Raw genomic sequence first — 56377 nt, 5'->3', positions numbered from 1 at the left:
GGAATTGTGGTGTGCAGGTGCTGCCGAGGCGGTGCCCGCCGCGCCTATGGCGGCTCCGCCTGCCAGCAGGAAACCTGCTGCGGACATCACGACATAACGCCTGAAGCGCTGTGCTCGCATGGGAAATTACCCTTTCGTTTCCATCATCCCGAGCGGCTTCATTTGGGGGAGGCGCGGGATGGATGGCCGGCGCCGTGCCCACAGAAGGGGGAAGGGCACGGCGCGCTCTTGAGGTTCACCGCAGCAGGCTGGTCACACGACCATCGCCGCCGACGTCTGCCGTTCCGGGTGCCCGGAAACTCGTCGGCCGGTTACGCCATGTGCTGCGGCTTTCACTCATAGAGATTAATGCCCCGCATGTCACTCGGCATCTCGGCGACTCAGGCACGCGGAACGCGGACCACGCCCTCCTGGATGACGGTGATCGCGAGCTGCCCGTCCTGGGTGTAGATCCGGGCCTGGCCGAGGCCGCGGCCGCCGTGCGCGGACGGGGACTCCTGGTCGTACAGCAGCCACTCGTCGGCGCGGAAGGGCCGGTGGAACCACATCGCGTGGTCCAGGGAGGCCCCCACGACATCCCCCACGGCCCAGCCGCCACGGCCGTGCGCGAGCAGGATGGAGTCGAGGAGGGTCATGTCGGAGACATAGGTGGCGAGGACGACATGCAGCAACGGTTCGTCAAAAGCACAGTCCAGCTTGCCGTTGGTGCGGAACCAGACCTGTGAGTGCGGCTCGCGCGGCTCGCCGAACTGCCCGTACGGCGGCTCCTCCACGTACCTCAGGTCGATCGCCTCGCGGGCCTCCAGGAACTTCTCGACGACCTCGGGGGCCAGGTGGTCGTAGCCGCGCAGGCGTTCCTGCGAGGTGGGGAGGGTCTCCGGGTCGGGCGAGGCGGGCATGGGTGCCTGGTGTTCCAGGCCCTCCTCGTACGTCTGGAAGGACGCCGAGAGATGGAAGATCGGCTTGCCGTGCTGGACGGCGACCACGCGGCGGGTGGTGAAGGAACGGCCGTCGCGGATGCGGTCCACGGTGTAGACGATCGGCGCGCCGGGGTCGCCGGGGCGCAGGAAGTAGGCGTGCAGGGAGTGGGCGGGCCGGTCGGCGGGGACCGTCCGCCCGGCGGCGACCAGCGCCTGCGCCGCGACCTGCCCGCCGAAGACCCGGGGGACGACGGCGGAGCGGGACTGGCCGCGGAAGATGTTCTCCTCGATCTGCTCCAGGTCGAGCAGATCGAGGAGATCCTCAAGTGCCTGGCTCATGGCGATAGTTGTACCGGCCAGTGGTTGCGTCCGGTTACCCGGCCCTTACAGGCCCATGTCCTTGGCGATGATCGACTTCATGATCTCGCTGGTGCCGCCGTAGATGCGGTTGACGCGGTTGTCCGCGTAGAGGCGGGCGATCGGGTACTCGTTCATGTAGCCGTAGCCGCCGTGCAGTTGCAGGCAGCGGTCGATGACGCGGTGGGCGACCTCGGTGCAGAACAGCTTGGCGGAGGCGGCCTCGGCAGGGGTCAGCTCGCCGGCGTCCAGGGCCTCGGTCGCGCGGTCGGCGACGGCCTCGGCGGCGTCGACCTCGGCCTGGCAGGCGGCCAGCTCGAACTTGGTGTTCTGGAAGTGCGCGACCGGCTTGCCGAAGACGGTGCGCTCCTGGACGTACTGCTTGGCGAAGCGGACGGCGGCCTTGGCCTGCGCGTAGGCGCCGAAGGCGATGCCCCAGCGCTCGGAGGCGAGGTTGTGGCCGAGGTAGTAGAAGCCCTTGTTCTCCTCGCCGAGCAGGTCCTCGACGGGCACCTTGACGTCGACGAAGGCCAGCTCGGCGGTGTCGGAGGTCTTCAGGCCGAGCTTGTCGAGCTTGCGGCCGACGGAGTAGCCCTCGGACTTGGTGTCCACGGCGAACAGGGAGATGCCGTGGCGGCGGTCCTCGGCGGTGGGCGCGGAGGTGCGGGCGCAGACGATCACGCGGTCGGCGTGGACGCCGCCGGTGATGAAGGTCTTGGCGCCGTTGAGGACGTAGTGCGTGCCGTCCTCGGAGAGCTTGGCGGTGGACTTCATGCCCGCGAGGTCGGAGCCGGTGCCCGGCTCGGTCATCGCGATGGCCCACATCCCCTCACCGGTGACGAACTTGGGCAGGTAGCGCTTCTTCTGCTCGTCCGTGGCCAGCATCTTGATGTACGGCAGGGCGAGCAGCACGTGCACACCGGAGCCGCCGAACTGGACGCCCGCGCGGGCGGTCTCCTCGTAGAGGACGGCTTCGAACTTGTGGCTGTCCAGGCCCGCGCCGCCGAACTCCTCGGGGACGTTGATACCGAAGATGCCCAGCTCACCGAGCTTGTAGTAGAAGTCGCGCGGCGCCTGGCCGGCGGCGAACCACTCGTCGTAGACGGGGACGACCTCGGCCTCGATGAAGGCGCGGAGGGTCTCCCGGAACGCCTCGTGATCCTCGTTGAACACCGTACGGCGCACGCCGCCCACCTCCAGGTACCTGTCTAAGCGCTTGCTCAGACTCGAAGATACCGGCGAGTACGGCGATGCGTCCAGAGACGCAGGTCACTCCTCGTCCTCCTCGTCGGCACCCGCCGCCTCGAACGCCCCGCACGCCATCCGGTGCAGCAACGCCGCCGTGGCGCCACGGCCGGGCAGCGTGCCCGCGCGGCCGAGGTGCGGGGTGGAGTTCAGCAGACCGAAGACCGAGTGGACGGCGGAGCGGGCGGCGGGCTCGGTCAGCGCCGGGTACACCTCGCGGACCACCTCGACCCACAGCTCGACGTACTGCCGCTGGAGCTGGCGCACCAGCTTGCGGTCGCTGTCGCGCAGGCGGTCCAGCTCGCGGTCGTGCAGGGTGATCAGGGGACGGTCGTCCAGGGCGAAGTCGATATGGCCCTCGATCAGGGAGTCCAGGATCCGGCTCGCGGGCACCCCGTCGGCCTCCGCCAGGCGCCGCTTCGCCCCTGTCAGCAGCTGGCCGCTGATGCCGACCAGCAGCTCGGCGAGCATCGCGTCCTTGCCCGGGAAGTGCCGGTAGAGACCGGGGCCGCTGATCCCCACCGCGGCGCCTATCTCGTCGACACCGACGCCGTGGAAGCCGCGCTCGGCGAAGAGCCGGGCGGCCTCCTTCAGGATCTGCTCGCGGCGGGTCGGGGCGTCGGTTCTGGTGACCATGCAGGCAATTCTAGACAGCGAGGTTAGCGGTCGTTAACCTGAAGGAAATGGTTAACGCTCATTAACAGCGGATCGCAGGTTCGATCACCGCGTGAGGGGACCGCAGAATGCAGGAGGCACCGGAGCTGACGGGCGCGGCCGATCCCGCGTCTCAGGCCTGGCGAGCCAATGAACAGGCGCATCTCGCGCTGGTCGAGGAGCTGCGCGGCAAGCTGGCCGCGGCCGCCCTCGGCGGCGGCGAGAAGGCACGGGCCCGGCACACCGCGCGCGGCAAGCTGCTGCCCAGGGACAGGGTGGACACGCTGCTCGACCCCGGGTCGCCGTTCCTGGAGCTGGCCCCCCTCGCGGCCGACGGGATGTACGACGACCAGGCCCCGGCCGCCGGGGTGATCGCCGGGATCGGGCGGGTCAGCGGCCGCGAGTGCGTGATCGTCGCCAATGACGCCACGGTCAAGGGCGGCACGTACTACCCGATGACCGTGAAGAAGCACCTGCGCGCGCAGGAGGTGGCCCTCGACAACCGGCTGCCCTGCGTCTATCTCGTGGACTCCGGTGGTGCCTTCCTGCCGATGCAGGACGAGGTCTTCCCCGACCGGGACCACTTCGGGCGGATCTTCTACAACCAGGCCCGGATGTCCGGGGCCGGCATCCCACAGATCGCGGCCGTGCTCGGGTCCTGTACTGCGGGCGGGGCGTACGTCCCGGCGATGAGCGACGAAGCCGTGATCGTCCGCAACCAGGGCACGATCTTCCTCGGCGGCCCGCCCCTGGTGAAGGCCGCCACCGGCGAGGTCGTGACGGCGGAGGAGCTGGGCGGCGGCGAGGTCCACTCGCGCGTGTCCGGAGTCACCGACCATCTCGCCGAGGACGACGCGCACGCGCTCAGGATCGTGCGGAACATCGTCGCCACCCTCCCGGCCCGGCAGCCCCTCCCCTGGGAGGTCGCACCGGTCACGGAACCCAAGGTCGACCCGTACGGGTTGTACGGCGCCGTCCCGGTCGACTCCCGTACCCCCTACGACGTACGCGAGATCATCGCGCGGATCACGGACGGCTCCCGATTCGCCGAGTTCAAGAGCGAGTTCGGGCAGACGCTCGTCACCGGCTTCGCCCGGATCCACGGCCACCCGGTCGGGATCGTCGCCAACAACGGCATCCTGTTCTCCGAGTCCGCCCAGAAGGGCGCCCACTTCATCGAGCTGTGCGACCAGCGCGGCGTCCCGCTGGTGTTCCTGCAGAACATCTCCGGGTTCATGGTCGGCAGGGACTACGAGGCGGGCGGTATCGCCAAGCACGGCGCCAAGATGGTGACGGCGGTGGCGTGCACGCGCGTGCCGAAGCTGACCGTGGTGGTCGGCGGCTCGTACGGCGCGGGCAACTACTCGATGTGCGGCCGCGCCTACTCCCCCCGCTTCCTGTGGATGTGGCCCAACGCCAAGATCTCCGTCATGGGCGGCGAGCAGGCCGCGTCCGTCCTCGCGACCGTCAAGCGGGACCAGCTGGAGGCGCGCGGCGAGGAGTGGCCCGCCGAGGAGGAAGAGGCCTTCAAGTCGCCGATCCGCGCGCAGTACGAGCGCCAGGGCAACGCCTACTACGCCACGGCCCGGCTCTGGGACGACGGCGTGATCGACCCGCTGGAGACCCGTCAGGTGCTGGGACTCGCTCTGACGGCCTGCGCCAACGCGCCACTTTCCCAAAGGGACTATACGGCGCCTCAGTTCGGCGTCTTCCGGATGTGAGGAGGGGAACCGTGTTCGACACAGTGCTGGTCGCCAACCGGGGCGAGATCGCCGTACGCGTCATCCGTACGCTCCGCTCGCTGGGCGTGCGCTCGGTGGCGGTCTTCTCCGACGCCGACGCGGACGCGCGGCACGTCCGGGAGGCCGACACGGCGGTACGGATCGGTCCGGCGCCGGCCGCCGAGAGCTATCTGTCGGTGGAGCGGCTGCTGGAGGCCGCCGCCCGCACCGGCGCGCAGGCAGTCCACCCGGGCTACGGCTTCCTCGCCGAGAACGCGGGCTTCGCGCGCGCCTGCGAGGAGGCGGGGCTGGTCTTCATCGGCCCGCCGGCGGACGCGATCGCGCTCATGGGCGACAAGATCCGCGCCAAGGAGACGGTGAAGGCGGCCGGAGTCCCGGTGGTCCCCGGCGGACGCGACCCCGAACTGGCCCAGGCGGCCCGCGAGTTGGGCGCGCCCGTGCTGCTGAAGCCGTCCGCCGGCGGTGGCGGCAAGGGCATGCGCCTGGTGCGGGACCTGACGGTCCTGGAGGAGGATATCGCGGCCGCCCGCCGCGAGGCCCGCGCCTCCTTCGGCGACGACACGCTGCTGGTGGAGCGGTGGATCGACCGGCCCCGGCACATCGAGATCCAGGTGCTGGCCGACGGCCACGGGGGCGTCGTCCACCTCGGCGAGCGCGAGTGCTCGCTGCAGCGGCGGCACCAGAAGATCATCGAGGAGGCGCCGAGCGTGCTCCTGGATGAGCGGACCCGGGCCGCGATGGGCGAGGCGGCGGTGCAGGCGGCCCGCTCGTGCGGGTACCGGGGCGCGGGCACGGTGGAGTTCATCGTGCCGGGCAACGACCCCACCCAGTACTACTTCATGGAGATGAACACCCGCCTCCAGGTGGAGCACCCGGTCACCGAACTCGTCACGGGCCTGGACCTGGTGGAGTGGCAGGTGCGGGTGGCGGCCGGGGAGAAGCTGGGCTTCGCGCAGGACGACGTACGGCTGACCGGGCACGCGGTGGAGGCGCGGATCTGCGCGGAAGACCCCTCACGGGGCTTCCTCCCCTCCGGCGGCACGGTGCTGCTGCTGCACGAGCCGCAGGGCGACGGCATCCGCACCGACTCCGGGCTCAGTGAGGGCACCGAGGTCGGCAGCCTCTACGACCCGATGCTGTCCAAGGTGATCGCCTACGGCCCCGACCGCGAGACGGCGTTGCGGGGGCTCCGGGCGGCGCTGGCGGAGACGGTCACGCTGGGGGTGCCGACCAACGCGGGCTTTCTGCGCAGGCTGCTGGCGCATCCGGCGGTCGTCGCGGGCGAGCTGGACACGGGCCTGGTCGAGCGGGTCGTGGACGAGCTGGTCTTGGCGGACGTACCCGAGGAGGTCTACGAGGCGGCGGCGGCCGTACGCGCGCGTGCGCTGGAGCCGCGCACGGACGGCTGGGTCGACCCCTTCTCGGTGCCGAGCGGCTGGCGGCTCGGCGGCACCCCGAAGCCGCCCGCCTTCCACCTGCGGGTACAGGATCCGGTGACGTACACCCCGCGCGGCACCGCGACCGTCACCGGCGACACGGTCTCCGTCACCCTCGACGGCGTCCGTCACGCCTTCCACCGGGCCGGTGACTGGATCGGCCGGGACGGCGACGCCTGGCAGGTGCGGGACCACGACCCGGTGGCCGCGTCCCTCGGCAGGTCCTCCCACGCGGGCGCCGACTCCCTCACCGCACCGATGCCCGGCACGGTCACCGTGGTCAAGGTGGCCGTCGGCGACGAGGTGGCCGCCGGGCAGAGCCTGCTGGTGGTGGAGGCGATGAAGATGGAGCACGTCATCTCCGCCCCGCACGCCGGCACGGTCGCCGAGCTGGACGTGACGGCGGGCACGACGGTCGCCATGGACCAGGTGCTGGCCGTGATCGCACCGCACGACGAGGAAGGGACGGTGGCGGAGTGACTGTCAACGGTCTCCCCATGGTCGTACCGGCTTCCGATCTGCCCGAGCGGGTGCGGATCCACGAGGTCGGCGCGCGCGACGGGCTGCAGAACGAGCAGCGGGTCGTACCGGCCGAGATCAAGGCGGAGTTCATCCGCCGGCTCGCCGACGCGGGCCTGACGACGATCGAGGCGACGAGCTTCGTGCATCCCAAGTGGGTGCCCCAACTGGCCGACGCCGAGCAGCTGTTCCCGTTGATCAGCGACCTGCCGGGGGTCGAGCTTCCGGTGCTGGTGCCCAACCAGCGGGGCCTGGACCGGGCGCTGGCGCTCGGCGCCGACCGGGTCGCCGTCTTCGCCAGCGCCACCGAGTCCTTCGCGAAGGCCAACCTCAACCGCACGGTGGACGAGTCGCTGGCCGTGTTCGCGCCGGTGGTCCGGCAGGCCAAGGACGCGGGCGCGCACGTACGCGGCTATGTGTCCATGTGCTTCGGCGACCCCTGGGAGGGTGCGGTCCCGCTCCACCAGGTGGCCCGCGTCTGCACGGCCCTGCGCGACATGGGCTGCGACGAGCTGAGCCTCGGCGACACCATCGGAGTCGCAACGCCGGGCCACGTGCTCGAACTGCTCTCCCTCCTCAACGAGGAGCGCGTGCCGACGAACATGATCGGCGTCCACTTCCACGACACCTACGGCCAGGCGCTCGCGAACACCTACGCGGCCCTGGAGCACGGCGTGACCACCGTCGACGCCTCGGCCGGAGGCCTCGGCGGCTGCCCGTACGCCAAGTCCGCCACCGGCAACCTCGCCACCGAGGACCTCGTCTGGATGCTGCACGGCCTCGGCATCGAGACCGGGGTCGACCTCGGCCGTCTGACCGCCACCAGCGTGTGGATGGCCGCCCATCTGGACCGGCCCAGCCCGTCCCGTACCGTCCGCGCTCTCTCCCACAAGGACCAGTGATCAGCATGGACCACCGTCTCAGCCCCGAGCTGGAGGAACTCCGCCGTACGGTGGAGGAGTTCGCGCACGATGTCGTGGCGCCGAAGATCGGCGACTTCTACGAGCGGCACGAGTTCCCGTACGAGATCGTCCGCGAGATGGGCCGTATGGGCCTGTTCGGGCTGCCGTTCCCGGAGGAGTACGGCGGCATGGGCGGCGACTATCTGGCGCTCGGCGTCGCCCTGGAGGAGTTGGCGAGAGTCGACTCGTCCGTGGCGATCACCCTCGAAGCGGGCGTCTCCCTGGGCGCCATGCCGCTGCACCTGTTCGGCACGGAGGAGCAGAAGCGCGAGTGGCTCCCGCGCCTGTGCACGGGCGAGATCCTGGGCGCGTTCGGCCTGACGGAACCGGACGGCGGCAGCGACGCGGGCGCGACCCGTACGACGGCCCGGCTGGACCCGGACACGAACGAATGGGTGATCAACGGCACGAAGTGCTTCATCACCAACTCGGGTACGGACATCACGGGTTTGGTGACGGTCACGGCGGTGACGGGCCGCAAGCCGGACGGCAGGCCGGAGATCTCGTCCATCATCGTCCCGTCGGGCACCCCCGGCTTCACGGTGGCGGCTCCCTACTCGAAGGTCGGCTGGAACGCCTCCGACACCCGCGAGCTGTCGTTCGCCGACGTCCGGGTCCCCGCCGCCAATCTGCTCGGCGAGGAGGGCCGGGGCTACGCCCAGTTCCTGCGCATCCTCGACGAGGGCCGCATCGCCATCGCGGCCCTCGCGACGGGCCTGGCGCAGGGCTGCGTCGACGAGTCGCTGAAGTACGCGAAGGAACGCCACGCCTTCGGCAAGCCCATCGGTGCCAACCAGGCCATCCAGTTCAAGATCGCCGACATGGAGATGAAGGCGTACACGGCCCGCCTGGCCTGGCGCGACGCGGCGAGCCGCCTGGTGGCCGGCGAACCCTTCAAGAAGGAGGCGGCCCTGGCCAAGCTGTACTCCTCCACCATCGCCGTGGACAACGCCCGCGACGCCACCCAGATCCACGGCGGCTACGGCTTCATGAACGAGTACCCGGTGGCCCGCATGTGGCGCGACTCCAAGATCCTGGAGATCGGCGAGGGCACGAGCGAGGTCCAGCGGATGCTGATCGCGCGGGAACTGGGATTGGTGAGCTAGGGGTACAGGGGCGCTGTTCGGCGAATCAGGTGGTTCTCTCGGGGCAGGGCATTGCGTGACGGGCGTGCGGGACGTTGATCAGCGCGTCCGTCATCTGCCTGGAGGTAACCGTGAAAGCCGCGAAGTATGCGACCGGATTGACGTTGGGACTGATGGTGACCGCCACGCTGGTCACCCCGGCCGCTTCCGCCGCGCCGCACTCCGCTCGGGCCGACCGCCTCGTCCTCACCAACTCCGACAACGGCCGCACCGTGGCCCGGTCGGTCGGTGACGACACCGAGATCCGGCTGAAGGCCTCCCGCGAGCGGGGCTTGACGTACACGTGGAGCATGCCGAGCACCCGCGATGCCCACGTCCTGGCCCGGACTGTCAGCGGTACGACACCGGCCGGTGACGCATACGCGGTCCTGCACGCGGAAAGCCCGGGCACGAGCACCGTCTCCGCTGTGCGGCAGTGCCACCCTGACCCTGGGTACAAGTGCCCCCTCGCCATCGCGCCGTGGAAGGCCACCATCAAGGTGAGCTGAGACGTGGCGCGGCGTCGGCCTTCAAGACGTGCTGATGCGTCGAAGGCCGACGCCGCGCCTCACCCTCTTCCGCTCCCCTCACTCCTGTCGTGGGCTCTGCGTAGTCCGCTCACGCGGGAGCCCGGGTAAGCGCGAGGTCCCTGTACGGCAGATCGACCGGGGGCAGGTCCGTGATGCCGAGCTGGTTCTCGGTCTGCTCCACCTTCAGGGTTGCCAGCGTCACATCGGTGCTGATGACCTCCGTCTCCACGAACGCCCCGACACCGGCCACCATGTCGATGCTGACGGTGACGCCGGGCTGCGTCGGGTGGTGGTACGTCGTCCGGTTCTTCTCCACGCGGACCAGGGGCCGCATGCCGATGTACTCCAGCAGCTGGTCCGCGAGCGCGGCCTGGCTCGCCGAGTCGAGGTGGACGTTGGTCTCCTGCTTCGAGATCACGCCGTTGGCGCTGTGTGTGACCGCGGTGGACGGCGGCTTGTAGGTGATCTCCGCGAAGTCACCCCGGCGCCGCACCCGCAGACACTCCACGGTCGCCATGTAGTCGATGTCCGGGCGGCTGTAGTACGTGTCCACCTCGGTCAGCGGGTGAGTCGGCTTCCAGCCGAGCTCACCGAGCAGGAGCGCCAACTGCCTGCCGTCGTCCGGCAGCTGCCTCTTTCGCTCCACTTCGATCGCGCTGTCCAATCTGGTCATCCTCCTGAGTTGATAGCCGAGTAGACGCGGGCGAGGCTCCCCTTGCTGCACCACTGTTGGAGACAGTGCATGGCCTCGCCGAGGGCCCTGGAGTCGGTGATGGGGATGTTCGAGAACAGCACCAACTGCTTGGCATCCCGAAGGGGGTTGGGGAGGGCGCGTCGTAAGTACCTGTTGTAGTAGGCCCGATCACGTCGCAGCACATCGGTCACCCGTACGGGTACCAGCACCGTGCGGTCGTCCTGTGCCGCCTCGGTCGAGTGGACGGCCATGGCCGCCAGCAGGGCGTCCAGCGTCATGTACGCGTACGTCTCCCGGCCCTCCCTGGTGACCCAGTTCTGCCACGCCTGCCCGCACTCTCCGTCACCGCGCTCCGCCAGGCTCAGGAACGCGGTCAGGGCGATGTCAGTGCACTCGTCGAAGATGTCACCGTCCACCGTGTAGTGGTCGGTGTAGTGGTCGGTGTACTCCTCGCTCAGCGCGAGCAGCATGCCCTTCGACGTCCGCGTGCCCGCCGCCAACCTGCTCGGCGAGGAGGGCCGCGGCTACGCCCGGTTCCTGCGCATCCGGGACGAGGGCCGCATCGCCATCGCCGCCCTGGAGACCGGCCTCTAGCAGGGCTGTGTGGACTAGTCGGTGAAGTACGCCAAGGAACGCCAGGCCTTCGGCGGCCGATCGGCGCCTACCGGGCCATCCAGTTCCAGATCGCGGACATGGAGATCCTCAAGCATGCGCGGTACGCGGGCGTGTTGGACCCGGCGTGCTCAGCCGCGGCGGGCTGCCCCGTCCGGCCAGATGACGTCGACGGGCAGCCCGGCGTCGCGGGCCTCCAGCACTGTGTCCGCCGTACCGCCGCCCTTGGCGGACGGCGGCGTGCCGTCCCAGACGGCGACAAGCCGGTCAGCCCGCTGGAGCAGCGTGCGGTTGGCGTCCTCGTAGGCCGACCGGTTTGCTGTCTCGTGCTCCAGGACGAGAACCTCGCCCGCGGCCTCGGAGAGGCGGTCGAACGTGTCGGCATGGTCGGTCTTGACCTTGTTCCGCCGGTAATCCCGTGAGGGGATCACTGCGGTCAGACGGCCGCCGAGTTCCAGCACGACCTCCGCAAACAGCGAGTCCGCTCCCTTGGCAATACAGGTGACACCGGTCAGGTCTGCGGCATACGGCTTCAGCGTCTCCCGCAGGGCGTCAAGCACCAGGGGCACGCTGTCCTCGGTCAGGTCCATGTGCCCGGTGACGGCGATCGTGGTCACGTTGCTCCTTCAGCTCGACAGCATGTCGCGGATCATTGTCCGGGCCTCGGCCGTCGGCCGTGAGGCGCCCCTGCCGACGGTGTACGGATACAGCTGGCCGAGCTGCGCCCGAACGCGGCTGGACTTGGTACGGGCCGCTGCTTCGACGGCGCGCTGAGTGTGCTCCACGGCCCCGGTGACGTCGCCCATGAGGAAGTGGCACTCTGCCAGGCCGATCCTGTCGAGAGCGTGGCTGCGCCCAGCCTCCGGGCCGCGCCGGGCCAGAGCCTGACGGATCGAGTCCGCAGCTCGCTCGGCATACTGTTGGGGCTCCTTGCGGGCCATGTCCAGCAGGCGACCGCCGGTGACACCGGACAGCTCCGCATTGTCGAAGTACGAGATCCAGTACGGCTCATCGTCCGCCCCTGCGTCGGCGAGAGCCTCGGCCGCCTCGCCGGTGGCCCGTTGGAAGGCCGCCGCGCGCCCCATGGCCGCGTACGCCCACGCCTCCCGCGTGTGCAGCATCGCCCGCAGACGCGGTCCTGCAGCTCGGCGCGCACCTTTCTGCGCCAGGTGCACCAGTTCGAGCGCGTCCGGTGGACGGTCCCGGTACAGCATCTGCCGGGCCATACCGGCCAGCACGTTCGCGCCGAAGGCGGCGTCGCCGGCGGCGTGGGCCGCGCGCAGGGCGAGCAGGTAGTACGACTGCGCCTGCCGCTGGAGTCCGGAGTCCCAGGCGATCGTCGCGGCCGTGCCTCCGAGGTAGGCCATCACCTGGAACAGACCCCGCTCGACATCTGGCGCCTGGTGCTCTTCAAGGTGGCCTGCGACCTCGTTGAGTTGGCCGACGACAGCCTTACGACGGAGGCCTCCGCCGTACCGATGGTCCCACGCTCGGAACGCGCGCGCTGTTCCTTCCAGCTGCCGTACTTCACCCATTCCGATGCGGCCCCGGTGGTATGTGCCGGACCCCGAGGCTGACGCGGGCTGGAGCCAACCCTCAAGGGAGTCGAGGAGCGCGGCGCCGGACAGAGCCGCGCCGGCGATGGCGCATGTTGCTGCACGACGGTCCATCAGAAGGTCACTCCTCGTCAGGTCTCCGGTCAGGTGCACGGTCGCCGTGGGAATCCATGACTCGTCCTCAACGGGTAATCGGGTCGCCGGGGTAGGTGTCGGTTGGTCTGGGATGTCGGGCTGCGCCTCCCAGGGCCGGTCGGCAAGTCCCACCATCCGCCCGGGAATTCGCAGCCCATCGGCAATGCGGCAGATCACCTCGAAGCTGGTGACCTGCTGCCGACCGCTGATGATCGTCGAGACCTTGCCTGGCGTGAGCTGGCAAGCCGCGGCGATGCGGTTCTGCGAGAGGCCGCCCCACTTCTTGATGAGTGCGAATGCGGCTGCGAAGTCGTGCTCTGCCAGGGCTCGCTTGAGGTCGCCTCTGTCGAGGACACCAGGGGCGAGCGGGCCGGGGGTGGTGTCGTCCATGGGGCCAACTTCCGGAGTGATCGTATGCGCAGTGCGGAGCACTTCCGAAGTGGCAACGAGTGTATTACCGCCTCGGTAACGCCCGCCGGTCATCCCGCAATTGCACGCGATGGACAACGCTCAATACATCGACAGAGCTAACCCCGGCGACCGCTCGCGACGGCCCCGGGGCGTGGCCACCAACTGAGTGGAGCTGATGACAGTGGGCATTATCCACGCATTCCTGCGATGGGTACTGGGCGTGTTCGCGCCCAGTACCGGTAGGCGCCGGCTGACTGCGCGCCCCATCCGACCGGTACCCGTCGACCAGCCCGAGGCGCCCCGCACGGCCTCCCCGGGCCTTCCCGCTCACCGGTCCCCGTACGGGCTTGACGTGCCCCTCGACGGTCGGGCGACGGCGCTGGTCCGCCCCTACGTCCTCGTAGCGGACTTCGGCATCGACCTCGACCGGCACGTAGTCGGCGCCGAGGCGGTGGCGTGATGGGCGCGACCATGAAACGGCCACAGGGGACGGGGAAGGGCGCGGACACGCCGTGGCTGTCGGCCGAGTGCGCGCTCGCCCTCCGGCCCGGCTACGAGGACCTGCACGACGCCTGCCATCAGACGGCGGACGTGCCACTGCCCGGCAGCCTGGGCTTGCTGCTGATGCGTCGCTGCCCCTGTGCCTGCCACGCCCCTGTCGCGGGAGGCGCGCGGTGAACGCCGGAACGCCGCCCCAGCCCGGGGAATCCCGCCTGACGATCCACATCGACCGGCTCGCCCCCGACGGCAAGCGCCTCGCACAGTCCAGACACCTTACGGTCACGGCCAACCCCGACCCGGAACGCCTAGTGGACTCGTTCGCCTGGCCCCCATGCCGCTGCCCCCGCTGTCGCACTGAAACGAGCTGAGCAGCGCCACCCGAAAGTCCCCCTGCCGGGGCCGGGCTCGTTCACACCATGCTGAGCCCCGGCAGGGTCACTGCACCGCCAAACACATGGAGGTAGATGTGACTACCGCGACCATCCCGTTCGGCGCCCGTGCCGAGCGTCAGCCCTACACCATCGACGTGGACGGCTCCACGTTCGCCTACGACCACCAGCGCCAGGTCAACGTCATGAGCGACGGCACCCTTCTCGCACACTCCACCCTGCGGGCGTCGTGCACCAACACCAACTGGGACAGCAAGAACGACGACACGTCCGACCCCTACGTGATCCGGTGATCTGTCGGTGACGCAACGACTTCCAAGCGACGCTGTACTGGTCGTCACCGAGGAGATGGACCCCACCGCAGATCTCGTCGTGGACGAGTTGACGCGGCGGAAGGTGCCCGTCATGCGGTTCGACATGGGCGACTTCCCCCAGCGAATGACGCTCACCGCCGAACACGACGCGGCCCCCTGGTCCGGCGTCCTCACCGACATATACCGGTCGGTGCGGTTGGAGGAGGTGAGGGCCGTCTACTACCGGCGGCCCCGCCTTCCTGCCGTCTCCAGCACCATCCCCGAGCCACACCGCACATGGGCCGACGATCAAGCCTTGGCCGGTCTCCTCGGCACCCTCTACGCCCTCCCCGTGCTGTGGGTGAACCGCCCCGAGATCGACGGCGTCGCCTCACACAAGCCCGGACAACTCCCCATCGCCGCAGCCCTCGGCCTGCGTACGCCGCGATCGCTGATCAGCACCGACCCCGGCGCGGCGCGCGCGTTCTGCAAGAGCATCGGCGGCCCGGTGATCTGCAAACCGCTGATGGGCAGCCCCTTGCGCTACGACGACGGCCGTCGCAACGGCGTCCCCACCCATCTGATCGACCCGGCCGAGATCGACGACAGCGCGTCCCTGACCGCCCACCTGTTCCAGGAGTGGATCGACAAGGCCCATGAGGTACGTCTGACGGTCGTGGGGCACCGGCTGTTCGCCGCCGAGATCCACGCTGGCAGCGACGCGGCCCGGATCGACTGGCGCAGCGACTACGACGCGCTCACCTATAAGCCGTGCACAGTCCCGGAGCCCGTACGTCGCGGCGTGCTCGGCTGGCTCGACCGCTTCAACCTCAACTTCGGCGCGTTCGACTTCGCAGTCACCCCGCAAGGGGACTGGGTGCTGTTCGAGTGCAATCCGTCGGGTGAGTGGTCGTGGATTCAGAATTCGACCGGGCTGCCGATCGCCGCCGCCCTCGCCGAACTCCTCGCGGAAGGCAAGACCTCATGACCGTGACCACCTCTGACACCGACGAGGCCCGGCGCCTGCGCCGCGACCTCGCCGCCGCACTCGCAGAGAAGGGAGACCTGACCGATCCGGTATGGAGGAAGGTGTTCGAGGAGGTACCTCGCCACGTGTTCGTGCCCGAGTTCTGACTCGGACCGGACCGGCGCCTCACCGCTGCGGATGTCGGCTGGCTCAGCCACGTCTACACGGATGACGTTCTCGTGACGCAGATGACTGAGGGTGCCGCCACCTCATCCTCTACCGCCCCTGGTCTGATGCTCGTCATGCTTCACGCCCTGGACGTCACCGAGGGCGCGAGCGTCCTGGAGGTCGCCACCGGCACGGGCTACAACGCGGCGCTTCTGGCCGCTCGACTCGGGTCCGCCAACGTCACTTCGATCGAGGTGGACCCAGAGTTGACCAAGCTCGCCGAGGCGCGGCTGAGGGCCTGCGGCTACACGCCTACTGTCCTCACCGGAGATGGCCGCGCAGGGCACTCCGCCGGTGCCCCATACGACCGGTTGATCGCTACCTGTGGTTTTGCCCGCCTGCCGTATGCGTGGGTGGAGCAGGTCAGGCCCGGCGGCGTGATCGTGTCCCCGCTCGGATGGGGAACAGCCCGGTTGACCGTCGGCGGCGACGGAACTGCTTCGGGCCGCTTCCTGGTCACGCCCTCGTACTTCATGAGCGTGCGGTCAATCGGTGAAACGGGCGCAGCCCCCTATCCAGGTGACCCACAGGACCCAGACGAACGCACAACCCACCTTGAGGCGTCCATGCCCTTCCGGGACGACGCGTTCCCGTTCCTGCTCTCCCTGGTCGTACCCGGCACCGCCCAGGCGTCCGACCTGGACAACGACCGACGGGTGATCGGCTGCCGCCTGTGGGCCGCTGACGGTTCCTGGGCCCGCGTAGAAGGTGCGAGCGTGCGGCAGTCAGGGCCCCGGCGGCTCTGGGACGGAGTGGAGGCGGCCTGGCGATGGTGGGAGGAGCAGGAACGGCCCAGCCGGGACCGGTTCGGATTGACCGTGAACCGTGAGGGACAGCGAGTGTGGCTCGACTCCGCTGAACATCTCGTGCCGGTCGTTGGCTGAGCTGCCCGCCCGTCCGCCGTTCGCCACCATGCGCACGGAAACCCGCAGCTACGCTCGCGGAGCATGGCCCACTCCCCACACCAGTGATGCGAAGCCTGACGCCTTCGCGATCGTCGCCCGCGACGATCACGGACAGGTCGCCATCCTGACCGCAGACTGCCCCCGGCATGGAGGCGAGTACCTGTTCTCCTCCCTGGAGGCAAGGCGGAGTCGGACGAGACACCGGCGCACGCCGCGAACTCTTCGACCGTAACCGGGCACAGTGAACAGCCGGGGGACATGCGCAGCCGCAGCGGTAGCGCTTGGGCTCACGGGGCACACCGCTGACGCGGGGGCAGGCCGGACGAGAGGGCCTCGGTGATGCGGGTCGTGTGGTGGTAGGCGCGGTCGGCGGTGGCCAGGGCGCGGGTCTGGGTGGCCGGGTCGGTGAGGGCCTCGTCCAGGCGGGTGGTGAACCGGGTCCAGCGGGCCCGGTCGCCGCTGGTGTAGTAGGCGGTGCCGTCGGTGCCGTGCAGGCCGTAGGCGTCGGTGACGTACCGGGACAAGTACCGTGCGCCGAGGGTGGAGCCCTCCAGGACGTACAGGAAGCCGAGCAGCGAGAGCGGCTCCGCGACCGCGGTCGTACGGATCTCGCCCGCGAAGGCCACCGCCGCCGCGGCCGGCCAGCGGACCGGGGAGGCGCCGCGGACCGCGAAATGGCGCAGGTCGCGCTCGATCAGCGGGACTTTCCGCAGATCCTCCGCCGTCCAGAGCCCGGCGACGGCCGGTTCGGCGGTGCGGGAGAGTTCCGTCTCCAGGGTGCGCAACACCACCCGGTAGGCGGTCAGTTGGGCCATATAGCGGTCGAGCGGGAGGGTTCCGGCGAGCAGCGCGGTGGCGAAACCGGTGGTCTCCAGGGCGTCGTGCCAGGCCCGGGTGCCGGTGCGGAGGCAGTCGGCGGCCGTCGCCGTCATACGCCGCTCCGCTGCCGGAGGGTGTCATGGAGCCGGTCGACGAGGTGACCCTTGCGTTCGATGGTGATGTCGAAGTAGGCCGCGCTCTCCGCCGAGCGGCACACGCGATGCACGGCCTCCTTCGCGGCGCGCTTGCGTTCCACCGCCTCGGCCGCGAGGGCGAGCAGCGTCCGGTCGAGGCCCGGGTGGCCGAGGGCGTAGCCGCGGATCCGTTCGCCGGACGGGTCGCGACGGATGTCGGGCGGCGCGGAGTCGAGGAGTTCCAGCAGGACGCGGTTGCTCAGCGCGTCGAGGTCCTCGTGGGTGTTGGTGCCGCCGAGTTCCGGCACGAAGTCGGCGACGTCGTTGAAGAGCTGGCTGGCGAGCCCGAGTTGACGCATCGCCTCGTCCAGGGCGGCGCGCTCCGCCGCGTCGGCGCGGAGGGCGGCCAGCGCCGCGTCGAGCGGCATCCGGAACAGCGTGCCCGTCTTGAGCGCGGCCATCGACTCCCAGAAGCCGATCCGTTCCGCGCAGGGGGCCTCGGTCAGTTCGGCGCGGGTGCGGTCCGAGCGGGTCGCGAGGTCGACGGCCTGCCCGGTGAATCCGTTCGCCACCGCCGCGAGCAGGCTCTCCACGACGGCCGGGTCGGCCGCGTGCGCCAGTGCGGCCGTGATCAGCCAGGAGCCGGTATTGAGGGCGAGCGGGACGCCGTGGGTGAGGTGCAGCGCGGGTTCGCCATAGCGGACGGTGCTGCCGTCCTGGATGTCGTCGAGCGCGACCGCGGCCTTCAGCAGGACCCGCACGGCGACGGCGGCCCGCCGAACAGCAGCGAGGGTGGCGAGGGCAGCGCCGTCCCCCGCGGAGGCCAGGGGCGCGTCGGGCACGTCGGATGCGTGCGGCGGGGCGAGGGCGTCGGGCTCGGCGGATACGTCCGACACGGTGGATGCGTCCGGCACGGCAGACGCGTCCGGCACGACGGAAGCGCCGCGCATGACAGACGCGTCCGGCACGGCAGACGCACCCCGCACGACAGACGCGCCCGGCACGGCATACGCACCCGACTCGGCAGACGCGTCGGAAATGTCGCCGAAGCCCCGGTAGTTGCGGTACGCCCAGTACACCATCGAGGGCCGCAGCGGGGCCCCGCCCCCGGGCGCCCCGGGGTGCGGTCGCAGCGCCTCCTGCCCCGCCTTGGAACCGAGGGCGTCGGCGACCGGCAGATGCAGTGCGCGGTCGAGCGCCGCGGCGTAGGCCGAGCCGTGTCCCGGAGCGCCGGGTGGCCGGCCGGTCAGCGATCCGAGGAACCGGGCCAGGTCCTCCTCCAGCAACGCGGCGTCCGCACGGACGACGTCCTCCACCGCGCTCACGTCTCCACCCACTGTCGCGGTCGCTCCTTCTCCGCACTCGGTCGTCATCGAACAACTGCCAGCGCCCGGATCAACATAACCGCGCGTGATCGCAACAACCAGGCAAGGAGAGGGGGTTGGGAGGCGGGCGCGCGGCGAATGGCCGATTCCGCTCCTATGGCGCAGGACACCCCGGGGCCGCCCCCGGCCCTGGACATCGAGTGAGGTTAGGCTAACCTACCTTCGAACCTGTCCGGCGGGCGCTCCGCCCCGTTCGAAAGCAGTCATACCCATGTCCCAAGCCCGTGCCACCCACCTCACTCGCCGCGGCCTTCTCGTCGCGGGCGGTGCCGTCGGACTCGGTGCCGCGCTCGCGGCCTGCGGGGACGACAAGGGCAAAGACAGTGACGCGGGCAGCGGGACGAAGGCCGCCAAGTCCGGCCCCTGGTCCTTCAAGGACGACCGCGGCACGACCGTGAAGCTCGACAAGGTTCCGGCGGACATCGTGGCCTTCACCGGCGTCGGCGCGGCCCTCTTCGACTACGGCGTCCAGGTCAAGGGCGTCTTCGGGCCGACGAAGACCAGCGCGGGCAAGCCCGATGTCCAGGCCGGTGACATGGACATCAGCAAGGTGACGATCCTCGGCAACACCTGGGGCCAGTTCAACATCGAGAAGTACGCGGCCCTCGCGCCGGACGTGCTGATCACCACGATGTTCGACAACGCCGGGACGCTCTGGTACGTCCCCGAGGAGTCGAAGAAGAAGATCGCGCAGCTCGCGCCCAGCGTCGGCATCTCCGCCTACGACCGTCAGCTCACCGAGCCGCTGCAGCGGGTGTGGGACCTCGCGGAGTCGCTCGGCGCCGATATGAAGGCCGCCAAGGTGACGGACGCGAAGAAGCGCTTCGAGGCCGCGGCGGCCCGGCTGCGCGCCGCCGCCAAGGCCAAGCCGGACCTCAAGGTGATGGCCGGCAGCGCGAGCGACCAGCTCTTCTACGTCTCCGGCACCCATCTCTCCGTCGACCTGGAGTACTTCAAGGCCCTCGGCGTGAACTTCGTGGAGCCGCCGGAGAGCGCGAAGAAGCAGGGCGGCGGCTGGTTCGAGTCGCTGAGCTGGGAGAACGTCGACAAGTACCAGGCCGACATCATCATGATGGACGACCGTTCCTCGGCGATCCAGCCCGCCGGCATCTCCAAGCCGACCTGGAAGAAGCTGCCCGCGGTGAAGGCCGGTCAGGTCATCTCCCGCTCCCCCGAGCCGATCCTGTCGTACGACAAGTGCGTGCCGCTGCTGACGAGTCTGGCCGAGGCCCTGGAGAAGGCCAAGAAGGTCAGCTGACCCTCCCGCACGCAAAAAGTCCTGAATCCCACCCCCCTTCAGGAGCCACACATGACGACGGCCGTAGCCGCCCCGTTCCGATTCTTCGCTCTGCAGGTCATACGGACGAGGCGGCTGGGGCCGTCTCTGGTCCGGGTCACCTTCGGCGGGGCCGAACTGGAGGCCTTCCACTCCGACGGACGCGACCAGTCCCTGTCGCTGTTCCTGCCGCATCCGGGCCAGCCCGAGCCCGTCGTACCCCTGGAGCTGGGCGACGGGTGGTGGCAGGGCTGGCGGGAACTGCCGGACGACGTACGGGCGGTGATGCGCTCGTACACACTGCGCGCCCTGCGCCGGGACGCCCTGGGCCACACGACCGAGATCGACATCGACTTCGCTCTGCACACCCCCGCAGGCCCCGCCTCCCGCTGGGCCTCCCGCGCCGCCGCCGGCGACCGGGTGCTGCTGCTCGGGCCCGCCATCGCCGACAACCGCGCCATCCGCTTCCGCCCGCCCGAGGACACCGACCTCGTCGTCCTGTGGGGCGACGAGACCGCCGTACCGGCCGCGACCGCCATCCTCGAATCCCTGCCCGCCGGCATCCGCGCCCGCGCCTGGCTGGAGGTGCCGCACGCCGGGGACATCCAGGACGTGCGCACGGACGCGGACGCGGAGATCACCTGGCTCGTGCGGCACGACGGCGCCCCCATGGCCGTCGACGCCGTACGGGCCGCCCGACTCCCGCTCTCCGAGCGGCCGTATGTGTGGATCGCGGGCGAGTCGGGGCAAGTGAAGGCGCTGCGGCGGTACTTCGCCGGTGAGCGCGGGGTCGACCGGCGGCGGGTGACCTTCGTCGGGTACTGGCGGCAGGGGATGACCGAGGAACAGCTGCGGGCCACCGAGTAACCCCCGCACGCCCGTGACGCCGGTCACGGCTGAGGCACGCCTTGATCCAGAAAACTTAGGTTAGGCTAACCTAAGTTGAACACGGACCCCGTTCGCACCCCGAACCCGATCAAACCCCCCGCACGGACTGTCCCCTCGGAGGACCCCCACATGCGCTCGCACCTGCTCAATGGCCTCACCGCGGAGCACTACCGCAGCTCCGTGACCGAAGGAGTCGAGCGGGTGGCGGCGAAACTCGCCACCACCGACCGTCCGTTCACCGGCGTCACCGTCGACGCCCTCACCCCGCGCGTCGACGCCATCGACCTGGACCGGCCGCTCGGCGACACCGCCGCCGTCCTGGACGAGCTGGAGGACGTCTATCTCAAGGACGCGGTCTACTTCCACCACCCCCGCTATCTCGCCCACCTCAACTGCCCGGTCGTGATCCCGGCGGTGCTCGGCGAGGCCGTGCTCTCCGCGGTCAACTCCTCCCTCGACACCTGGGACCAGTCGGCCGGCGGCACTCTCATCGAGCGCAAGCTCATCGACTGGACGGCCACCCGGATCGGCCTCGGGCCCGCCGCCGACGGCGTGTTCACCTCCGGCGGCACCCAGTCCAACCTCCAGGCGCTGCTCCTCGCGAGGGAGGAGGCCAAGACCGACTCGCTCGCCGGACTGCGCATCTTCGCCTCCGAGGTCAGCCACTTCAGCGTGAAGAAGTCCGCCAAACTGCTCGGTCTCGGCCAGGAGGCGGTCGTCCCCCTCCCCGTCGACCACGACAAGCGCCTGCAGACCGTCGCCCTCGCCCGCGAGCTGGAGCGCTGCCGGCGCGACGGGCTGGTCCCGATGGCCGTCGTCGCCACCGCCGGCACCACCGACTTCGGCTCCATCGACCCGCTCCCGGAGATCGCCGAGCTGTGCGCGCAGTACGGCGTCTGGATGCACGTCGACGCGGCCTACGGCTGCGGGCTGCTGGCCTCCCTGAAGTACCGGGCACGGCTCGCCGGCATCGAACGCGCCGACTCGGTCACGGTCGACTACCACAAGTCCTTCTTCCAGCCGGTGAGTTCGTCAGCTCTCCTGGTCCGCGACACGGCCACCCTGCGCCACGCCACCTACCACGCGGAGTACCTCAACCCGCGCCGTATGGTGCAGGAACGTATCCCCAACCAGGTCGACAAGTCCCTGCAGACCACCCGCCGATTCGACGCCCTCAAGCTCTGGATGACACTGCGGGTGATGGGCGCCGACGGCATCGGCGCACTCTTCGACGAGGTCTGCGACCTGGCGGCCGAGGGCTGGGAACTGCTCGCCGCCGACCCCCGCTTCGACGTCGTCGTCGAGCCCACCCTGTCCACCCTGGTGTTCCGCTACATCCCGGCGGCCGTCACCGACCCGGCCGAGATCGACCGCGCCAACCTCTACGCCCGCAAGGCCCTGTTCGCCTCCGGCGACGCCGTGGTCGCGGGCACCAAGGTCGGTGGCCGCCACTACCTGAAGTTCACCCTGCTCAACCCCGAGACCACGGCGGCCGACATCGCCGCCGTCCTCGATCTGATCGCCGGCCACGCCGAGCAGTACCTGGGAGAGTCCCTTGACCGCGCTTCCTGAAGCCAGCCGCACCCATGACTTCGTGGGGATCGGGCTCGGCCCCTTCAACCTCGGCCTCGCCTGTCTGACCGAGCCCATCGACGGCCTCGACGGCGTCTTCCTCGACTCCAAGCCGGACTTCGAGTGGCACGCCGGGATGTTCCTCGACGGCGCCCATCTGCAGACCCCGTTCATGTCGGACCTGGTCACCCTCGCCGACCCCACCTCGCCGTACTCCTTCCTCAACTACCTGAAGGAGAAGGGCAGACTGTACTCGTTCTACATCCGCGAGAACTTCTATCCGCTGCGGGTCGAGTACGACGACTACTGCCGCTGGGCGGCGGGCAAACTGGGCAGCGTCCGCTTCGGCACGACCGTCACCGAGGTGACGTACGAGGACGAGCGGTACGTCGTCCGCACCGAGCGCGGGGAGACGTTCCGCGGCCGGCATCTGGTCCTGGGCACGGGCACGGTCCCCTTCGTCCCGCAGGCCTGCCGGGACCTCGGCGGTGACTTCGTGCACAACTCCCAGTACATGCACCGCAAGGCGGAGCTGCAGTCGAAGAAGTCCATCACGATCGTCGGCAGCGGCCAGAGCGCCGCCGAGATCTACTACGAGCTGCTCGCCGAGATCGACTCCTACGGCTACCAGCTCAACTGGGTCACCCGCTCCCCGCGCTTCTTCCCTCTCGAATACACCAAGCTGACCCTGGAGATGACGTCCCCGGACTACATCGACTACTTCCGAGCGCTGCCCGAGGAGACCCGCTACCGGCTGGAGAAGCAGCAGAAGGGCCTGTTCAAGGGCATCAACTCGGATCTGATCGACTCGATCTTCGACCTGCTCTACCAGAAGAACGTCACGAGCGGCGACCGCCCCGTCCCCACTCGCCTGCTCACCAACTCCAGCCTGACCAGCGCCCGTTACGACGCCGACGGCGGCTACACCCTCGGCTTCCACCAGGACGAGCAGGACAAGGACTTCGAGATCGGCACCGAGGGCCTGCTGCTGGCCACCGGCTACCACTACGAGCCCCCGGCGTTCCTCGCCCCGATCCGCGACCGTCTGCTCTTCGACGGCCACGGCCGCTTCGACGTCGCCCGCAACTACGCCGTCGACGTCACCGGCCGCGGCGTCTTCCTGCAGAACGCCGGCGTCCACACCCACAGCATCACCAGCCCCGACCTGGGCATGGGCGCGTACCGCAACTCGTACATCATCCGCGAGCTGCTCGGCACCGAGTACTACCCGGTCGAGAAGACCATCGCGTTCCAGGAGTTCTCCGCATGACCTTCACCTTCCGTGACGTCGACCCGTTGCAGGACGCCGAACTGCTGCACTCCTGGGTCACCCATCCCAAGGCGTCCTTCTGGATGATGCAGGACGCGAAGCTGGAGAACGTCGAGCGGGCGTACATGGAGATCGCGGCGGACGCACACCACCACGCGCTGCTCGGGCTGCGGGGCGGCGAGCCCGCCTTCCTCATGGAGAAGTACGACCCGGCGCACCGGGAGCTGGTCGGCCTGTACGAGGCGCAGCCCGGTGACATCGGCATGCACTTCCTCACTCCGGCCACCGACACGCCCGTGCACGGCTTCACCCGGTCCGTCATCACCGCCGTGATGGCCCGTCTCTTCGAGGATCCGGCGACCCTGCGGGTCGTCGTGGAGCCGGACGTGCGCAACAAAGCCGTGCACGCCTTGAACGAGGCCGTCGGGTTCGTGCCCGAGCGGGAGATCCGGAAGCCGGAGAAGAAGGCGCTGCTGAGCTTCTGCACGCGCGAGCAGTTCGCCGCCGCGACGGGGGTGGCCGCATGAGCCTCGCCGACGCCGTGGCCCATCTGTCCCCCGAGCGCTGGGCGACCGCCAACCGTCTGCTCATCCGCAAGGCGCTGGCCGAGTTCGCGCACGAGCGCCTGATCACGCCGGAGCAGGAGGGTGAGCAGTACGTCGTGCGCGGCGACGACGGTCTCACCGCGTACCGCTTCTCCGCCGTCCGCCGCGCCCTGGATCACTGGCAGATCGACGCCGACACCCTCACCCGGCACCGCGAAGGCGCCGAACTCCCCCTCTCCTCCCTGGATTTCTTCATCGAGCTGAAGGACTCTCTGGGCCTGAGCGACGAGATCCTGCCGGTCTATCTGGAGGAGATCTCCTCCACCCTCTCCGGCACCTGCTACAAGCTCACCAAGCCCCGCGTCACCTCCGCGGAGCTGGCGGGCGGCGGCTTCCAGGCGATCGAGACCGGGATGACCGAGGGCCACCCCTGCTTCGTGGCGAACAATGGACGGCTCGGCTTCGGCATCCACGAGTACCTCGCGTACGCCCCGGAGACCGCCAGCCCCGTCCGGCTGGTGTGGCTGGCCGCGCACCGCTCGCGGGCGGCGTTCACGGCCGGGGTCGGCATCGAGTACGAGTCCTTCCTGCGGGAGGAGCTGGGCGAGCCGACGCTGACCCGTTTCCACGCGACCCTCACCGACCAGGGCCTCGCCCCCGCCGACTATCTCCTCATCCCGGTCCACCCCTGGCAGTGGTGGAACAAGCTCTCCGTCACCTTCGCCGCCGAGGTGGCCCGCCGGCATCTGGTCTGCCTGGGCGAGGGCGACGACGAGTACCTGGCCCAGCAATCGATACGCACCTTCTTCAACACCAGCGACCCGCACAAGCACTATGTGAAAACAGCCCTCTCGGTCCTCAACATGGGCTTCATGCGCGGTCTTTCGGCCGCCTACATGGAGGCGACCCCGGCGATCAACGACTGGCTGGCCCAGCTGATCGAGAACGACCCGGTGCTGAAGTCGACCGGCCTCACGATCATCCGGGAGCGGGCGGCCGTCGGCTACCGGCACCTGGAGTACGAGCAGGCCACCGACCGCTACTCGCCGTACCGCAAGATGCTGGCCGCGCTGTGGCGGGAGAGCCCGGTGTCGGGCCTGCGGGAGGGCGAGTCCCTCGCCACCATGGCCTCCCTCCTCCACGTGGACCACGAGGGCGCCTCCTTCGCGGGCGCGCTGATCGAGCGGTCCGGTCTCACCCCGACGGAGTGGCTGCGGCAGTACCTCCGGGCGTACTACACGCCCCTCCTGCACAGCTTCTACGCCTACGACCTCGCCTTCATGCCACACGGCGAGAACGTGATCCTGGCCCTGAAGGACGGGGCCGTCCAGCGCGCGATCTACAAGGACATCGCCGAGGAGATCGTGGTGATGGACCCGGACGCGGTCCTGCCCCCGGAGGTCGCGCGGATCCGTGCCGACGTCCCGGAGGACAGGAAACTCCTGTCGATCTTCACGGACGTCTTCGACTGCTTCTTCCGCTTCCTCGCCGCACACCTGGCCACCGAGGGGATCCTGGCCGAAGACGCCTTCTGGCGCACGGTCGCGGAGGTCACCCGCGAGTATCAGGACGCGAACCCGGAACTCGCCCACAAATTCCGGCAGTACGACATGTTCGCCCCCGAGTTCGCACTGTCCTGCCTCAACCGGCTCCAGCTGCGCGACAACCGGCAGATGGTGGACCTGGCGGATCCGTCGGGCGCCCTCCAGCTGGTCGGAACCCTGAAAAATCCCATCGCGGGGTTCTGATCCAGACCGACGGGCTCCCCGCAGTACGGTCCTGCGGGGAGCCCGTCGGCCTTTCACCCTAGGAAGCGGGCCACGGCACCTGCGGCGACCTGTAATAGTCGATCCCGAGGGCCGCCCAGCGCGGGGCCTGCGCGGCCAGCCGCACCTTGTACGCGTCCCAGTCGTGCGTGGCCGCCGGGGACCAGCCCAGCTCGGCCGCGCCCGGGAGTCGTGGGAACGCCATGTAGTCGATGTCGGCGTTCGTCTTCAGGGTCTCGGACCACAGGGGTGCTTCCACGCCCCTGATGGCGGCGGCCGGGGCGCCGGGCAGGTAGGCGCCCGGATTCCAGTCGTACGACCGCTGCACCTCGACCAGGCCCGCCCAGTCCAGGCCCAGCTTGGTGTCCTTGGTGTACTTCATGTCGAGGTAGATCCGGTCGGCCGGGGACAGGATCAGCCCGGTGCCGTTCTGCGCGGCCTTCGCGACCTGGGCCTTGTCGGCCGCGCTGGTGCTGTCCAGGCCCCAGTACTGGGCGATGGCGCCCTTGGCCGGATGCGCGCCGGTGAGCTGGTGCCAGCCGATGACCGTCTTCCCGTACTTGGCGACGATGGGCTGCACGCGGTCCATGAAGGTCACGTAGTCGGTGTGGCTGGTGGAGTGGGCCTCGTCACCTCCTATGTGGAGGTAGCGGCCCGGGGTGATGGCGGCCAGCTCACGGACGACGTCGTTCACGAAGTCGTACGTCGCCTGCTTCGGCACGCACAGCGAGCTGAAGCCGACCTCCGTGCCGGTGTACAGCGAGGGTGCCTGGCCGTTGCAGTTGAGCCGGGCGTAGGAGGCGAGGGCCGCGTTGCTGTGGCCGGGCATGTCGATCTCGGGGACGACCTCCAGGTAGCGGGAGGCGGCATAGGAGACGATCTGCCGGTACTCGGCCTTGGTGTAGTAGCCGCCCTTGCCGCCGCCGACCTCGGTCGAGCCGCCGTAGTCGGCCAGACGCGGCCAGGAGTCTATGGCGATGCGCCACCCCTGGTCGTCGCTGAGGTGCAGATGCAGCTCGTTGATCTTGTACAGGGCCAGCTGGTCGATGTACCGCTTGACCTGGGCGACGGTGAAGAAGTGCCGGGAGACGTCCAGCATGGCGCCCCGGTAGGAGTAACGGGGACGGTCCTCGATGGTGCCGCCGGCGATCTGCCAGGGGCCGGGCTGGGCGGTCCTCTTCTCGACGGCCGCCGGGAGGAGCTGACGGAGGGTCTGGACGCCGTGGAAGAGGCCGGCGGGGGCGCTCGCGGTGACGGTGACACCGGCCGCGTCGCTGTGCAGCCGGTAGCCCTCGGCGCCGAAGTCGCCCTGGGCGAGGTGGAGTCGGATGCCGCCGCTGCCATGGTCGGTGAGCGGCAGCGGATAGCCGGTGGAGGGCCGCAGGACACCGGTGAGATAGCTGCCGATGCGGCGGACCTCGGCGGAGTCGTCGACGCGGACGCCGGTCCCGCGGGTGATGCGGTACGGGGCGCCGCCCGGTGCGACCGAGGCCGGCGCCGGGACCACCTGGCCGAGGGGGGCCGGGGCGGCGGCTCTGGCGGCCGGGGCGGCGCCCAGGGTGAAGACCCCGGCCGCCGCGACGAGCAGCAGGGAACCGAGGATGCCAGGTGTCCGGGGAGTCGTGCTGTGGTTGCGTCTCACATGCGCTCCCTTCAGATGGGGGTGTGACCGTCGGACGTGGTCGTTCGTCAGACATGTTCGTCAGACATGGTCGAGACCACTGTCCCGCAGATCCGGTGAAACAATCCCTCCATGGCGGAAATCATCCAGAAGGACGGCACCTGGGCCTTCGACGGCGACGCCCTGCGGCTCACCCCGGGACGGGACAAGAACGTGAGCCTGCTCCGCCGGGAGCTGGGCGAACTCGTCGTACCGCTGGGGGCGTTGGCCGGTGTCTCCTTCGAGCAGGGGCGGAAGTCGGGGCGGCTGAGGCTGCGGCTGCGCGACGGCGCCGATCCGCTGACGCAGGCCACCGGCGGCCGGCTCGCCGAGCCGAACGATCCCTATCAGCTGACGGTGGAGTCCGACCGGTACGGCGTCGCCGAGTACTTCGCGGACGAGGTGCGCAACGCGCTGCTGCTGGACGGGGTTTCCCCGGAGCCGGTCACCGAGTATCTGCTGCCGGGGCCCGCACTGCCGGTGTCCGCCTCCGCCGGGGACGGCACGGCGGGCTTCGACGGGGAGCGGGTGAGGCTGGAGTGGAACTGGAAGACCGAGGACGCCAAGTCCGCCGGCGGCCCCCGTACGATCCCCCTCGCGGACGTCGTCGGCGTGGCGTGGCAGCCCGCGGCGGGACTGGAGAACGGCCATCTGCGGTTCCTGGTGAGCGGCGCCCCGGTCACGGCGCCGCCCAAGTACGACCCGAACGCCGTCGAGCTGTGGGGCTTCAAGAGGGACCCGCTGATGGCGCTGGTGGCCGCGGCCGTACAGGCGCGGCTGCCGCATCCGGCCGCAGCGGAGGCGCACGCGCCGAAGGAGCCGCCGGTGCTCGACAAGGCGCCGGCCGGGGACGACCACGACGCCCTGCTGCGCCGCCTGCGCGAGCTGGGCGAACTGCACCGGGACGGGGTCCTGACGGAGGAAGAATTCACGCTGGCCAAGCAGGCGGTCCTCAAGCGGATGTGAGGACCGCCCGCAGTCCGGCCCAGGAACCTACTTCGCCGTGCGGGACACCGTGAAGTGGTCGATGCGGTCGCCGGTCTCGGCGATGCCCGACACCGTCAGCGTGGTCTGCCGGCCCTTCGGCGCGGGGGTGACGTCCACGCGCAGGAAGGAGTAGTTGAGGTAGCGCACCCGGGACCAGGTGACGGTCTCGTTGACCTTGCCGTCCTTGGTGTTGATGAAGGACGTCACCGAGTCGACCTCGTGCTCGTGGCCCTCGTAGGAGTCGGGGGCGCTGAACGCGTACAGGCTGCGGCCCGCCGCGCCGGCGGTGACGTAGACCACGCCCTCGGTCTCGGGGTAGGCGGTACCGCCGATCGGGAGCTTCTTGGTGACGGCACCGGCCTTGATGACGTCGGTGCGCTCGTACTGGTGGTTGTGGCCGTTGATGACCAGGTCCACCTGGTACTTCTCGAACAGCGGCACCCACTCCTGGCGCACGCCCCCCTCCGAGGCGTGCGCCGTGGACGTGCAGTACGCGCAGTGGTGGAAGAACACGACGATGAAGTCGATGTCGTCGCAGGCCCGGAACTTCTTCAGCTGAGCCTCGAACCACTTGGTCTGGGTTCCGCCAGATATGCCCAGGTTCGCCGGGATTTCGAAGGAAATGTCGTTTGGGTCCAGCGAGATGACCGCGGTGTTGCCGTGGACGAAGGAGTAGACGCCGGGCAGGTTCTTCGCGTCCGGGCCGTTGTCCGGGAGGGTCCAGCGGGCCTCCTCGCCGCCGTAGCCGTTGGGCGAGTACCAGGCCTCCATGTCGTGGTTGCCGTACGAGACCATCCAGGGGACCTGCTTGGCGACCGACTCGGTCTGGTACAGGAACTGGTCCCAGGTGCGCGAGTCGAACCCGGTGTCCGTGGACTTGCCCTGGCCGGACGGGTCGCCCTAGGCGATGTCACCGGCGTGCAGGTGGAAGGCCGGGTTCTGGCCGAGGATCAGGGCGTTGTTGGCCAGGCCGTGGTAGCCGACGCCCTCGTCACCGAAGGCGGTGAAGGTGAACGGCGCCTTGTGCGCGGGGGCGGTGGTGAAGGTGCCGAGGGTACCCAGCAGGTGCCGCTCGGCCGGGTCGAAGCCCTCGTGGCCGACGCCGTAGTAGTAGGTCCTGCCCGGGCGCAGGTGGGTGAGCTGGGCGTGCAGATAGTACTGCGTGTGGTCGCCGCTCGCGCCGACGCCGGCCGGGGTGTAGAGGCTGCGGACCTCGGCCTCTATCTTGCGGGAGAGGTCCCAGGGGTGGGCCCCGATGCGGATGAACGGGTTTTTCACGGCGACCGGGACCTGCCAGGAGACGGTCATCTCCGTGCGCGGGTCGTTGCCGTAGGCGAGGTGGCGGCCGAAGGGGGCGACGAGGGCGCCGTCGACCGTCTCGGCGGCGGGGGCGGTGGCCTGCGTCGGCACGGCGGCCTGGGCGGTGGCACCCGGCACGAACGCGCCACCCACGACGGCGCCCAGTGTGACGGCACCGCCTCTGATCATGGTGCGCCGCGAGAATCTGGCGCGCAGGTACTCATGCTGCTCGGCCATGCTCATGCGCTCGGCCAGCTTCTCGGGTACTCCCATACGAGGAATGTCCATGGCGCCTGAAAATGGTCCACATCTCCAACGAGACGCAGGACACAGGATGGACAGCCGGCGAACAGAGATCCACCAGCCCGACAACAGGCCGATCCATGACCCACTGCCCGATATCGGGCAGGATTCTTGCGAATCCGGCGCCGGTACCCCAGGATCTACCGGGTGCACGACGAACTCGTTGATCATCTGACGCGGTCCACGCCTCTGAACCGGGGCGAGGCGCTGCGGGTGGTCCAGGACGTGCTCGCCTTCTTCGACGAGCCGACGGAGGACTACGTCCGTCGCCGCCACCGCGAGCTCCAGACCCAGGGTCTGGTGAACGCGGAGATCTTCGAACGGATCGGGGCGGATCTGAAATACCGCGCGGTGGCACCGCCGGAGCTGACGCTCAGGCAGCTGCGCCGCATCGTCTACGGCTAGAAATACGGAATACCTATATATGTGCGGAATTGTCGGATACATCGGGAAGCGTGACGTCGCCCCTCTCCTCCTGGAGGGCCTGCAGCGGCTGGAGTACCGCGGCTACGACTCCGCGGGCATCGTCGTCACCTCCCCGAAGGCGCCCGGTCTGAAGATGGTCAAGGCCAAGGGCCGGGTGCGCGACCTGGAGGTCAAGGTCCCGGCGCGCTTCAAGGGCACCACCGGTATCGCCCACACCCGCTGGGCCACCCACGGCGCCCCCTCCGACGTCAACGCCCACCCGCACATGTCGGCCGACAGCAAGGTCGCCGTCGTGCACAACGGCATCATCGACAACGCCGCCGACCTGCGCCGCAAGCTGGAGGCGGACGGCGTCGAGTTCCTCTCCGAGACCGACACCGAGGTGCTCACCCACCTCATCGCCCGCTCCACGGCCGAGAAGCTGGAGGACAAGGTCCGCCAGGCGGTCCGGGTGATCGAGGGCACGTACGGCATCGCCGTGCTGCACGCCGACTTCCCCGACCGGATCGTGGTGGCCCGCAACGGCTCCCCGGTCGTCCTCGGCATCGGCGAGAAGGAGATGTTCGTCGCCTCCGACATCGCCGCCCTCGTCATGCACACCCGCCAGATAGTGACTCTGGACGACGGCGAGATGGCCACCCTCAAGGCCGACGACTTCCGCACCTACACCACCGAGGGCACGCGCACCACCGCCGAGCCCACGACCGTGGAGTGGGAGGCCGAGTCGTACGACATGGGCGGCCACGACACCTATATGCACAAGGAGATCTTCGAGCAGGCCGACGCCGTGGACCGCGTGCTGCGCGGCCGTATCGACGACCGCTTCTCCACCGTGCACCTCGGCGGCCTCAACCTGGACGCCCGTGAGGCCCGGCAGATCCGCCGCGTGAAGATCCTCGGCTGCGGCACCTCGTACCACGCGGGCATGATCGGCGCCCAGATGATCGAGGAGCTGGCCCGGATCCCGGCAGACGCCGAGCCGGCCTCCGAGTTCCGCTACCGCAACGCGGTCGTGGACCCCGACACCCTCTACGTCGCCGTCTCCCAGTCCGGTGAGACGTACGACGTCCTCGCCGCCGTGCAGGAGCTCAAGCGCAAGGGCGCCAAGGTCTTCGGCGTCGTCAACGTCGTCGGCTCGGCGATCGCGCGCGAGGCGGACGCCGGGATCTACGTCCACGCGGGTCCCGAGGTCTGCGTGGTCTCGACGAAGTGCTTCACGAACATGACCGTGGCCTTCGCCCTCCTCGCCCTCCACCTCGGCCGCACCCGTGACCTCTCGGTCCGCGACGGCAAGCGGATCATCGAGGGTCTGCGCAAGCTGCCGGAGCAGATCACCGAGATCCTCAAGCAGGAGGAGAAGATCAAGGAGCTGGCCGAGCTGTACGCCGACGCCCGCTCGATGCTCTTCATCGGCCGCGTCCGGGGCTATCCGGTGGCCCGCGAGGCCTCCCTGAAGCTCAAGGAGGTCTCCTACATCCACGCCGAGGCCTACCCCGCCTCCGAGCTGAAGCACGGCCCGCTGGCCCTGATCGAGCCGGCCCTGCCCACGGTGGCGATCGTCCCCGACGACGACCTCCTGGAGAAGAACCGCGCGGCCCTGGAGGAGATCAAGGCCCGCAGCGGCAAGATCCTCGCGGTGGCCCACCAGCACCAGGACAAGGCGGACCAGACGATCGTCGTCCCGAAGAACGAGGACGAACTGGACCCCATCCTGATGGGCATCCCGCTCCAGCTCCTGGCGTACCACACGGCAAAGGCCCTGGGCAGGGACATCGACAAGCCCAGGAACCTCGCCAAGTCGGTGACGGTGGAGTAGTCCCCCAGGGGCGCGGGGCTGTATCAATGTGCGGCTGCCGCCGCGTGGGCGCAAGAAACCACGACGGCGCTGCACAGGCAAGACAACAGAACGGCCCCCCACGTGTGCCACCATGCACGCGGGGGGCCGTTCCGTGCCGCTGCGTATCAGCCGGTGGCCGTCACCCCCCGGCGGGCGGCACGCCCGGGAAGAGCAGTGGGCCAGTGAGCCAGCGACGCAGTCGCCGCGTACCAGGCCACCGCTCCGGACACCGCCGCGACCCAGCCCCCGACCTTGGACAGGGACGAACTGTCGGCGAAGGCCGCGACGGCCAGCACCAGCATCGCCAGGAACAGCAGCCCGTGCATGACCTGACCCAGGCTGTCCCCGCCGGCGAGCGTCAGGGTGAGCGCCACGAGGGCGAAGAGGAGCAGGAAGAGTCCGGCTGCGTTGGCGGAGGAATGACCGCCGACCGCCCAGGTGAACCACAGCGCGCCGAGGGCCGCGAAGCCCGTACCGGAAACGCCGTCGCCGCCACGGAAGGCCAGCAGGCCGACCAGGAACAGAGCAACTCCACCCACATAGTGGGCCACTGACACGGCGTCGGAGGCGGCCACACCGTGGATCACGCCTGTCGTGCCGAGGCCGAACGCCAACAGGGTGATTCCCAGGGCGAGTCGGCCGACCACCGTAGTACTTCCGTTGTCCACGGCGGGCTCCCTTCATGCTGTGCTGTTGCGCGGTGACCGATATATGCCCTTCACAAGGGCACAAACCACCTCTACGCGCGAGTAGTTTCGCGCTGCACAAAGGGAGTTGGAGTATTCGTCGGAGTACTCAGGGGATGACGATCACGGGCCGCTGCGCCCGCTTGGCGAGCCGCCCCGCGACGGAGCCGAAGATCCGGCCGACGATGCCGTGTGTGGAGCCGACGACGATCGCGTCGGCCTCGTACTCCCGGCCCACCTCTTCGAGTTCGTGGCAGATGTCCCCGCCCCGCTCGACCAGGATCCACGGCACCTCGGCCAGATAGTCCGCGCACGCCAGCTCCAGCCCGAGGACCTCGGTGCGATGGTCCGGCACGTCGACGAAGACGGGCGGCTCACAGCCGGCCCACACGGTGGTCGGCAGCCGGTTGGCGACATGGACGATGATCAGGCCCGAGCGGGAGCGGTGGGCCATACCGATGGCGTAGGCGAGGGCGCGCTCACTGGAGGTGGAGCCGTCGAAGCCGACGACGACTCCGTGCCGGAAGGCAGGGTCGCATGAGGGGCGTGACTCTTCCGCCGCCAGGGGATCGGCCGCCGTGGGATCGGCGACCGGCCGCTTGCGGTCCGCGGGTTCGAAGAATTCGTGACCGGCCATGACTGTCTCGGCGTTGTGATCCTTTATGGGTGGACGACAGTGTGCGCGGAGCTGTGTCACGGAGCTGTGTCCGGGAAACATCTTCCCAACCCCATACCCCCAAGGGTACGGCGGCACGCCTCCTGAGCACAGTTCCCGCGCACGCTCCGTAAGCGGTCCCCCGACGTCCGTAGGGGTTCACCGGAGCATGCACGAGCGACGCCCGTAACGCAATGGTTGCTGCCCCGTACAGGCGGTTTGCTCAGGATTCACATACGTGCGGCCGGTGACCGACCGGTCGAACAGACGTTGAACCCGGGTGACCCACCGCCACAGGGAGTACGAGTGATGCCCGGTCCCCGATCCACCTCCGAGCCGCCTTCCGCGCCGGACACCGTGAGCGATGTGATCCGCTGGGCCGCCTTCAGCTGCGTTCTCGTCCCCGTGGTCCTCGTCTGGTACGGCTCCTCGCTGGCCGGCGCGGCGGGCGCCGCACTGGGCCTGGCCGCGGTCACGGCCGCGTGCCGGATCCTGCTGCGCCGGTCCGAGCGGTGTGCCGAGCGGCACGCCTGTCGCGCAAAGCGTTGCGCGGTGCAAAGAGGTGGACGTCACACCCGCCGACGGACACCGGTCGACTGACCGGTTTCCGTACCCCCGAACGCTTCTTTTCAGCCAACTTCTGAATGTCGCTCCAGGGGGCCCCGAACCACCCTCCAACCCCCGTTCGACCTGCACGGAAAGGGTCTACGGGCAGCTGTGCACCCTACGCGGTTTGGCCACTGCGACGAGGCGCACTTCCCTGCACGCCTTGTGAGTGCAACGCTTCGTGATCGAATGCTTCACGCCAAGTTGTCATGTCGACAATCTGGGGCGTGTGGAACTGGTCACCGTGAGACCGCGGGAGCCAGTAGATTCGATCTTGACTGTCTTACGGCGGGGGACTCGTGCAGGACCGAGGGGAAACGTGCAGGAGCGACACAACCGAGGAGCCGCGACCACCGAGGGGGGCTTAGCAGTATGAGCCACGACTCCACTGCCGCACCGGAGGCCGCTGCCCGGAAACTCTCCGGGCGCCGCCGCAAGGAGATCGTCGCGGTGTTGCTGTTCAGCGGCGGCCCTATCTTCGAGAGTTCCATTCCGCTGTCGGTGTTCGGCATCGACCGCCAGGACGCCGGGGTGCCGCGCTATCGACTACTGGTGTGCGCCGGTGAGGAAGGCCCACTGCGGACCACAGGGGGCCTGGAACTCACCGCACCACATGGGCTGGAGGCGATCTCACGCGCCGGGACGGTCGTCGTACCGGCCTGGCGTTCGATCACCGCGCCACCACCGGAAGAGGCGCTCGACGCGCTGCGCCGGGCGCATGAGGAGGGTGCCCGCATCGTCGGGCTGTGCACCGGGGCCTTCGTGCTCGCGGCGGCGGGCCTGCTGGACGGCCGCCCGGCGACGACCCACTGGATGTACGCGCCGACGCTGGCCAAGCGCTACCCGTCGGTCCACGTGGATCCGCGGGAGCTGTTCGTCGACGACGGCGACGTGCTCACATCAGCGGGTACGGCGGCCGGTATCGATCTCTGTCTCCACATCGTGCGGACGGACCACGGCAACGAGGCGGCCGGCGCGCTCGCCCGGCGCCTGGTGGTCCCACCGCGCCGGACAGGCGGCCAGGAGCGCTACCTCGATCGATCTTTACCAGAGGAGATCGGCGCCGACCCGCTCGCCGAGGTCGTCGCCTGGGCGCTGGAACACCTCCACGAGCAGTTCGACGTGGAGACCCTGGCGGCACGCGCCTATATGAGCCGCCGTACGTTCGACCGCCGGTTCCGCTCGCTGACCGGCAGCGCGCCGCTGCAGTGGCTGATCACGCAGCGGGTGCTGCAGGCGCAGCGGCTGCTGGAGACGTCGGACTACTCCGTGGACGAGGTGGCGGGCCGGTGCGGCTTCCGCTCCCCCGTCGCGCTGCGCGGCCACTTCCGCCGCCAGCTCGGCTCGTCCCCCGCCGCCTACCGGGCCGCCTACCGGGCCCGCCGGCCGCAGGGTGACCGGCCGGCCGACGCGGAGCCGGCGCTGCCCGCGCCGGGCCCGCCCCCGGGCCTGCCTGGCCCAGGTGCGATAGGTCACTCGCCCACCATGCTGCACCCGGACCGCGACAACGGAGTCCCGATGCAGACCCGCCGCCAGGCGGCGGGCGCGGTGGGACTGCTGCCGGGGCCGCGGAGCGGTAGCTGAGAGACGGAGCGGTAGCTGGGAGAAGGGGGGGCGAGTCCACACTCGCCCCCCTTTCTTTTCAGTACAGGTTTCTTTTCGGTACAGGCCGGCCCAGCGCCGGCGCAGGGGGACCGAAAAGCTCAGGCCAGCTTTAGGGTGGTCGCATGAACGATCGCATGGTGTGGATCGACTGCGAGATGACCGGCCTCTCGCTGTCCGACGACGCTCTCATCGAGGTGGCCGCCCTCGTCACCGACTCCGAGCTGAACGTACTCGGCGAGGGGGTGGACATCGTCATCCGCCCGCCGGACCAGGCGCTGGAGACGATGCCGGAGGTGGTGCGTCAGATGCACACCGCGTCCGGGCTGCTCGCCGAGCTCCCGAACGGCACGACCCTGAAGGACGCCGAGGAGCAGGTCCTCGCGTATGTGAAGCAGTACGTGAAGGAGCCCGGCAAGGCTCCGCTGTGCGGCAACTCCGTCGGCACCGATCGCGGCTTCCTGGAGCGGGACATGCCGGCCCTGGAGAGCCACCTCCACTACCGGATCGTGGACGTCTCCAGCATCAAGGAGCTGGCGCGGCGCTGGTACCCGCGGGCGTACTTCAACAGCCCGGAGAAGAACGGCAACCACCGGGCCCTCGCCGACATCCGCGAGTCGATCGCCGAGCTGCGCTACTACCGCGAGGCCATCTTCGTCCCGCAGCCCGGTCCCGACTCCGACACGGCGAAGGCGATCGCCGCCAAGCACGTCCTGCCTGCTCAGTAAGTCTTCCCGCAAGTCTTCGGAGGTCCCGCGCAAGGGTGCCGTAAAACGTGTGCGCGAGCACCCCCGCGGACCCTGTAGACTTCTTCTCGGCCGGTCGGGGAAACGACTTCCACCGCCGGTCATGGTGGGTGTAGCTCAGCTGGTAGAGCACCTGGTTGTGGTCCAGGATGTCGCGGGTTCGAGTCCCGTCACTCACCCTTGTCTGAAAGGCCCCTGGCCTGCGGAAACGCAGGCCAGGGGCCTTTTGGTCTCCCGGCTTGGCCAAACGGCGGCCAAACGCGGCCGGATTTTCGATCTACTGTCCGGTCCCATGGCGACCATCAGGAATCGGATTCGCAAGGACGGCACGGCGAGTTTCCAGGTCCGCTGGCTCCAGGGAGGGCGTGGCGGTTCGTGGGAGTCCGAGAGGTTCGGAGAGCTGGCCGAGGCAGAGGCGTTCAAGAAGCTCGTTGACGCTCACGGCCAGCAGTGGCCCTTCGGCTGGGTCCCGAGCCAGGGCTTTGTCGAACCCGAGCAGGACCCCGACGACGTACCGCTCGCCGAGTGGTCACGCCGCTACTTGGAGCGTCTCACCGGCATCGACAGCCGGACCCGTGACGACTATCTCCGCGAAGTGGACCGCCATCTCTCGCTCTTCGTGCATACGACGCGGGCGGGACAGCTCATGCCAGCCACCATCGGCAACATCACGTCTGACGACGTGCACGACTGGATCCGCCTCCAGGAGGCCGGCCAGCAGGATCCGGTGACGGGGCGGTGGATCCGCCGACCTGCCGCTCCCAAGTCCATAGCCAACCGGCACGGTCTCCTGTGGTGCATCGTCCAGGCCGCGATCGAGGCCGAGCCCCCGCTCAGGACCAAGAACTGCTGCGCCGGCACCCGGCTGCCTCGAGCCGACGACGAGATCGTCGAGGAGATGGTCTTCCTGGAGCACGACGAGTACCAGCTCATCCGTCGTTGCGTTACCGACGAGGACGCCCGGGTGAGCTTGTTCCGCTTTGACGGACACCGTCGGTGTGGTGGTCAGGCCGCCAGGGCGGCCTCATAGTCAGCGGGACTGCGGTAGCCGAGGCTGCTGTGCAGCCGGTGCAAGTTGTACCAGCCCTCGATCCACTCGAAGACCGCTGTGCGGGCGACGGACCTGCTCGGCCAGGGGCGGTCGCCGTACAGTTCGTTCTTCAGGGTGGCGAAGAACGACTCGGCCAGCGCGTTGTCCCAGCACTGGCCGGTGCGGCCGACCGACAGCCGGATATCCAACTCGGCAGCAAGGAGGGCGAATTCATGGCTGGTGTACTGGCAGCCGCGGTCGGAATGGAAGATCACCGACCCGGCGGGGCGGCGTCGGTGGCAGGCGGACCGCAGCGCCTCGGCGACCAGCTCGGTGCGCAGGTGGTCGGCGGTGGCCCAGCCGACCACTCGCCTGGAGGCGATGTCGATGACGGTGGCCAGGTAGAGCCAGCCCTCGTCGGTGGGGATGTAGGTGATGTCGCCGCACCAGCGGACGTCAGCCGTGGTCGGGTCGGGCCGGAAGTCGCGCAGGACCAGGTCCGGGCGGGTGGCCGCGTGGGGGTCGGCGATCGTGGTGCGGTGTCGGCGTCTGCGGTGGCGGCCGGCGAGCCCGGCGGCCCGCATCAGCCGGGCGATGCGTCTTCGGCCGCAGGCCGTGCCCTCGCGCTTGAGGGCGGCGTGGATGCGCGGGGCCCCGTAGGTGCCTCGGGACCGGTCGTGGACGGCGGTCATCCGCTCGGTGAGCTCCGCATCCTGCACGGCCCGGGGGCCGACGGCGCCGGTGCGGCGGGCATAGAAGGCGGCACGGGAGACCTTCAGCAGTTCACACGCGCGTTTGACGCTGTGGCCCGCCTGCTTCTCCGCCTCGATGAACGGGTGCACCGTCACCGGGTCTCCTTCGCGAAGAAAGCCGTGGCCCGCTTGAGGATCTCGACGTCCTCGCGCAGGCGGCAGTTCTCCCGCCGCAGTTGGGCCAATTCCTCGCATTCGCTGCGGGTGAGGCCGTCCCGCTCGCCTGCATCGACTTCGGCCTGCTTGACCCAGTCGCGCACCGCGGTCTCGGTCAGGTCGAAGTCCTTGGCGACCTGGCCGACCGAGCGGTCACCACGTCGGCACAGCTCGACGATCTCGGCCTTGCACTCCGGCGTGAACGAGCGGCGAGGACGCGGCTTCTTCTTCCCCATGCTCTCCATGGTGGACATCCTTCCGGGGACTCAACCCCTGATCTCGGATGTCCGCCAAAGCGGATCAAGCCCACTCCAGCGCATGGAGCACCGGCTCTTACTGCTCCAGCCCGGCCACCCACCGCTGGTCCGCCGTCGCCGTCGACCAGGCCGCATCGCACGCCGCCTCCGCGTGCTCCAACTCGCATGACGCCGCAGCAGTGTCGCATAGGTGCGGGCCGGTCCCGACAGACGATCTCCATTCCAGGCTCGGCTGGAGCCAGACCGCGACGCATCGACGGTGCCGTCCGGTCAGTACGTCCACGCGGCCGATGTCGACGGGCTCCGACAGGTCAAGCTCTTTGATCCGGGCGTCCGGCTCGAAGTCCACCGCCGCACCGCCTCCAGTACGCCCGTTACTGCGGCCCGAAGGAGATGTTGCCGTGGACGTCCCGAGCTTGGATGAGGTTCGTGACGGTGCCGTTGTTGGTGTTGTGCAGGTCAGGCATGTCGGGCAGCTCGCGTACAACGTCGAGCATGGCTGGGCGCTCGGCCAGAACAGCGGCGAGATATCCGGCCCAGTACGCTCTCTGGACGGCCTCGTCATCGCCCATGCCTGCGGCTTGGCGGTGGGCCGTGTCCAGACGGCGTTCAACGTCGGCTCGCGCTTCGCCGGTCTGCCGGCTCCAGCGGCGCGCCAGGGCGTCGCGTACGTGTGTCCAGCCGTCGGTAAGAATCGCCGTGACAAGGGACTGTGCGCTGGGCAGGAGCACGGATGTCATCGGATCCATGAGATGATCACGCACCTTTGCGGTTCGGCTTCGCCCGTCGTGGTGGAAGGTGGCTGACGGATGCGCGTAGTGCTGATGTCGTACGGGGCCGAGGGCTTCGAGGACTTGGCTGCGGCGTGCGAGGCAGCCGGCCACGCCCCGGTCGCGTACGTGTGCGCTGCTTCGCAGGGTGGGGCTGCCGCGGATGAGGTGCTGGCTGCGATGCCGCCCGGGCCCGAACTGGTGGTCTCTCGCAGCCCGCAGGGCCTCGCGCTCAGCCTCGCCGGATACGAACCTGACCTTGTCGTGTGTTACGGGATTCCGTGGCGACTGCCCGCGTCTGTGCTGCGTGTACCGCGGCTTGGAGTGTTGAACGTCCATCCGTCGCTGCTTCCGCGGCACCGGGGGCCGATGCCGGTGCACTGGGCCGTGCGGCACGGCGATGAGGAGACCGGGGTGACCGTCCACTGGATGGACGAGGCGTTCGACAGCGGCCCGGTCGTGGCGCAGCGCGGCGGCATTCCCCTGCCGGACGATCTGGCAGGCGACGTGGTCTTTACACAGGTCCGGGCCACGATCCGGGCTCTGGTGCCGGAGGCGCTGGCTCTGGCGGAAGACGGTTTCGCAGGGACAACGCAGGACGAGTCGCTGGCGTCGTACGAGGGTTCCATGGGTCCCGAGAGCGCGGTCATCGACTGGAGCCGGCCGGCCCGGGAGATCCACAACCTGGTGCGGGCCTACCGTTTCGGCCTGTTCGCCGTGCCGGGGCCGCTGGCAGTCGTTCGGGGCAAGTGGGTCAGTGTGCTGCGGACCAGCGTCAGCGAGGTGAGCGGTGTGAGGATGCGGTGCGGGGACGGGCCGCTGTGGGTCACCGAATCGGTGCCGGTCCCGGCTCGTGATCGCTGGCTGGCCTCGTCGTGAAGTCGTCACCGCTGGACGATGCTTTCCCGTAACCGCACAGCGCGCGGATCGGTGAACGCCGTGAGCAGTCCGCATGCGTCCGCTCGTGCGTCAGCGGCCTCCTGCGGTGTGCCGGCACGGTCCAGGGCATCCGCCAGATGCGCCAGCGTTCGTGCCATCTCCCATGTCTGCTCAAGGTCGCGGTAGGTGGCCACTGCCCGGCGGTGCCATTCGGCGGATTCCTGAGCGCGGCCGAGTTGCAGGTACGTCTGCCCGAAACCGTCCCAGGCGGCGGCTTGGCGGGCGCGGTCGCCCAACTCTTCTTGGAGCGCGGCGGCGCGACGGTAGGAGGCCAGTGCCTGGGTGGCATGCCCGGTGGCGCGTTGAGCATCGCCCAGAGCCAGCAGCCAGTAGCCTTCCGCGGCCGCGCTGCGGATCTCGGTGGCGATGGCTACGGCCTGCTCGGCATGTGCCAACGCAGCATCCGCGTCTCCGCTGTCCAACTCCGCCGCGGCAAGGAGCCGAAGGGCATTGCCCTCGGCATGGCGATCGCCATGGGCCCTGAAGACCTCGATTCCCCGGCGCAACGGACCGAGTGCGCCGGCCGGGTGTCCGAGTTCCAGTTCCACCTGTGCAAGGTTGACTGCCACGCGAGGTTCCCAGAAGCCGTCGTTCAGCGCCGCGAACAGCCCCCTGCTGCCTTCGAGCGCCGCTTGTGCCTGTGCGAGGTTACGGCGGCGTAGTTCAAGCAGACCAAGACCGTTGAGCGTCAGTGCCTCCCCGAAGGTATCGCCAAGTTCCCGGCGCAGGGTCAGCGCCGACTCGTAGTGCTCGGCGGCGGCTGCCAGGCACTGGGACTGGGCGTACGCCATGCCGAGGCTCTCCTCCAGTTCGGCTTCGGCACCTCGATCGCCATCACGCCGGGCGGCCTCCAGACCGATCTGCGAGGTGGCGATCCAGTCCTGAAACGGATTGTTGGTCATGTAGACGGCACGCAGCACCACCGCCAGCTGCCAGGCGATCCGGTCCAGCCCACCACTCGCGGCCGCGCGTACGGCAGCCACGAGGTTGTCGCGTTCCGCCTCGTACCATCGCATCGCCTGAGCCTCGTCGGCGAACCGCAGCTCGGGCAGTCCTCCGTCGGCAGGTACCAACTCCACGCGAGGCTCCCGCGGTGCGACGCGGGCCTGGACCGCGTCCGCAGTGTGCAGGTACCAGGTCAGCACCCTGCGCAGCGCGTCCTGGCGCTCCTGCTGGGTCTGCTCCAGCCGTGCCTGATCGGCGGCATAGGCACGCAGCAGGTCATGCAGGCGAAAGCGATCAGATGCGGTCTGATCGACCATATGCGCGGCAGCGACGGCATCGAGCAGGCGTCGCGCGGTACGGACGTCGACTCCCGCGAGGGCTGCCGCAGCCGTGTCGCTGAAGTCCGGCCCGGGGTGCAGTCCGAGCAGCCGGAAGAGCCGGGCGGCATCTGAGGGCAGCGCCCGATAGGACCATGTGAACACGGGACGCACCGCCTCGGACTCCTCGTCGCCGTCTGCCGACAGAACTTCCCACCGACCGGACTCGTCACGCAGCTCGCCGATCAGATCCGCCAGGTGCATCAGCGGCCGCCCCGCCGCGCGCTCGGCAGCGATCCTGAGCGCCAACGGCAGGCGCGCGCAAAGCGAGGCGAGCTCCGCCACCTGCTCGGGATCGTCGCCGTCCCGGTAGCCCCGGGTGACGCTGCGCAGCAGGGCGACCGAGCCGTCCTGGTCGAGGACATCCAGCGTGAGGCGCCGCGCTCCCTCCCGGATCGTCAGGCCAGGCAGACGGTGCCTGCTGGTCACGATGACCAGGCATCCCGGCGTCGCCGGCAGCAAAGGCCTGACCTGGGACGCGCTGGCGGCGTTGTCGAGTACGATCAGCAGCCTGCGGTCGGCAAGCCACGAGCGGAAGGCCGCGGCCATGTGCTCGCCTTCAGCATGAACCGCGTCCGCAGGGGCGCCGAGCACCCGCAGGAAGCTTTCAAGGACCCGCTCGTACCTGACGGGGGCCTGCGGGTCGTAGCCGTGCAGGTCGGCATACAACTGGCCATCGGGGAACCGGTCACGGACCGCGTGTGACCAGTGCAGCACCAGAGACGTCTTACCGACTCCCGCAGTGCCGGTTACCAGCAGCACCTGCGCATGGGCGAGACCGTCATCGAGGAGACGGTCGAGCGCCTCACGTTCAGCGCGTCGGTTGACGAAGCCCTGTCCTGCAAAGGGGAGTTGGTACGGAACCGGCGGCCGCACGCGATCGGTCGCCGGAGCGTGGAAATGTATCCCGCCTTGTACGTCGCGGGCCTGCACGACGTCACGGGCGGTGCCGGAGAGTGAGGAGTTGACTTCCTCGCGCGGCTCATACACCCGTCGGAGGCTTGAGGTGGGCCACTTCACGGTCGAAAAACGTGCCGATGTCCTCACCCAGCACGTACAGCTCCTCGACTCGCGCCGCGACACGATCCCTCGTTCCCGCACCGAGGTAGCGCACGCCCCCTTCCAGGACACCCTCCGCGTCGTAAAGGATCTCGTACACCGTGTCGTCGTTCAGCGTGACCAACTCCGGTACTGTGCCCCCGTGTTCGTATGCCTCGATGTGTTCCGGGCCGATGACGCGGATCAGCTCACCGCATTCAGCCCGCACACGCAGCAGATGCAGCTCCCACTGCAAGTACGGCGTGAGCGGCTGCTCCACCACACGGACACGCAGCAGACGGCACCGATGACGCGCGGCCAGACGGGATACGTCGAGCAACTCGGCACGCTGGGCCTCGATCAGCCTCAGCGCCTCCTCCCAGTCCCCCTGGACAAAGGCATCCCAGCTCGCGTCGCCCGGCTCACGGAAGTGCTGGCGACGTTCCAGCTTCCACGAATCGCACCCGTCAACAGCGAAATCCCTGCTGCGGAAGTCGTCGCGATAAGCGTCCAGTCCCAACCGCTCGCCGGGCGAGACGCCAAGAAGGTCACGCATCCGGAATGTGCGCCTTGGCGGCCAGCAGCGTGACGCGCGGGATGACCACGAGGCGCTCACCACCGCCGATCACCGCATCCTCGGGCAGCCCCTCGGAATAGACCGTCGTAAGGTCACGGCCGATGACCGCGAAGTCGCCGTTGTCGAGTTCCCAGATGTCCGGACAGCCGTCCCTGCCCCCAGTCGTACCCAGCTCCGCCGGCGCGACGCCGATGCGCCGGACCAGCCGCGCCTGCGGATCCGCGTCCCACGTACCGCCCATACGTCGCCCCCTGTGCTCTGCCCAGACCGGCTACCCAGCGTACGGACCCAGCGACAGGCCGTCCACGGTTGCTCGCGGAATCAGCCATCTGCCGCAGGACCTACCCGAGAGAAATGCGGGACCTGGTGCCAGCCCACGTCGAACGTCAGCCGGATACCAGTCGGCGAAGTCAGCATCCGTGAACAAGCCGTCCAGCCGATCCTGCACCCACATCGCGGCCGTGCCCCGCGGATTACTCGCCCGTGCCATCCGCACTGTCAACGGCGGAATCACCCGCCCCGAACCCGAGCCCATCGCCACCGCGGTCACCCCTCCGACCGCCGAAACCGCCCCGCTCCCACCAGCGCACCACCACGAGGACAACACCGCAGCCGCAGCCCGACGACTTCACCTCACCGAGTGAAGATCACCAACAGAAACTGCGGCCAGAGCCATTTTCACGAAGCCTCATCAGCGTCCGCCACGGCCAGCGGTTCCGCGTCGGGATGCTGTGGATGCCGTACCTCGACCACCCACCTTCCGTCCCGCACGAACGCCTGTGCCTGGCAGGCGGGTACCGGGTCGTACTCGGCCTCGATGCTCGCAGTTTGACCCCTGTCTCTCGCTTCGCTCGGATGTTGGTGAGGAAGGGGTTGAATCCGGCCACCCCTGGCAGCCCCAGCGGTCCCCTCGCATCCCCCTCCGCTTCCCAGGAGTCACACAGGTGCCTCCTGGGTTGCACACTTGATCACCGCATTCCGGATGGCTGCCGCTGCCGGAGTTGCTTTCACGCCGGGCCGACATAGCTGTTCTTGACCGACATGAACATGCTCTGTCTAGAGTGGCGAGCTGCTCCCGGTCAGTTGGGGAACTGCCAGCCCGTGTCAACCGGGCGGGACGGGAGTGGACGACCAACACACGCTCAGCACAACGGGGACCACAATCACGCGCGTGCCGCCACGGGCGAGGCCCCCTTGTTCTTTCAACATGGGGGAATGACATCATGCGCAAGTGGCTGCCTGCTCTTGCCGTGTCCACAGCTTTCGTCTCTTCGGTTCTGTTAGCTCCACAAGCCCTGGCCCAGGACTCGAAGCCGGTTCCCGAGAAGGTGCCCGGCACCAACGTGGAGTTTGCACCGAGCGCGGCGCGTGATCCGCAGACGCGTGCCCTCGCGGCGGCCAACCCTGCAGCGGTACAAGCCGGCGGCTTGTTGTGCGGGAGCGGATACAAGCTGGCTTTGGTAAATCCGCTTCCGGACTCCCGCCGGTTCGGGACCCTCTTCACATACACCAAGTGGGGGCCGGGCGGGGCGAACGGGGCATGCGCCCTGTTCGACAACAACCTCGGGGTCAAGAAGCACATGAAGCTGAAGCTGTGCGGGACCACGTGCAAGGTCGATGATGGCTGGTTCCCTGACTACGCGGGTCCGGTCAAGGTCGAGGGCGACTTCGATCCCGGCTGCGCCGTCGTGAACGCCCTGATGTGGGAGGGCGATGTTGCGATCATCGACCGGCAGACGGACGTCTATGGCTGCGACTGACCGTCACCCGTACCCGTCCCTCTCCCTCCCGAGGTGCATGTCATGCCCATACGTACGCCGGTATCTCGCCGGTTCCTTGTCCTGCTCATCGCTGCCGGAGCGATGACCGCTGCATGCGGGCACGAACCGGCGAGCCATGGCCCGGATACCTCAGCCGTTCAGTCCTCAACGCCGGATTCCGCCACGTCGTCGGCCGCCGCCAGCACGAGGTCTGACGGGATAGAGGCGGCCAGACAGAAGGTGGAAAGGGAGCGCAGGCAGGCTGCACCGCCTGGAGTGACCATCACGCCGTCCCCGGTGACCGGCGTCGCCAAGGGCAGCGAGCACTTCGGAACTCCGGTCATCCGCCAAGGAGACGTGACCGTCTACACGGCCAGGCGGGACAAGGGTGGGCTGACGGTCCCCGTGGAGGTGGTCAACAGCGGTAGCAAGCGTGCGTTCTATCGATTCCGCCTTCGGGTTACGGGGCCGGGTGGTTTCAATGCGACGGTCAGCGCTTCGATGGATGTCGTCGGCCTGTATCCCGGGACCTCGTGGCCGACGGAGCTGACGGTAAGCGACCCTGGTCACACGCCTCCCGCGCAACCGCACATCACCATCGAGAGTGTCGAGCGGACCGAATACAAGGGCTAGAGAACCCGAATCTCGGCACTCTTCCCGACCACCATCCAGAACGGCCTGTTCGCGCGCGCTGTTTGGTGAGTCGGTCCAGGGCGCGACTGGCCCCCATGTAGGACGCAAACGCTGATACGCGACTACGCCCGTGGCGGCCGGCACCACGTGGTCGGCTGGTTCACCAGCTCTGGCATGGACGTGTACGTGTCCATTGCCGCCACGTTTCTAGGGTGAGCGGACCCGGCTGGAGAAGTCCGGGTCCGCAGTCCGCGCCGCTGGCGCCTCCGCCGCCAGCCAACTCGTTTCGCACTCGCGCCCGCGCTCTGGCCGTCTATCCCCCCGGGTTGGGCGACCGAGCCCTGCCCCGACCAGGCAGGGGTACCTCTCAACTAGAAACGGGAAAGCTCTCTTGAGACGCAGAAAAAGAGCACACCTGCCCTGGCTGCCCTGGCTGCCCTGGCTGCCTGCGCGGCCTTAACCGGCGGCCTGTTACAGGCAGCGCCCGCCGCTGCCGCGCCGACACCCAGCCCCGACCCTGGCAACAACGCACACGCCACGCTAGCGCCTCCCGGCCGCGTGACGGATCCGGGCAAGAAGCTCGGCGCCGGCTGGAAGACTTCCACCGACCGAGCGGTGACCGGGGCGGCCGATACCGACGGCTATAAGGTCCTGGTCGCCGACAGCAGCCAGGCGTACGCGTGGAAGACCGCCGCTGTCCTCGCCGAGCCGGGCCTGCCGGCGGACTCATGGATCGGCAACCAGTGCGTGATGGACCGCGACCACGTCGCGGCCGTGTATGCGCCGCGCAGTTTCACGAACAAGCCCGACCTGATGCAAGGCGGCGCGTTCGCCGCCATCGTCGACCTGACGACCGGCAAGGTGACGAAGCTGCCCTTCACCGCGTCGCTGGCCTCCTTCGACCCGTCCTGCAACACGACCACGCACCAAGCCGCGTTCACCGGCTTCAGGGACATGAACGACGCCGCGCACACCCGGACCCGGGTGATCACCGTGGACGTGTCCGGGAAGACCACGGGCACGGTAGCGGCCAAAGGTGAACTGACGAGCGCCCTTCCGGTGCGGGACGGCACGGTCGCCGCGTTCGGCAGCCGCCGGGTCCACCTCGACCACTCGGGCAGGGTGAAGAACCTCGCGGACGCGGACAGCGCCCCGTTCGACATCCGGCCCACCGCCGACGGCACGATCGCCTTCCTCGACCGCACGGGCAACTCCACGGCACACGCCGAACTGTTCACCGGCAGCGGCACGCCGAAGAGCATCGCCTCGGGCCGGCTCGGCGACCTCGACCTCGTGCAGGGCGGCGCGGGCAGGGTCTTCCTCACCGGGCGCCCTCACGGCACCCCCACCACCGCGGGAACCGGCGTCACCCCCCTGGGCGCCCCCGCCGGCACCGACATCTCCTCCGACGGCCGTCTCGCCATCGACCCCGTCCTCGCCCCCGGTGTGCGCGCCGGCCTGGCGCACATCAAGGACGCGGGCAAGGGCTTCACGAAGTCCGAGGAGCCCGCCCCGCGCACGGCCGCGCCGGGCGCCGCCAGCGACGGTCCCCTGACGGTCACCAGCACCGCCACCACCACCGGAACCAGGCTGACGCAGAGCGTGCAGAAGGACGTCGGCGACGGCTCGGGCAACAATCCCTCCCCGGTCCTCGCCACCGCCACTGCAACGCACACCCGGCCCAAGCCTTCCCCGAAGGCAGCCGGGCTGACGGTGAGCCCACCGACCGACGACGACCGCTGGTGCGCCGTCTCCCGCAACGACGTCAACGTCCAGGCACTCCAGCCAACGCCGAACCAGGTCGAGTGGGCCGTCGACATGGCCGTGCGCGGTGATCTGAGCGCCAGCTACATCCGCCAGGGCGGATACCGTGCCCAGGCGGGCCTCGGCACCGTCGACCCGCAGTCGCTGTTCCCCCTGCCCCAGCTCACCGGAGGCGGCAGGATCCCGGCCAACGTGGTCCTCGGCATCATGGCTCAGGAGTCCAACCTGTGGCAGGCCGAGGGCGGATCGATCCCCGGACAGATGGGCAACCCGCTGGCCGCCGTCGACGGCTACTACGGCCACAAGGCCGACCCCAACGACCCGGCCGCCTACTGGCAGATCAACTGGGACAAGTCCGACTGCGGCTACGGCGTCGGCCAGGTGACCGACGGCATGCGCCTGCCCGGTCATGAGAAGCCGGGCGAGACCAGTCTGGACCCGCGCCTTCAGAAACTCGTCGCGATCGACTACACGACGAACGTCGCCGCCTCCCTGAAGATCCTCGCCGACAAGTGGAACGAGGTCCACCAGAACGGCCAGAAGATCACCGTCAACAACGACGACTCCTCCCGGGTGGAGAACTGGTTCACGGCCGTGTGGAACTACAACCTCGGCTTCAACCCTCCCTCGCAGGCCGGCCAGCACTCCGGACACTGGGGCCTGGGCTGGTACAACAACCCGGCCAACCCGATCTACGCCAAGAGCTGGGGCCATCCGTTCATGAACACCGACGTGGACGGGCCGGCGGCGAACAAGGACGCGGCCCATCCGCAGGACTGGCCGTACGAGGAGAAGGTGATGGGCTGGGCCGCCTGGTCCCAGGACACCGGCTACTCCTACGCCACCTCCGGCCGCCAGGACTGGCCGGGCGAGTCCGGCTTCTCCTCGGCCGGCTTCCGGCCCGCATGGTGGACCCTGGTCGCCCAGCGCACCGCCGTACAGCCGCCGCTGGACGCGTTCTGCAACTCCAAGAACAACTGCGATCCCAACACTCCGCCGAAGTGCCCGGACGCCGAGTGCTACGCACAGTACTGGTGGAACCAGCCCAACGTGACCTGGAAGGCCGACTGCGCCACCAGCTGCGGGCACGAGAACATCAAGTACGAGAAGCTGGTGCAGGAACCGGGGCGCGGCTACCGGCTCCAGACCGGTACGCCCGTGTGCTCCGCCGCCCCGGCCGGATCCAACGTCGTCGCCTCGGTGCCGGACGGAACGCCGTCCTGGAGCGATCAGAGCGGCTGCGCAACGATCCACTCCGCAGGAAGTTTCCAGTTCAAGTTCAACCCGGGTACGGAAGGCCGGTACGAAGCGAAGGCCGACTTGCACTCGGTGGGCGGCGGGTACGGCGGCCACTACTGGTACACCCACACCCGCAACGCCGACCACTTCGGCGGTGACGGCGGCTACATGACCATCGACGGCACCTGGACCCTCGGCCAGAGCCTCAACTGGGCGCGTGTCCTGGTCCACCTTCCCGACACCGGCGCACAGACCAGGCAGGCCGCCTACACGATCGGCGGTTCTGACACGAGCAGCCCTACGCGGATCGTGGAGCAGCGAGCCGGCCGATGGGTCAGCCTCGGCGTCTTCCACTTCACCGGAACCCCGTCCGTGACGTTGACCAACACCACCGCCGACGGGACCGGCGACGAGGACGTTGCCTGGGGCGCGGTCGCTTTCCAGGGCCTTCCCGGTAAGCCGAACCACACGGTCGTCGCGATGGGCGACTCCTTCTCCAGTGGTGAGGGAGCCTCCGAGGGCAACCGGGACTACTACCCGGAGACGAACTGGCGCAACAAGGCCAGCGGAGACCGCGACGGCTGCCACCGCTCCACCTATGCGTGGTCCCGGCAGGCAAAGCTCCCCGGCGAACAGCTCTCCATCGGCGAGTTGGACGACAATTGGAGCGCGCGGATGGACTACCACCTCATCGCCTGCTCCGGATCCCGCACCTACAACGTGATCGCTCCGGCCGACAACAACGACAGGACATATGACAACAGCGGAGAGTTGCCGCAGATCAATCAGGGATACCTGGACCAGAACACCGACCTGGTCACCATCTCCATCGGCGGCAACGACTCCCGGTTCGGCTACGTGATCACTCAGTGCATGGGGCCAGGGAATCCGTGCCAGGAGAAGAAGTTCGACAACGTCGAAGGCAAGGGCGTACCTGATGGCCCCTACCAGGGCAAGCCGCTCGCGGAAGCCATCCCGGACCTCATCAGCGATGTCGTCGCACCCAGCATCCAGAAGACGATCGAGGCAATCCACAGCAAGGCCCCGAATGCCAGGATCGTCCTCATGGGTTACCCGCCGCTGCTGTCCAACGACGCCTCCTGCCTCAACAAGATCCCTCTCGTCGGGATCTCACCGGAGGAATCGCAGTGGCTCAACGGCGTGGCCGACTACCTGGCACAGACGATGTTCGAGACCGCTGACCTCGTCAGGAAGCACGGAGTGGACGTCGGCTACGCCAACCCGCAGGCGTTCTTCCACGGCAAGGCCGTCTGCGGCGACCCCGAAAGCATTCACGGCATTGTCACCGATCTGACAGACAGCGACGAACCGAAGATCGACTGGCCGTTCTTCCAGTTCGGCATCTCCGCGCAGTCGTTCCATCCGAAGATCACCGGAGCGCGACTGTACGCGGACACCCTGGAGGCCGCGCTGGGCGCCTGGCCCAAGAAGTAACCCAGCCAGACCGTGTGGGGAAGTCCAACAGGGCTTCCCCACACGCTTTTTGAGTACACATACTCATGCTGCCGGCCGCACGTGGGCTGCATGCTGAGGGCAGACGGGAGGAAGCCACGTTCATGAAGCGGGTCAAGCAGGTCAAGACAGCCGCATTGATGCTTCTGGCGCTGGCGGTGTCCGCGTGCTCGGCAGAGGACCGGGCTGTACCGGAGAAGACTGTCCGCGAACTTGCCGGCAGCCCGGAAGCGGTCAACGCCAGGCAGAAGTCGGAAGCTGGGCTCAGAGAAGTGGTTCAGGCGTACGTCGAGCACACGCCCTTGAAGCTCGGCCTGGTCGTGGTCCGCGACAACTGCTGGGGCGGAACAGCGAAGGGATGGCTGGAGACCAGGGACAGCGACCTGTACCAGATCAGCTGCGGTCTGAATGTCACCGCCTACTTCGGCGCCAACCCGAAACACATCGTGCCCGTCCTCGACGGGATCCTCACAGCCGGCGACCGGAACGTACCCGGCATTGAGTTCAACCACACAGTCGACGGAGCGCTCATCGACTACTACCGGAAGCCGTATGACAAACGAAATCCTGAAGTGCCTTTGCGTGACGCCGCAAGCCAGAGCCTGAAGTGGGATCCGGTACGCGACCGCCAATGGAAACCAAATTTCATCAGCGAACCGACAGGCCCGTGTGAAAATGACCCACCGGTCAAACGGTGTCTGCGCGAACCGTCTTCCGCTACGGTGGCCGCCATCCGCAAACAGTACGGCATGGTGTTCCAGCTCAACCTGGGCACAACCTACTTCAAAATCATGAAGAAGCACTAACCTCGATCTTGCATGAGGGTCCGTCAGCTTGCTGACGGACCCTTTCTGCCTGTTCAAGGCGGGGATTTCTGTCACGTGGGCAGGCTGATGGCCCGGCTGTCGCGCCGGGTGGGCGCCCGTTTCCACATCGGCGATCGGGGTGTGCTTGATGTTGGTGGCGAAGCAGGTCAGCCGCAGCCCGTCGGCGTCAGTGAAGCGCAACTGAGCACCCGGATGCGGGTGCGACGACAGTCCGTCTCGGGATCGCCCGAAGGCCGACTGGTCGGGCTTACCCGGCCCGGTCACCTGGCGGGTTGCAGCGTCCTACGCCTTGTCATCCCTGCCTCGCAGGGATGACAAGACCAAGCGCCCATACCGTGTGGTGAGGGCCCCGGCTGCGGCGGCGACCGACAGTGTCAGTGCGATGAGCAGGTCTGCCACAGAGTTGTCGCTGAGGACTTGCAGGATGCTGAGGGCCGTGCCGAGTGGCAGGCCGAGAATGGTGAGGACGCCCAGGGCCCCGCTGATCTGCTGGCTTTCCTGGGTTTGTACGAGTCTGCTGTAGTCGGCTGCTTCAGCGAGGATTTCATGGAAACGGGCTGGGAGCCGGTGCTGGTTCTGGAAGGCGAGCAGCAGATCGTTCGCTGCCCCGTGAGCTGTGAGGTGCTGTCGCCAGTAGGTGCTGCGGAAGACAGCGAAGTTCCTCTCCAGTGCGGAAACCCGGCGTGCCAGCTGTGAGGAGTTGAACACCTCGGAGAGTTCGTCGGTGAGCTCGTCGATGTGATCGCGCTGGAGCGCGCCGAGGAGCAGGGCATCAAGGTAGACGGTGCGGGAGTGCAGTGCGGCGAATTCGAAGAAGTCGCCGGCGCCGGTGTCGGTTCGGTGGCCGAGGAAGGCTGCCCCTTGACGTAGTACGAGGGCACTCCAGTCGGCGGAGATCCTGACGAAGTCCTTGAGCTGGTCGTTGGCAGTCTCTGGGGGCAGGGGAAAGTCGTCCGGAGCGGAGCGTGACGCCAGTTGCCACAGCCAGCGATCCGCGCTCGCAGGCAGCGCCCCTTCCAGGCCGGAGCGGAGGGCAGGGGTCTGCTGTGACGTAGGGGTTATGAAGGCGATGGTGTAGGGCCTGGCTATAGCGAAGGGGGCATCTGGGTTACGGACGTCGGCGATGCCAGCGAGAAGCCCGGCTGGGTCAAGGGGACCTGCGAGCGGATCGTCGATGGGACCCGGCCGTCGGCCGGCCAGAGAGCGCAGTACAGGCAGCAGCGGTCTTTCCACGCTCAAGTGCAATACGGCCAGGGCATGTTCTGGATTGCGAGCCGTAGCTGCGCGGAGAAGTTCCATGCCCAGCAGGTGGAGCCCGTCCTGCTTGACGTCCAGCGGCAGGTGCCAGCGACGTGGTCGCCCGGGTGCCCCGTAGATCGCGCGGGCGGAGGCAGGGGCGAAGTAGGTGGACCGGGTGCGGGCATCGGTGCGGCGACTGCCCAGCTCGAAGGGGAACGGACCCTCGGGCCAGTTGGGGACGTGTAACAGCCGTACGGGCAGGATGACGGTCAACTCCTGGCGTGCGCCCGTGACATCCTCAAGCAGCGGAACTCCGGGGGGTTCACCGGTAGTACTCGACTGGGTCGGGCTGGTCGAGGCGAATGACGAATTCTGCCTGGTCGGGGCTTTCCGTGCTGACATGAAAGCGGACGCGTTCGCCCGTGCGGATGGTCCGGAATCCCTCGGTCACGATCTGCCGGTAGTCGAAGCTGTAGTAACGCTCGTCCTCGTCGTCCCGGACGATGTAGGAACCGAGAGCACCGCTTATCCCTCCGCCACTTGGACGCCGGTCCACAATGGTTCCGTGACGCGGCCCGCCTCCGCTCATGCCGTCGTCTCCTCTGCCTGGGACGTGTCCAGGTCTTGCACGCACCGGAAGCCGACCGCGTTGCTGGCACCGCGCTTGCGGTAGATGCCCTTGCTGCTGCTCTGCACCGCCCGCATCGGATTGTCGTAGCTACCACCGCAGATGACGGCCTCGCCGGGGTCGTCCAGGCTGGTGGAGGTCCATTCCCAGCAGTTACCCACCATGTCGAGGACACCGAACGGCGATCGGTTGTCCGATCGCTCGTCCACCGGGGTCGCCCCGGCTCGCCGCACAGCGTCACCTGCGAAGTCCCGGTACCAGGCTTGATACGTCACCACGGGCCGGCCGACCCAGGTGTCGGCGCAGGCCGCGACCCGCCGGGCGCTGGCGGACGCGGCGCTGGAGCTCTTCCTGGCGCACGGCTTCGACGCGGTGAGCATCAGGGACATCGCGGAGGCGGCCGACGTCTCCACCACGACCCTGTTCAAGCACTTCCCGAGCAAGGAAGCGCTGCTGTTCGACATGGACGCGGACCTGGAGCAGGCACTGGTCGCCGCCGTACGCGACCGGGCGCCCGGCACCCCACTCGTCCAGTCCCTGCGCGAGCACATGCTGCGCGCCCAGGCGCTCAAGTCCGAGTACGACGAGCAGATCGGCGCGTTCCAGCGGCTGGTCACCAGCACCCCGGCGCTCGTGGAGTACCACCGGCGCATGTGGATGCGGCACGAACGCGCCCTGGCCGAGGCGATCGCCGCCGACACCGCAGCCCCCGCCGACGACCCCGCCTGCACGGCCCTGGCCCATCTCGCCCTGGAAGCCCGGGCCCTCGCGGCGACGGCCCCGGACCGGGTCGCCGCCGTCAACGCGGCCTTCGATCTGCTGGAACGCGGCTGGGAAGCGGCGCGGCGGCCGTGAGCCTCAAGCGGCTCACGAACGGCGGTCGTCACCTCTGCGGCAGGCGTCCGATGTCCGACACCGGGCCGAGATGGCCGAGCTTGTCGGGGTTGGACACCGCGTGGATCGCCCGGATCATGCCGTCGGCGACGTCGAGTTCGACCACGCTGGCCACACGGCCCTCGGCGTCGTACGTCACACCGCCCGGGCGGCCGTTGACCCAGGCCGGCCGGAGCGAGGCGCCGAGGATCCGGACCCTGCGGAACCCGCCGACCAGCATCTGGGCGATGCGCCGCGGCTCGGTCTCGGACCGGGCGATCGCCCGCGCCTTGCCGCCACCGTCGCCCTGGAACACCACCTCCGGGGCGAGCATGCCGAGCAGCGCGTCCATGTCACCGCCCTCGGCGGCCGCGAAGAACTTGCGGGCCAGCTCCTCGCTCTCGGTCCGCCGCGCCGGGGGCGGCGGCGCGAGGTCGGCCGACTGCGCGCCGGGGGCGATGCGCTTTCTGGCGCGGGCGAAGATCTGCCGGCAGTTCGCCTCGGACTTGCCGACGATCCGCGCCACCTCCGGATAGCCGTACCCGAACACCTCGCGCAGCACGAACACCGCGCGCTCCGCCGGGGCGAGGGTCTCCAGCAGCACGAGGAACGCCATCGACAGCGAGTCGGACAGCTCGGCGTGCTCGACCGGTCCGGTCCGGTCGGCGGCTACGACGACCGGTTCCGGCAGCCAGTCGCCCACGTAGGTCTCCCGCCGTACGCGCGCCGAACCCAGATGGTTGATGCCGAGCCGGGTCACCGAGGTGGTCAGGTACGCCTTCACGTTGCCGATCGCGGTTCCCGACTGTTGCGCCCGGGTCAGGCCCAGGTAGGCGTCCTGGACGAGGTCCTCGGCGTCGCCCACCGATCCGGTCATGCCGTAGGCGATGGAGAACAGCAACGACCGGTATCCGTACGCGTCCGTCCCAACCGCTGATCCCGCCACGGAGTCCCCCCTCCGAAGATCCGCTCGATGTCCGGCAGCGTAGCCGAGACGCGCGTCACATGCGTTCCCGTCACAGGCCGCCCGGGTGCCCTGTCCTAGAGGGGCAACAGCGAACAAGGAGGCAGCACATGAACCTCGCCCTGTGGATCGTCACCGGGCTGCTCGCCGTCGCCTACCTGCTCGGCGGCGGTGCCAAGGTCGTCATGACGAAGGAGAGGCTCGCCGCGTTCGGGCCCAGTTCGCGCTGGGTCGACGACTTCAGCGACGGCGGTGTGAAGGCCATCGGAGCCGTGGAGATCCTGGCCGCCGTGGGTCTGGTCCTGCCCGCCGCACTCGACATCGCCCCGGTGCTGGTGCCGTCGGCCGCGCTCGGCCTGGTGATCCTGATGATCGGAGCGGCGATCACTCGTCTCCGGCGGCACGAGATCAAGCTCATGGCGGTGGACGTGTTCTACATCGTCCTGGCAGCGTTCGTGGCCTGGGGCCGCTTCGGCCCCGAGTCCTTCGTCCACTGATGGGAAGGGATCACTGTATGAGCCTGTCGACGGCGTTCACGGAACTGTTCGGGGTGGAGCATCCGATCGCGCTGGCTCCGATGGGAGGTTCGGCGGGCGGGGCCCTGACGGCGGCCGTCTCGCGCGGTGGTGGCCTCGGACTGCTGGGCAGCGGGAACGGCGACCGGGACTGGCTGGCCCGCGAACTGCCCGTCCTGACCGCCGAAAGCGCCGGAAAGCCCTGGGGCGTCGGCTTTCAGGCGTGGGCGGCCGATGTCGGTGCGGTGGAGTGGACGCTGGAGCACGGTCCGGCGGCGGTGATGCTGTCCTTCGGCGACCCCCGGCCCTTCGCGGAGCGCGTCCGCGATGCCGGCGTGACGCTGATCGTCCAGGTCACCGACCTGGAAGAGGCACACAGGGCGGTGGACGTCGGCGCCGACGTGATCGTGGCACAGGGCACCGAGGGGGGTGGACACGGAGCCCGGCACGGGCGGTCCACCCTGCCGTTCGTGCCCGTCGTGGTGGACCTGGCGGCGCCCGTCCCGGTGCTCGCGGCCGGCGGGATCGCCGACGGGCGCGGTGTGGCCGCCGCCCTGGCCCTGGGCGCCGCGGGGGCGCTGCTCGGCACCCGTTTCCAGGCCACGACCGAGTCCCTGGTCGACCGCGCGACCGCCCATGCCATCGTGGCCGGCCGCAGCGAGGACACCGAACGCAACCGCGTGCTGGACATCGCCCGCGGCTCGCGCTGGCCCGCGAAGTACACCGCCCGCACCCTCCCGCACCCCTTCCTCGACCGCTGGCGGAACCAGGAGGCGGAACTCGCGACCGACGCCCAGGCCGGGCAGTCCTACCAGGAAGCCGTCGCACGCGGCGAGATCCCCGCGCTCCCGCAGTGGGCCGGCGAGGCCGTCGACCTCATCGACGACCTGCCCTCCGCCGCCGACCTGGTCACCACCCTGGCCGCCCAGGCCGAGGCCGCACTGAAACGGGCCTGTGGGGGCTGACGGGTACGAGGCTT

The 56377-nt window shown here is 69.0% G+C and carries 53 protein-coding genes, 1 tRNA gene and 3 pseudogenes (1 of these 57 cut by a window edge); 33 read left to right on the top strand and 24 right to left on the bottom strand.

The features are described 5' to 3' along the window. The 4 genes from M878_RS76730 to M878_RS76715 all read right to left on the bottom strand — a co-directional run. Nucleotides 1-87: the start of a hypothetical protein gene (locus M878_RS76730; RefSeq protein ID WP_167345785.1), read on the bottom strand. The gene continues 207 nt to the left of window position 1, outside the view; 87 of the gene's 294 nt are visible here — the first part of the coding sequence; its start codon is at nt 85-87; its stop codon lies beyond the left edge, outside the window. A 293-nt stretch (nt 88-380) separates the two neighbouring features. Further along, on the bottom strand, nt 381-1259 hold the full coding sequence (locus tag M878_RS76725; RefSeq protein ID WP_023550520.1) for an acyl-CoA thioesterase: 879 nt from the start codon (nt 1257-1259) through the stop codon (nt 381-383). A gap of 45 nt (nt 1260-1304) precedes the next feature. Beyond that, entirely contained in the window at nt 1305-2462 is a 1158-nt protein-coding gene (locus tag M878_RS76720) for an acyl-CoA dehydrogenase family protein (RefSeq protein WP_031225920.1), read from the bottom strand. Nucleotides 2463-2546: 84 nt separating this feature from the next. Then, a complete protein-coding gene (locus M878_RS76715; protein ID WP_023550516.1) occupies nt 2547-3158 on the bottom strand; it encodes an SACE_7040 family transcriptional regulator in 612 nt (203 codons plus the stop codon). A gap of 107 nt (nt 3159-3265) precedes the next feature. On the opposite strand from M878_RS76715, the gene M878_RS76710 reads away from it, so the two are divergent. From M878_RS76710 to M878_RS76690, 5 genes are all read left to right on the top strand, one after another. Beyond that, complete coding sequence (locus tag M878_RS76710) at nt 3266-4897, top strand: carboxyl transferase domain-containing protein (RefSeq protein WP_023550514.1); 1632 nt, start codon at nt 3266-3268, stop codon at nt 4895-4897. A gap of 11 nt (nt 4898-4908) precedes the next feature. Continuing rightward, the gene (locus M878_RS76705; protein WP_023550512.1) at nt 4909-6834 is read left to right on the top strand and encodes an ATP-binding protein; all 1926 of its coding nucleotides are present in this window, start codon (nt 4909-4911) and stop codon (nt 6832-6834) included. 17 nt (nt 6835-6851) lie between these two features. Beyond that, nucleotides 6852-7775, top strand: a complete 924-nt coding sequence (locus tag M878_RS76700) for a hydroxymethylglutaryl-CoA lyase (RefSeq protein ID WP_031225919.1) — start codon at nt 6852-6854, stop codon at nt 7773-7775. Between the two features lie 5 nt (nt 7776-7780). After that, nucleotides 7781-8941, top strand: coding sequence for an acyl-CoA dehydrogenase family protein (locus M878_RS76695; protein WP_031225918.1), 1161 nt, complete (start codon nt 7781-7783; stop codon nt 8939-8941). 110 nt (nt 8942-9051) lie between these two features. Then, a complete protein-coding gene (locus M878_RS76690) occupies nt 9052-9468 on the top strand; it encodes a hypothetical protein (protein WP_158692783.1) in 417 nt (138 codons plus the stop codon). Nucleotides 9469-9577: 109 nt separating this feature from the next. Here M878_RS76690 and cyaB read toward each other — a convergent pair whose 3' ends face one another. Together cyaB and M878_RS76680 are read right to left on the bottom strand one after the other, a co-directional pair. Further along, the gene (gene cyaB / locus M878_RS76685; RefSeq protein ID WP_031225916.1) at nt 9578-10162 is read right to left on the bottom strand and encodes a class IV adenylate cyclase; all 585 of its coding nucleotides are present in this window, start codon (nt 10160-10162) and stop codon (nt 9578-9580) included. Further along, nucleotides 10159-10653: a hypothetical protein gene (locus M878_RS76680; RefSeq protein WP_023550502.1), complete on the bottom strand. Its 495-nt coding sequence runs from the start codon at nt 10651-10653 to the stop codon at nt 10159-10161. Before M878_RS76680 ends, cyaB begins: the two co-directional genes overlap by 4 nt. A gap of 7 nt (nt 10654-10660) precedes the next feature. On the opposite strand from M878_RS76680, the pseudogene M878_RS94900 reads away from it, so the two are divergent. Beyond that, a pseudogene (locus tag M878_RS94900) lies at nt 10661-10888 on the top strand (acyl-CoA dehydrogenase family protein); the annotation flags it as partial. 38 nt (nt 10889-10926) lie between these two features. Here the strand turns inward: M878_RS94900 and M878_RS76675 are convergent. Continuing rightward, nucleotides 10927-11412, bottom strand: a complete 486-nt coding sequence (locus tag M878_RS76675) for a hypothetical protein (RefSeq protein WP_023550497.1) — start codon at nt 11410-11412, stop codon at nt 10927-10929. A gap of 9 nt (nt 11413-11421) precedes the next feature. Then, entirely contained in the window at nt 11422-12876 is a 1455-nt protein-coding gene (locus M878_RS76670) for a helix-turn-helix domain-containing protein (RefSeq protein WP_023550495.1), read from the bottom strand. A 492-nt stretch (nt 12877-13368) separates the two neighbouring features. Here M878_RS76670 and M878_RS98995 point away from each other — a divergent pair, with 492 nt between their 5' ends. The 5 genes and pseudogenes from M878_RS98995 to M878_RS76645 all read left to right on the top strand — a co-directional run. Continuing rightward, nucleotides 13369-13575 carry a hypothetical protein gene (locus tag M878_RS98995; RefSeq protein WP_037730889.1) on the top strand — a complete coding sequence of 69 codons (207 nt, stop codon included), beginning with the start codon at nt 13369-13371 and terminating at the stop codon, nt 13573-13575. Nucleotides 13576-13864: 289 nt separating this feature from the next. Beyond that, entirely contained in the window at nt 13865-14080 is a 216-nt protein-coding gene (gene tgmA, locus M878_RS76655) for a putative ATP-grasp-modified RiPP (protein ID WP_023550489.1), read from the top strand. A 7-nt stretch (nt 14081-14087) separates the two neighbouring features. Beyond that, a complete protein-coding gene (gene tgmB / locus M878_RS76650; protein WP_031225913.1) occupies nt 14088-15068 on the top strand; it encodes an ATP-grasp ribosomal peptide maturase in 981 nt (326 codons plus the stop codon). Beyond that, on the top strand, nt 15065-15214 hold the full coding sequence (locus M878_RS98990; RefSeq protein ID WP_023550486.1) for a hypothetical protein: 150 nt from the start codon (nt 15065-15067) through the stop codon (nt 15212-15214). The genes tgmB and M878_RS98990 overlap by 4 nt, the downstream gene beginning before the upstream one ends. Before the next feature lie 57 nt (nt 15215-15271). Beyond that, a pseudogene (locus M878_RS76645) lies at nt 15272-16159 on the top strand (methyltransferase domain-containing protein); the annotation flags it as partial. Nucleotides 16160-16467: 308 nt separating this feature from the next. Here the strand turns inward: M878_RS76645 and M878_RS76640 are convergent. Beyond that, entirely contained in the window at nt 16468-17112 is a 645-nt protein-coding gene (locus M878_RS76640; RefSeq protein WP_023550482.1) for a biliverdin-producing heme oxygenase, read from the bottom strand. Beyond that, entirely contained in the window at nt 17109-18470 is a 1362-nt protein-coding gene (locus M878_RS93020) for a class 1 isoprenoid biosynthesis enzyme (RefSeq protein WP_245238214.1), read from the bottom strand. The genes M878_RS76640 and M878_RS93020 overlap by 4 nt, the downstream gene beginning before the upstream one ends. A gap of 259 nt (nt 18471-18729) precedes the next feature. Between M878_RS93020 and M878_RS76630 the strand changes: the two genes are divergently transcribed. The 6 genes from M878_RS76630 to M878_RS76605 all read left to right on the top strand — a co-directional run bounded on the left by M878_RS76630 (nt 18730) and on the right by M878_RS76605 (nt 25817). Beyond that, nucleotides 18730-19776, top strand: a complete 1047-nt coding sequence (locus tag M878_RS76630) for an ABC transporter substrate-binding protein (RefSeq protein WP_023550478.1) — start codon at nt 18730-18732, stop codon at nt 19774-19776. A 51-nt stretch (nt 19777-19827) separates the two neighbouring features. Further along, nucleotides 19828-20661 carry a siderophore-interacting protein gene (locus M878_RS76625; RefSeq protein WP_023550476.1) on the top strand — a complete coding sequence of 278 codons (834 nt, stop codon included), beginning with the start codon at nt 19828-19830 and terminating at the stop codon, nt 20659-20661. Between the two features lie 150 nt (nt 20662-20811). Further along, the gene (desA, locus tag M878_RS76620; protein ID WP_023550474.1) at nt 20812-22254 is read left to right on the top strand and encodes a lysine decarboxylase DesA; all 1443 of its coding nucleotides are present in this window, start codon (nt 20812-20814) and stop codon (nt 22252-22254) included. Continuing rightward, entirely contained in the window at nt 22238-23524 is a 1287-nt protein-coding gene (locus tag M878_RS76615) for a lysine N(6)-hydroxylase/L-ornithine N(5)-oxygenase family protein (protein ID WP_031225911.1), read from the top strand. Before desA ends, M878_RS76615 begins: the two co-directional genes overlap by 17 nt. After that, nucleotides 23521-24051 (top strand): GNAT family N-acetyltransferase, encoded by a 531-nt coding sequence (locus M878_RS76610; protein ID WP_023550471.1) that lies wholly within the window; start codon nt 23521-23523, stop codon nt 24049-24051. Before M878_RS76615 ends, M878_RS76610 begins: the two co-directional genes overlap by 4 nt. Beyond that, entirely contained in the window at nt 24048-25817 is a 1770-nt protein-coding gene (locus M878_RS76605; RefSeq protein ID WP_023550469.1) for an IucA/IucC family protein, read from the top strand. Before M878_RS76610 ends, M878_RS76605 begins: the two co-directional genes overlap by 4 nt. A 58-nt stretch (nt 25818-25875) precedes the next feature. Here the strand turns inward: M878_RS76605 and M878_RS76600 are convergent, their stop codons facing one another. Next, nucleotides 25876-27477: a beta-N-acetylhexosaminidase gene (locus M878_RS76600; RefSeq protein ID WP_023550467.1), complete on the bottom strand. Its 1602-nt coding sequence runs from the start codon at nt 27475-27477 to the stop codon at nt 25876-25878. 111 nt (nt 27478-27588) lie between these two features. Here M878_RS76600 and M878_RS76595 point away from each other — a divergent pair, with 111 nt between their 5' ends. Continuing rightward, a complete protein-coding gene (locus tag M878_RS76595; protein ID WP_023550465.1) occupies nt 27589-28461 on the top strand; it encodes a DUF4429 domain-containing protein in 873 nt (290 codons plus the stop codon). Between the two features lie 27 nt (nt 28462-28488). Here the strand turns inward: M878_RS76595 and M878_RS76590 are convergent. Further along, a pseudogene (locus M878_RS76590) lies at nt 28489-30054 on the bottom strand (purple acid phosphatase family protein). Nucleotides 30055-30231: 177 nt separating this feature from the next. Between M878_RS76590 and M878_RS76585 the strand changes: the two are divergent. Next, nucleotides 30232-30489: a hypothetical protein gene (locus M878_RS76585; RefSeq protein ID WP_023550459.1), complete on the top strand. Its 258-nt coding sequence runs from the start codon at nt 30232-30234 to the stop codon at nt 30487-30489. A 19-nt stretch (nt 30490-30508) separates the two neighbouring features. After that, complete coding sequence (gene glmS / locus M878_RS76580; RefSeq protein ID WP_023550457.1) at nt 30509-32326, top strand: glutamine--fructose-6-phosphate transaminase (isomerizing); 1818 nt, start codon at nt 30509-30511, stop codon at nt 32324-32326. A gap of 146 nt (nt 32327-32472) precedes the next feature. Here the strand turns inward: glmS and M878_RS76575 are convergent, their stop codons facing one another. Together M878_RS76575 and M878_RS76570 are read right to left on the bottom strand one after the other, a co-directional pair. After that, entirely contained in the window at nt 32473-33015 is a 543-nt protein-coding gene (locus M878_RS76575) for a GPR1/FUN34/YaaH family transporter (protein ID WP_031225909.1), read from the bottom strand. A 127-nt stretch (nt 33016-33142) separates the two neighbouring features. Beyond that, nucleotides 33143-33670: a universal stress protein gene (locus M878_RS76570; RefSeq protein WP_023550453.1), complete on the bottom strand. Its 528-nt coding sequence runs from the start codon at nt 33668-33670 to the stop codon at nt 33143-33145. 327 nt (nt 33671-33997) lie between these two features. Here M878_RS76570 and M878_RS76565 point away from each other — a divergent pair, with 327 nt between their 5' ends. From M878_RS76565 to M878_RS76545, 5 genes are all read left to right on the top strand, one after another. After that, nucleotides 33998-34288 (top strand): hypothetical protein, encoded by a 291-nt coding sequence (locus M878_RS76565; protein ID WP_023550451.1) that lies wholly within the window; start codon nt 33998-34000, stop codon nt 34286-34288. A 378-nt stretch (nt 34289-34666) separates the two neighbouring features. Beyond that, nucleotides 34667-35878 carry a helix-turn-helix domain-containing protein gene (locus tag M878_RS76560; protein WP_023550450.1) on the top strand — a complete coding sequence of 404 codons (1212 nt, stop codon included), beginning with the start codon at nt 34667-34669 and terminating at the stop codon, nt 35876-35878. A gap of 143 nt (nt 35879-36021) precedes the next feature. Next, entirely contained in the window at nt 36022-36624 is a 603-nt protein-coding gene (gene orn / locus M878_RS76555) for an oligoribonuclease (RefSeq protein WP_031225907.1), read from the top strand. Between the two features lie 124 nt (nt 36625-36748). After that, nucleotides 36749-36821 (top strand) — tRNA-His (locus tag M878_RS76550). A gap of 113 nt (nt 36822-36934) precedes the next feature. Next, a complete protein-coding gene (locus tag M878_RS76545) occupies nt 36935-37672 on the top strand; it encodes a hypothetical protein (protein ID WP_023550446.1) in 738 nt (245 codons plus the stop codon). Here the strand turns inward: M878_RS76545 and M878_RS76540 are convergent. From M878_RS76540 to M878_RS76525, 3 genes are all read right to left on the bottom strand, one after another. Beyond that, nucleotides 37648-38520: an IS3 family transposase gene (locus tag M878_RS76540; RefSeq protein ID WP_023550444.1), complete on the bottom strand. Its 873-nt coding sequence runs from the start codon at nt 38518-38520 to the stop codon at nt 37648-37650. The two genes, M878_RS76545 and M878_RS76540, sit on opposite strands and share 25 nt — an antisense overlap. Continuing rightward, a complete protein-coding gene (locus M878_RS76535; protein WP_023550442.1) occupies nt 38517-38825 on the bottom strand; it encodes a transposase in 309 nt (102 codons plus the stop codon). Before M878_RS76535 ends, M878_RS76540 begins: the two co-directional genes overlap by 4 nt. A gap of 386 nt (nt 38826-39211) precedes the next feature. Further along, nucleotides 39212-39577, bottom strand: coding sequence for a hypothetical protein (locus M878_RS76525; RefSeq protein WP_158692782.1), 366 nt, complete (start codon nt 39575-39577; stop codon nt 39212-39214). Between the two features lie 69 nt (nt 39578-39646). Between M878_RS76525 and M878_RS76520 the strand changes: the two genes are divergently transcribed. Further along, a complete protein-coding gene (locus M878_RS76520) occupies nt 39647-40486 on the top strand; it encodes a methionyl-tRNA formyltransferase (protein ID WP_023550437.1) in 840 nt (279 codons plus the stop codon). Between the two features lie 5 nt (nt 40487-40491). On the opposite strand, the gene M878_RS76515 is transcribed toward M878_RS76520, so the two are convergent. The 3 genes from M878_RS76515 to M878_RS76505 are packed head-to-tail and all read right to left on the bottom strand — an operon-like array spanning nt 40492 to nt 43724. Next, a complete protein-coding gene (locus M878_RS76515) occupies nt 40492-42858 on the bottom strand; it encodes an ATP-binding protein (RefSeq protein WP_106962760.1) in 2367 nt (788 codons plus the stop codon). After that, nucleotides 42851-43462 carry a DUF6879 family protein gene (locus tag M878_RS76510; protein WP_023550429.1) on the bottom strand — a complete coding sequence of 204 codons (612 nt, stop codon included), beginning with the start codon at nt 43460-43462 and terminating at the stop codon, nt 42851-42853. The genes M878_RS76515 and M878_RS76510 overlap by 8 nt, the downstream gene beginning before the upstream one ends. Then, nucleotides 43455-43724 (bottom strand): hypothetical protein, encoded by a 270-nt coding sequence (locus tag M878_RS76505; RefSeq protein WP_023550428.1) that lies wholly within the window; start codon nt 43722-43724, stop codon nt 43455-43457. Before M878_RS76505 ends, M878_RS76510 begins: the two co-directional genes overlap by 8 nt. Before the next feature lie 982 nt (nt 43725-44706). Here M878_RS76505 and M878_RS49025 point away from each other — a divergent pair. The 4 genes from M878_RS49025 (at nt 44707) to M878_RS98460 (ending at nt 51158) form a co-directional block, all read left to right on the top strand. Beyond that, nucleotides 44707-45243 (top strand): hypothetical protein, encoded by a 537-nt coding sequence (locus M878_RS49025; protein ID WP_031225903.1) that lies wholly within the window; start codon nt 44707-44709, stop codon nt 45241-45243. Nucleotides 45244-45285: 42 nt separating this feature from the next. Continuing rightward, nucleotides 45286-45876, top strand: a complete 591-nt coding sequence (locus tag M878_RS97745) for a hypothetical protein (protein ID WP_158692781.1) — start codon at nt 45286-45288, stop codon at nt 45874-45876. Nucleotides 45877-46434: 558 nt separating this feature from the next. After that, the gene (locus tag M878_RS76495; protein WP_023550421.1) at nt 46435-50334 is read left to right on the top strand and encodes an SGNH/GDSL hydrolase family protein; all 3900 of its coding nucleotides are present in this window, start codon (nt 46435-46437) and stop codon (nt 50332-50334) included. 122 nt (nt 50335-50456) lie between these two features. Then, a complete protein-coding gene (locus tag M878_RS98460; protein ID WP_023550419.1) occupies nt 50457-51158 on the top strand; it encodes a hypothetical protein in 702 nt (233 codons plus the stop codon). 303 nt (nt 51159-51461) lie between these two features. Here the strand turns inward: M878_RS98460 and M878_RS76485 are convergent, their stop codons facing one another. Genes M878_RS76485 through M878_RS76475 form a run of 3 tightly spaced genes read right to left on the bottom strand, consistent with a single transcriptional unit; the run spans nt 51462 to nt 53426 of the window. Next, nucleotides 51462-52691, bottom strand: coding sequence for a ZIP family transporter (locus tag M878_RS76485; protein ID WP_023550417.1), 1230 nt, complete (start codon nt 52689-52691; stop codon nt 51462-51464). A 49-nt stretch (nt 52692-52740) separates the two neighbouring features. Then, on the bottom strand, nt 52741-53007 hold the full coding sequence (locus M878_RS76480) for a hypothetical protein (RefSeq protein ID WP_031225896.1): 267 nt from the start codon (nt 53005-53007) through the stop codon (nt 52741-52743). Beyond that, nucleotides 53004-53426 (bottom strand): formylglycine-generating enzyme family protein, encoded by a 423-nt coding sequence (locus M878_RS76475; protein ID WP_031225894.1) that lies wholly within the window; start codon nt 53424-53426, stop codon nt 53004-53006. The genes M878_RS76480 and M878_RS76475 overlap by 4 nt, the downstream gene beginning before the upstream one ends. Between M878_RS76475 and M878_RS76470 the strand changes: the two genes are divergently transcribed. After that, the gene (locus M878_RS76470) at nt 53341-53901 is read left to right on the top strand and encodes a TetR/AcrR family transcriptional regulator (protein WP_031225893.1); all 561 of its coding nucleotides are present in this window, start codon (nt 53341-53343) and stop codon (nt 53899-53901) included. The two genes, M878_RS76475 and M878_RS76470, sit on opposite strands and share 86 nt — an antisense overlap. A 28-nt stretch (nt 53902-53929) precedes the next feature. Here M878_RS76470 and sigJ read toward each other — a convergent pair whose 3' ends face one another. After that, the gene (gene sigJ / locus M878_RS76465; protein ID WP_031225891.1) at nt 53930-54865 is read right to left on the bottom strand and encodes an RNA polymerase sigma factor SigJ; all 936 of its coding nucleotides are present in this window, start codon (nt 54863-54865) and stop codon (nt 53930-53932) included. A gap of 128 nt (nt 54866-54993) precedes the next feature. Between sigJ and M878_RS76460 the strand changes: the two genes are divergently transcribed. Both M878_RS76460 and M878_RS76455 read left to right on the top strand, forming a co-directional pair. Further along, the gene (locus tag M878_RS76460) at nt 54994-55380 is read left to right on the top strand and encodes a DoxX family protein (protein ID WP_023550408.1); all 387 of its coding nucleotides are present in this window, start codon (nt 54994-54996) and stop codon (nt 55378-55380) included. 17 nt (nt 55381-55397) lie between these two features. Then, a complete protein-coding gene (locus M878_RS76455; RefSeq protein ID WP_023550406.1) occupies nt 55398-56363 on the top strand; it encodes an NAD(P)H-dependent flavin oxidoreductase in 966 nt (321 codons plus the stop codon). Nucleotides 56364-56377 lie beyond the last annotated feature (14 nt).

Origin of the sequence: Streptomyces roseochromogenus subsp. oscitans DS 12.976 (assembly GCF_000497445.1) — a bacterium.
Taxonomy (GTDB): domain Bacteria; phylum Actinomycetota; class Actinomycetes; order Streptomycetales; family Streptomycetaceae; genus Streptomyces; species Streptomyces oscitans.
Note: the sequence above shows the minus strand (reverse complement) of the source record. Positions and strands in the feature narration are given on the sequence as shown.

Excerpts from the sequence above, each read along its gene's own strand:
- M878_RS76725 (WP_023550520.1), bottom strand. The coding sequence starts at position 1,259 with ATGAGCCAGGCACTTGAGGATCTCCTCGATCTGCTCGACCTGGAGCAG.
- M878_RS76715 (WP_023550516.1), bottom strand. The coding sequence starts at position 3,158 with ATGGTCACCAGAACCGACGCCCCGACCCGCCGCGAGCAGATCCTGAAG.
- M878_RS76710 (WP_023550514.1), top strand. The coding sequence starts at position 3,266 with ATGCAGGAGGCACCGGAGCTGACGGGCGCGGCCGATCCCGCGTCTCAG.
- M878_RS76700 (WP_031225919.1), top strand. The coding sequence starts at position 6,852 with ATGGTCGTACCGGCTTCCGATCTGCCCGAGCGGGTGCGGATCCACGAG.
- M878_RS76695 (WP_031225918.1), top strand. The coding sequence starts at position 7,781 with ATGGACCACCGTCTCAGCCCCGAGCTGGAGGAACTCCGCCGTACGGTG.
- cyaB (WP_031225916.1), bottom strand. The coding sequence starts at position 10,162 with ATGACCAGATTGGACAGCGCGATCGAAGTGGAGCGAAAGAGGCAGCTG.
- M878_RS76680 (WP_023550502.1), bottom strand. The coding sequence starts at position 10,653 with ATGCTGCTCGCGCTGAGCGAGGAGTACACCGACCACTACACCGACCAC.
- M878_RS76670 (WP_023550495.1), bottom strand. The coding sequence starts at position 12,876 with ATGGACGACACCACCCCCGGCCCGCTCGCCCCTGGTGTCCTCGACAGA.
- M878_RS98995 (WP_037730889.1), top strand. The coding sequence starts at position 13,369 with ATGAAACGGCCACAGGGGACGGGGAAGGGCGCGGACACGCCGTGGCTG.
- M878_RS98990 (WP_023550486.1), top strand. The coding sequence starts at position 15,065 with ATGACCGTGACCACCTCTGACACCGACGAGGCCCGGCGCCTGCGCCGC.
- M878_RS76640 (WP_023550482.1), bottom strand. The coding sequence starts at position 17,112 with ATGACGGCGACGGCCGCCGACTGCCTCCGCACCGGCACCCGGGCCTGG.
- M878_RS76630 (WP_023550478.1), top strand. The coding sequence starts at position 18,730 with ATGTCCCAAGCCCGTGCCACCCACCTCACTCGCCGCGGCCTTCTCGTC.
- M878_RS76625 (WP_023550476.1), top strand. The coding sequence starts at position 19,828 with ATGACGACGGCCGTAGCCGCCCCGTTCCGATTCTTCGCTCTGCAGGTC.
- desA (WP_023550474.1), top strand. The coding sequence starts at position 20,812 with ATGCGCTCGCACCTGCTCAATGGCCTCACCGCGGAGCACTACCGCAGC.
- M878_RS76610 (WP_023550471.1), top strand. The coding sequence starts at position 23,521 with ATGACCTTCACCTTCCGTGACGTCGACCCGTTGCAGGACGCCGAACTG.
- M878_RS76605 (WP_023550469.1), top strand. The coding sequence starts at position 24,048 with ATGAGCCTCGCCGACGCCGTGGCCCATCTGTCCCCCGAGCGCTGGGCG.
- M878_RS76595 (WP_023550465.1), top strand. The coding sequence starts at position 27,589 with ATGGCGGAAATCATCCAGAAGGACGGCACCTGGGCCTTCGACGGCGAC.
- glmS (WP_023550457.1), top strand. The coding sequence starts at position 30,509 with ATGTGCGGAATTGTCGGATACATCGGGAAGCGTGACGTCGCCCCTCTC.
- M878_RS76570 (WP_023550453.1), bottom strand. The coding sequence starts at position 33,670 with ATGGCCGGTCACGAATTCTTCGAACCCGCGGACCGCAAGCGGCCGGTC.
- M878_RS76565 (WP_023550451.1), top strand. The coding sequence starts at position 33,998 with ATGCCCGGTCCCCGATCCACCTCCGAGCCGCCTTCCGCGCCGGACACC.
- M878_RS76560 (WP_023550450.1), top strand. The coding sequence starts at position 34,667 with ATGAGCCACGACTCCACTGCCGCACCGGAGGCCGCTGCCCGGAAACTC.
- orn (WP_031225907.1), top strand. The coding sequence starts at position 36,022 with ATGAACGATCGCATGGTGTGGATCGACTGCGAGATGACCGGCCTCTCG.
- M878_RS76545 (WP_023550446.1), top strand. The coding sequence starts at position 36,935 with ATGGCGACCATCAGGAATCGGATTCGCAAGGACGGCACGGCGAGTTTC.
- M878_RS76535 (WP_023550442.1), bottom strand. The coding sequence starts at position 38,825 with ATGGAGAGCATGGGGAAGAAGAAGCCGCGTCCTCGCCGCTCGTTCACG.
- M878_RS76525 (WP_158692782.1), bottom strand. The coding sequence starts at position 39,577 with ATGACATCCGTGCTCCTGCCCAGCGCACAGTCCCTTGTCACGGCGATT.
- M878_RS76520 (WP_023550437.1), top strand. The coding sequence starts at position 39,647 with ATGCGCGTAGTGCTGATGTCGTACGGGGCCGAGGGCTTCGAGGACTTG.
- M878_RS76510 (WP_023550429.1), bottom strand. The coding sequence starts at position 43,462 with ATGCGTGACCTTCTTGGCGTCTCGCCCGGCGAGCGGTTGGGACTGGAC.
- M878_RS76505 (WP_023550428.1), bottom strand. The coding sequence starts at position 43,724 with ATGGGCGGTACGTGGGACGCGGATCCGCAGGCGCGGCTGGTCCGGCGC.
- M878_RS49025 (WP_031225903.1), top strand. The coding sequence starts at position 44,707 with ATGCGCAAGTGGCTGCCTGCTCTTGCCGTGTCCACAGCTTTCGTCTCT.
- M878_RS97745 (WP_158692781.1), top strand. The coding sequence starts at position 45,286 with ATGCCCATACGTACGCCGGTATCTCGCCGGTTCCTTGTCCTGCTCATC.
- M878_RS98460 (WP_023550419.1), top strand. The coding sequence starts at position 50,457 with ATGAAGCGGGTCAAGCAGGTCAAGACAGCCGCATTGATGCTTCTGGCG.
- M878_RS76480 (WP_031225896.1), bottom strand. The coding sequence starts at position 53,007 with ATGAGCGGAGGCGGGCCGCGTCACGGAACCATTGTGGACCGGCGTCCA.
- M878_RS76475 (WP_031225894.1), bottom strand. The coding sequence starts at position 53,426 with ATGCTCACCGCGTCGAAGCCGTGCGCCAGGAAGAGCTCCAGCGCCGCG.
- M878_RS76460 (WP_023550408.1), top strand. The coding sequence starts at position 54,994 with ATGAACCTCGCCCTGTGGATCGTCACCGGGCTGCTCGCCGTCGCCTAC.
- M878_RS76455 (WP_023550406.1), top strand. The coding sequence starts at position 55,398 with ATGAGCCTGTCGACGGCGTTCACGGAACTGTTCGGGGTGGAGCATCCG.